Here is a 41658-nt window from a genome sequence, read left to right as displayed (position 1 = left end):
TCGGGCAAGCTCTACCACTTCATTTCGTACGGGCTCGACGATCACGAAGTCGTCGATTACGACCATCTCGAAGCCCTGGCACGCGAACACAAGCCCAAGCTCATCGTGGGCGGGGCTTCGGCGTATGCACTGCGCTTCGATTTCGAGCGCATGGCCCGCATCGCGCACGACAACGGCGCCCTGTTCATGGTTGACATTGCCCACTATGCCGCGTTGGTCGCGGGGGGCGTGTATCCCAATCCTTTCCCACATGCGGATTTCGTCACCACCACCACGCACAAGTCGCTGCGCGGCCCTCGGGGTGGGGTCATCATGATGAAAGAGCAGTACGCCAAGATCATCAACTCGGCCATCTTCCCGGGCCTCCAGGGCGGGCCGCTCATGCACGTCATCGCCGGCAAGGCCGTGTGCTTCAAAGAAGCGCTGAAACCTGAATTCAAGACCTATGCTGCGCAGGTGCTCAAGAACGCCGAAGTCCTGGCCGAAACGCTGGTCAAGCGGGGGCTGCGCATTGTTTCCGGGCACACCGAAAGCCACCTGATGCTGGTTGATCTGCGGGCCAAGGGGCTGACGGGCAAGGCGGCTGAAGCCGCGCTGGGTCAAGCGCACATCACGGTCAACAAGAACGCCATCCCGCACGACCCTGAAAAGCCTTTCGTCACCAGCGGCATCCGCGTGGGGACGCCCGCCATGACCACGCGCGGCTTCAAAGAGGCCGAAGCCGAACTCACCGGCAACCTGATCGCCGATGTGCTCGAGCATGCCAACGACGAAGCAGCTATCGCCCAGGTGCGTGCGCGGGTCGACGAGCTCACCAAGCGCTTCCCGGTCTACGGCTGATCTTTAAAGACGGGCGCCTTGTGCGCCCGACGCGCCATGAAGTGTCCGTTTTGCAGCTGTGCCGACACCCAGGTCATCGATTCCCGGGTCTCAGAAGAAGGCGACACCATCCGGCGTCGCCGTCGCTGCGTGGCTTGCGATCGGCGCTTCACCACCTACGAGCGGGTCGATCTGATGATGCCTGCCGTGGTTAAGCGCAACGGCGCCCGCGCCGATTTTGACCCCAACAAGCTGCGCGCCAGCATGGGGCTTGCCTTGCGCAAGCGCCCGGTGAGCGCGGCCGCCCTGGATTCGGCCGTGGCGCGCATTCAAGAACGCCTGCTCACCAGCGGCAAGCGTGAAGTCCCCTCCGATTACGTGGGCGAGCTCGTCATGGAAGAACTGCGCGGGCTCGACCAGGTGGCGTACGTGCGCTTTGCCTCGGTGTATCGCAGCTTCGAAGACATCCGCGAGTTCGTCCAGGCCATCGAAGAGTTTCGTGTGCATGACGACAACGGCCGCTGATTCGCCTGGGTTTTCACCCGAAGACCACCGCTGGATGCGGCGTGCGCTGGCGGCTGCCGAACAGGCCCTGTTCCTGAGCAATCCCAACCCCCGTGTGGGCTGCGTGCTGGTGCGTGACGGCCATTGGCTGGCCGAAGGCTTTACCCAGCAGGTAGGCGGGCGCCACGCCGAGGCCCAGGCCCTGCACGATGCGGCTCGACAAGGCGTGGATCTGCGGGGTGCCACTGCGTACGTCACGCTCGAACCCTGCAGCCACCAGGGCCGCACGCCGCCGTGCGCCGACGCGCTGATACGTGCCGGTGTGGCGCGCGTGGTAGTGGGCCTGCAAGATCCCAACCCCCAGGTGGCCGGTCGGGGTATTGCGCGTTTGCGCGCGGCCGGCATCCGGGTGGATCAAGGCTTGCTCGCGGCAGAGTCGCTGGCCCTGAACCCGGGGTTTTGCAGCCGCATGACACGCGGCACTCCCTGGGTCCGCATCAAGTCGGCCGCGTCGTTCGACGGCTATACCGCCTTGCCGGATGGCCGCTCGCAATGGATCACGGGCGAGGCGGCGCGCGCGGACGGTCATCGCTGGCGTGCGCGCGCGTGCGTGGTGCTCACCGGGATCGGCACGGTAACGGCTGACGACCCGCAGCTCACCGTGCGGGCGGTCGGTACGCCCCGGCAGCCCATTCGTGCCGTGCTGGATACGCATTTTTGCCTGCGCGAGGATGCCCGCATCGTGGATGGCGGCTCCCTGTGGGTGTTCACGGCGCATGCAGATGTGGCCAAGGCCGCTCGCCTGGCCGCTCGCAACGTGCGGGTCGTCACGCTGCCCGAGGATCAGGGTCGGCTGTCGCTGCCCGCGCTGATGCGCTGGCTGGGTGAACACGAAATCAACGAGGTCCACGTCGAAGCCGGCGCCCACTTGCAGGGTGCGTTGCTGGCGGCCGATCTCGTGGACGAGTGGGTGGGCTACGTGGCCTCGGCGATTCTCGGGGCCGGCCCGGGCCTGGCCGTGCTGCCCGCGCCGGTCCAGGATCTGTCTGCCGCGCCGCGGTACGAGTTCCTGGATGCAGTACAGTGTGGAGCAGATTTCCGCCTGCGCATGCGCCAGCCCGGGCATTGGCAGGCCTTGCTGGCTGCTTGCGGGCTGCCTGCCTAGGCGTACCGTTGGCTGGGCTTGCACGCTGATGTGCAGGTTTGCCAGAAGGGGCGCTCACTTCCTGATGAGGTTCTGATGTTTACTGGGATCGTTGCGGCCGTGGGCCGCATTCTGACTGTCGCCCCCTTGGCCGAGACGACCGATGCTGGCGTGCGTCTGCATATTGCGGCCGGTGGCCTGCCGTTGGCGCAGACACGCCTGGGCGATTCCATCGCCATCCAGGGTGCCTGCATGACCGTGGTCGAGCTGCAGGACGACGCCTTTGACGTGGATGTGTCGCGCGAAAGCCTGGACCGCACTTGCGGCCTGAACCAGCCAGGCGAGGTCAATCTGGAACATGCGCTGCACATGGGCGACAGCCTGGACGGTCATCTGGTGTCGGGCCACGTCGACGGTGTAGGGCAGGTCACCTGCTTCGAGCCCGTGGGTGAATCCACCGAGCTGCGCATCATCGTGCCGGCACATCTGTCCAAATATTTGGCCTACAAAGGCTCGCTCACCGTCAACGGTGTAAGCCTCACCGTGAACCGCGTCGACGATCAGGAAGAGGGCACCGAAGTTTCCATCAACCTGATCCCGCATACCGTGCAGGTCACCACGCTGCGGGGTCTGGAAGTGGGTTCGTCCGTCAACCTTGAAGTCGACATGATTGCTCGGTATGTCGAGCGCATGGTCGGCGGGCTCGCACGACGCTGATCATCTGCTAAAATAGCAGACTTTCGTTTGCGCGCACCCCGCGTAGACGTGCAGGACAGGTGGCCGAGTGGTTGAAGGCGCACGCCTGGAAAGCGTGTATACGTTCATAGCGTATCAGGGGTTCGAATCCCCTCTTGTCCGCCAGGACTCCAAGCCCATCGTGACAGTATCGTCACGGTGGGCTTTCATTTTTTTATGGGCTGAATGCTAAACTTCAAAAGCAGCAAGACGAAAGCTGAACTCGTCTACCGCCACTTGGGCGCGGCTATTGCCAGCACATGAATGGTATTACGAATGAGCTACCCTACCCTGTTCAATGAAAGACGGACCGCGCAGGCTGCGGCTTTTCTCCTGCACCAAGCGGGTGGCAGATTGCCACTTCTCAAGCTCATGAAGCTCATGTATCTGGCCGAGCGTGAGTCTTTGAAACGCTATGGCGAGCCGATTTCAGGCGACAAGCTGGTCTCAATGCCGAAAGGGCCAGTTCTTTCCAACACGCTGAACCTGATGAATGGGGCGGCAGACGAGTCCGTGCGGGGTGGTTGGGCAGACTGGATCGAAGGGCGCGCAGGTTACGACATTGCCTTGCGTGATCCGAGCATGATCCGCACTCCGCAACAAGATCTGCTCGAACTGAGTGCTGGTGATCTGTCCGTGCTGGGCGACACATGGGCCAAATTTGGGCACATGGAAAAGTTCGAGCTCGTGCGCTATACGCACACCCAGGGGTGTCCAGAGTGGGAAGACCCACACGGATCAAGCCGCCCTATCCCGATGGGGCGCCTCTTTCGTGAGCTGGGGTACAGCGATGTCGGGGTGCGTTCTGCAATCACGCACCTCAACGAGCAGGCCATACTGAATTCCACGTTGGGGTAGTCCGTGAGATGGGTGTGTCAGCCTGGTTCGTGCCTATTGATTCCTTCCGGGCCGACGGGCGACCACCTATTCGCTGTGTCCCTAGGCCCTGTGGCCATTGAGGGGTATGGCGCCGCTCCCCAAGTGATCCTGGTGAGCTTTACGTCGATCAAACCAGAATTGCCCTACGACAGTGCCTGTGTCGTTCGCCCGGGCGATCATCCCTTTCTTGTACGCGACAGCTACATCTACTATCGGGTGCCCCGAATCTATCCGGCCGCTGAAGTAGAGCAGCGTGTCAAAGAGGGTGTGTGGATCGCTCACCAAGCCTGCTCTGCGGCATTGCTGCAGAAGATACGCAACGGTTTCCGCCTTTCTGACAGGTTACCCAGGACGTATGACGAGATCCTGAACGTGTTGGGGCTGTAATCCTGTCACCGTTTCTGGTAGGCTATGAACCATGCATTGCATATGCAACGCAAAAACCAGGTGCACCCCATGAAGACGGCGACTTTACCCTCCCTACGCGTGGCGCCAGAATTGCGGCGTGCAGCAGAACGTGTCCTGGCCGAAGGTGAAACCCTTTCGCAGCTTATCGAGCATGCCGTGCGCGAAGAGGTCGGTTGCCGGGAGGCTCAGGCCGAGTTTCTTCAACGGGGGCTTGCGTCGCGGGACGCAGCCCGCGAAACCGGTGTCTATGTGTCAGCAGCCGACGTGCTGAACGATTTGCACACCAAGTTGGAATCAGCACGGCGACGGCACGCCCCATGAGTTTTCGGGTGCGGTTCACACAGGAAGCCAGGGCCGACCTGCTTCGGCTGTATGACTTCCTGCTGGACCAGGACCCGCCGGACGTTGAAACTGCAGAGCGGGCGCTGGAAAGCATTGAACGCGCAATGCAACTGCTTGAGTACTTTCCGTTCAGTTGCCGCAAGGCGATCAGCCACAACCCCTATCTGCGGGAACTGGTCATCCCCTTCGGGTCTTCGGGGTACGTGGCCCTGTTTGAGATCGAGCCACAGGCGTATGTCACCATTCTTGCGGTGCGCCGTCAGCGTGAATCCGACTATCACTAGCGGCACGTCGCCGAATCCTAAAGTTCCTGGAACCCGCTCCGTAAACGAGTCGGAACAGGAAGTCATTTGTCGTCCTGGGCACGCAAGACCATCGCCATAAACACTTAGGAGTCTTTCATGGCTGTCATCAATACCAACTACTTGTCCCTGGTGGCCCAGGGCAACTTGAGCAAGTCCCAGTCGGCTCTGGGCACGGCGATCGAACGCCTGTCCTCCGGCTTGCGCATCAACAGCGCCAAGGACGACGCCGCCGGCCAGGCCATCGCCAACCGCTTCACCGCCAACATCAACGGCCTGACGCAAGCCTCGCGCAACGCCAACGACGGCATCTCCATCGCGCAGACCACTGAAGGTTCGTTGAACGAAATCAACAACAACCTGCAGCGCATCCGCCAACTGTCCGTGCAAGCCACCAACGGCACGAACTCGCAATCTGACCTGGATTCCATCCAGGCTGAAATTCAGCAACGCCTGGGCGAAATCGACCGCGTGTCACAACAGACGCAGTTCAATGGCGTGAACGTCCTGGCCAGCAACAACCAGCTCGCCATCCAAGTGGGTGCCAACGACGGCCAGACCATCAACATCAACCTGCAGCAGATCACCGCCAAGACGCTGGGCCTGCAAGGCTTCAACGTCAACAACGCTGGGTCGGTTGCTAACACGCAGGCGACGGCCACGAACCTCACGGCGGATGGTTTCACTGCCGGTGCGGCTCCCAATTTCGATGGCAGCACCACCTACACCAAGACCACGAACAACACAGCTGCCAAGTCCAGCGACGTGCTGGGTGCGGTAGCGGCTACCGGCGATACGGTCAGCTACACAGGCAACAACACAGGTCTGGGTCAAGCGGCAAGCAGCAACTACACCTATAACGCCACCAGCAAGTCCTACTCCTTTGATGCCACCGGCGTTGCTACATCCTCGCTGCAAAGCTACCTGACTCCGCAAGCGGGCAATACGGTCAGTGGCACGATCACCATTGGCGGAAAGAGCGTTGGTGTCGCGATCGATTCAGCCGGTACGATTACGGCGCAGGATGGCAGTGCGTTGTATTTGGATGGTACTGGGAACCTGACGCAGAATGCCGCAGGGTCGCCGCCAGTAGCAACTTTGGACGGATTGGCTGCGAACGGGAAACAACTCGGAGTTCCTGCAGCTGTTCAGTCGACGCTGACGGTAGGTGGCACTACGGTGACATTCGCCGGAAGTACCACTGCTACGGAAGGGAACATTTCGGTGACGGGCGCCAGCATCTCCGCTGCTAATCTCAATAACGCGATTGGCACGCAGGACTTCAGCGCCACGGCCAATGGCACGCTCTTCCATGTGACGAGTGGTAGCGTTCAGATGGCAGGTAACCGTGCTGCTACGGCCGCAGACGTTATTGGGGCTGTATCAACTGGCGGCAAGGTTGGTTTGACCGGCGGCACTGCTAACATCTTCATTGATAATGCCGGTACCTACGGTGCCACTGCCGCAGCAAGTGGTGATTTGAAGGGGCTGTTGAATGTCCCTGCTGGCCAGCGTGTTCAGGTTACGCTCAATAATGGGACGACTGATACCACGGGGTATGTTGATAGCACTGGAAGTATCTATGACTCGTCAGCGGGTGGCAGCCAACTTACGGCTGACTATGCGAGCTTGTCGGCATTCGCAACGGCCACCGGTTCTCATACCCTGAAATTCAATGGTGTTACCGCGACGCAAACGGGTACTGCGGGTAAGATCGATATCTCGGGCGTTTCCTCGGCGACCATGGCCGCCGCATTGGGTGCTGCAGGGGGTTCAGTTGATTTGAAGGGTGACGCTTCGGCTGTTTACACCGTCGCCGTAGGCGGTGCTGTGAAAACGTCTGGCGGTAGCCCGGTCTACACTGATACCACAGGTGCTTCGCCAGCTCTGGTGACTACAGAGAATGACCAAGCGGCATACGTGGGCGCGGCGGATAGCTTAACGACGGCAGCCAACACTACCACCAAGTACTACGCTCAATCCAACGGCAACGTCACCAATAGCACAGGTAGCCTGGTCTATGCAGATGCCAGCGGTGCGCTGACGTTGAACTCAGCTACTGCCACTCAGAAGACTGTTGATCCGCTGAAGGCGCTGGATTCGGCTTTGGCTCAGGTTGACTCGATGCGCAGTGACCTGGGTGCCGTCCAGAACCGCTTCGAATCCACGATTGCGAACCTGAACAACACCGTCACCAACCTGACGGCTGCTCGTTCCCGCATCGAAGACGCGGACTACGCGACGGAAGTCTCGAACATGACGCGTGCACAGATCCTGCAACAGGCCGGTACTTCCGTCCTGGCCCAGGCTAACCAAGTGCCGCAGACCGTGCTGAGCCTGCTGCGTTAATCCGTAGTATTTCTCGGGTTTTCCGCCAACTGACAGGGAAGCGGAAAACCCCGAGCCTTTGGCGCCTCATCCAGATCGGACGAGGCGTTTTTTTATGGTGCACCCGGCATGGGCCGAATGCGGCCGTGAATCAGTTCGCCATCCTGTTCGGTGAACGGTTCACTGAGGCCAGGGATTGAACGGTGCCAAACCGCCTCGCCCACAAAATTCCCGACACTCTCAACAGCGCCAGTCGGAAGATCTGGTCGACACACAGTATGCCTGACCGTCCCGGCATGACAATCCTGACTATCGACGGATTTGCCAGCTGGAAGCGACCGGCCACCGCTTGGACAATGAGCATTCTTCCGTGTGGATGCCCTTGTCATGCCAGACCCCAAGCACCCGATCGATCGCGTGGCCGCGCAGCCACCCGAGAGCAATGCCGTTCTGCCAGGCGTGGCGCGCCCCGTGGCCGACGACCACGACAGTCCCTGGAAGGAGGCGCTGGAGATCTACTTCGAACCTGCGCTCAGGCTGCTCGCCCCCGACCTGCATGCCGTGATCGACTGGTCGACTTCTGTGGTCTTCCTGGACAAGGAGCTGCAGGCCACCAGCCTGTCGTACCAGGACGGCTTCCTGAATCAGCAGACCCTTTTTACCTTTCCGATTGTAGAATTGGAGGCGTGGCGCGACCGTTGGGATGAACTGGACCGCCTGGCACCGGTCAACCCCTTTGCGGTGATGATCATGGCGCAGTTGCAGGCCTCGGGTCATCCGGACAAGGCCACGCGGCTGGCGCCCTTGATCGGCCTGACCCGGCGGCTGTATGACTACGGTTATTCGCGGGAGCGAATTGGCCAGCTGCTGCGGCTGGTGGAATGGGTCATCGGGCTGGCGTCCGCGCTGGAAATCGAATATCACCTGGCTGCCCGGCAGCTGGAGCAGGAGCACAAGATGAGCTATGTGACGATTGCCGAACGCTACGGGATGGCAAAGGGAGTGCAAGAGGGACAGGCCAATTTGCTGCTGGGTCAGATCCAGCGCCGTTTCGGCCCGTTGTCTGAAAACATCATTCAGCGCATCCACTCGGCGAAGGCCTCGCAACTGGAAACCTGGTCATTGAATTTTGTGGACGCCACTGAACTGGACGACGTGTTTCGCGACTGATCGTGCACTATAACGGATTAACGGCTGCGGCCCTTAGATGCCGCAGAGCTATGCGTGCATCTGATGTACAAGGTGGGTAATGGGGGCAGGACTTGATTAGGTGGCGATGCCTGTCACCCGTGTGCTGGACGAGCGACCAGTTGCACGCCTAGCGCCCCACAGACCCGAGCAATGGTATCGAACCGAGGCTTGGCGCTGGGGCGCAATGCCTTGTACAGGGCTTCACGCGTCAGCCCGCTGGCCCGGGCGACTTCGGTCATACCGCGAGCGCGCGCAATGATGCCTAGAGCATGCGAAAGCTCAGCCGGGTCGTCGTCTTCCAGGACGAGCGTCAGGTAGTTGGCAATATCTTCATCCGTCTTCAGATGCTCGGCCAGGTCGAAGTCGGGCAGTTCGGAAATTTTTGTGGTCTTGGTCATGATATTTAATCCTCAAACCTGGGCCAAAGTGCTCACGCATTTCGCTGACACCTTCACCGACAGGCCCGACATCGCCCAAAATGCCACGCTGCACCTTGTCCAGGCGTTTGCCGAGACGGATGCGGGTCAAGCTGTCTTTCAGGTTGCTTAGCCACGCCTCGAAGGCAGGCGTTTGCTTGACTATGTACATGACTGAAGTGTAATCGACTGTTCACAGCCGATCAAGGTACCTTTACCTGAAGCAAACAGTGGCTTGCCGGCCAGTGGCGGCAAGTTGTCCTTCGAAAATGGGAAACTATAGCGGCACTTCCCGGCATGACGATGCTGTCCATTGGCAGATCTGCCAGCTGGAAGCCGCCAGCCATTGCACGGACAATGAGCATTCTTCTGTGTGGATGCCCTTTTCATGCCAGACCCCCAAGCACCCGATCGATCGCGTTGCCGTGCAGCCTGTATGCGGTGAGCCAGGCAGCGGCGCCCAATGTCGTACGCCGATGGCGGCGTGATTTTGACATGGCTTCGTCGACGGTGCCCCGGTGGGGTGCTTGCGTCCACAATAAAAGTAAATACAATAAACCATGCGGATCACCTTTGATCTTGAGAAGGATGCCAGCAACCAGGCCAAGCATGGTGTATCGCTGGCAGTGGGAGCCAATCTGGAGTGGGAGGGAGCCGTGATCTGGCCCGATCTCAGACGTGATTATGGAGAGCAGCGCATGGCAGCCATTGGCTATATCGGGCAACGGCTGTATTACGCGGTGTTTGTGGATCGCGATGGTGGCAGACGCATGATCAGTTTGCGCAAGGCCAATCATCGGGAGGAAAGACGCTATGCCAAAGCTTAAGGCAGGACACATTTCGCCGACATCCGAGGAAGATGCGGCAATCACCAAGGCTGCGATGTCAGATCCTGATTCGCTCCCCTTTACTGACGACGAATGGGAGGCGGTGAGGTCCACGGTGCGCCGACCGGGTCGTCCGCCTGTCACTGTTCGCCGGCCAGCCATGACTATGCGGGTCGATGCGGATGTGCTCGAACACTTGCGAGCGTCGGGTAAAGGTTGGCAGACCCGCGTCAACGCGCTGTTGCGGAAGGCGGTGAAGTCGGGGCAGCTGTGATCGTGGCCCCAGTGCGGTAGTGATTGAGGGGCCGTTCTGATTCATCGGGCAGTGTTGTCTTCCACGGAGCTTCCTGAAAACGAGGTCAGGCCCTATAACGGGCGTGCGGCGATAGCGGGCGTGGTTCGTTCCGCATGCACTCAAGCTATTCCAGGGTGGGACGATTAGCCTTCCATCCCCGGCACGGTAATCGAGAATCCGCAGTCCACGTGCAGGATCTCGCCGGTGACGCCGGCTGCCAGGTCGGATAGCAGGAACGAAGCCGCATTGCCGACGTCTTCCGTCGTGACGTTGCGGCGCAGAGGCGACTGGGCTTCCACGAATTTCAGCATGTTGGAAAAATCGTGGATGCCGCTGGCAGCCAGCGTCTTGATCGGGCCGGCCGAGATGCCGTTGGCGCGCAGGCCTTTGGGGCCCAGTGAACGGGCCAGATAGCGCACGCTGGCTTCAAGCGATGCTTTGGCCAGGCCCATCATGTTGTAGTTGGGGATGGCTTTCTCGGCGCCCAGGTAGGTCAAGGTCAGCACGGACCCTTTGCGAGCTTCGAGTAGCGGCAGTGCGGCCTTGGTCAGGGCCGGGAAGCTGTAGGCCGAAATGTCGTGGGCGATGCGGTAGTTCTCACGCGTCATGCCGTCCAGGAAATCGCCTTCCAGCGCTTCGCGCGGGGCGAAGCCGATGGAATGCACCAGGCCATCGAGGCCGTCCCAGCGTTCGCGCAGCGCAGAAAAGGCGTTGGCGATCTGCGTGTCGTCGGAGACGTCGCAAGGGATGACGATGTCGCTGTCCAGTTCTTTGGCAAAGCCGCGCACGCGTTCTTCGAAGCGTTCGCCCACGTAGGTGAGGGCCAGTTCGGCGCCTTGCTTGCGGCAGGCATGCGCAATGCCGTAGGCGATGGAGCGGTTCGAAAGTACGCCGGTCACCAGGATGCGTTTGCCGGAGAGAAAGCCCATGATGTGTGAGTCCTGTAAGTAAATTGCCTGTGTTCTGCGGGTCAGCCCTGGACGTCGCTACCAGGAACGCGGATGCGCTGTCCCTTGGAAAGCGACGTGGTCTTCAGGTTGTTGAGCTTGCGCAGCGCCTCGACCGAGGTGTTGTAGCGGCGGGCCAGCGAATAGAGCGTGTCGCCGGCGCGGATCGTGTGCGTGCGCACTACGGCGCGCGGCCGCAGGTCGGGCCGCCGTGTGGTGCGCGACCGGGTAGACCGGGCAGGTGGTTCGGCGCGAGGTTCTGCTGTCGTGGTGTCGAATGAGACCAGCATGACCCCGCCGCGATCAGGCGCCGCCTGGCGGGGTACCAGCAGGGCGGTTTCAGCGCGTTTTTGCCGTGGGCTCAGCGCGTTGGCCGAGCGCAATTGGTCGAGCGTGATGTCATAGCGCTTGGCGATGCTGGCCAAGGACTCGCCGCGTCGCGGCCGAATCATTTGCCAGGACGACAAGCTGCCGCTGTAGCTGGCCAGGTTGTGGTTGAACGTGGCGACCTTGTCCAGCGGCAGGTGCAGTGCCGGATGATGCTTGCCCAGGATGACGGGCCGGTTGAACGAGGGGTTCAGCGCGCGGAATTCATCCAGCGGCATGTCGGCCAGCGCAGCGGCCACCGCGACGTCCATGTCGCGTGATTTGTGTACGGTAATGAAGTAGGGGGTGTTGCTGATCTGTGGCAGGGTGATGCCGTATTTTTGCGGGTTGGCGACGATGTTCTTGATGGCCTGCAGCTTGGGGACGTAATTGCGTGTTTCGTCAGGCAGGTCGATGTTGAGGTACGTGGGGGCGATGCCTTCGGCCACGGCCTTGTCCATGGAGCGCTTGACGGCGCCTTCGCCCCAGTTGTACGAGGCCAGCGCCAGGAACCAGTCGCCTTGCAGGTCGTACAGGTAGCTCAGGTAATCCAGGGCCGCTTGCGTTGAAGCGACCGGATCGCGGCGCTGATCACGCCACCAGTCTTGCTGCAGGTTGTAGTGCAGGCCGGTCGCCGGCACGAATTGCCACAGGCCCGAGGCCTGGGAGCGGGACAATGCGTTGGGGTTGTAGGCGGATTCGACGAACGGCAGCAGGGCCAGTTCGGTGGGCAGGCCGCGACGGTTGAGTTCGTCGACGATGTAGTACAGATATTTGCCCGCGCGCTGTGCCATGAGCAGCACGGATTGCGGGTGGGCTGCGTAGTAATCGGTCCAGTAATCGACGCGGTCGCTATGCAGGTTGGGGATGGCGAAACCTCGTCGGATGCGGTCCCACATGTCTCGGGGGGGATACGTGAGGTCGACCGTGCGTGAGGTGTCGGATGCGACGTAAGCCTGACCTTGCCTGGCGTCTTGTCGGTGAGTAGAGGCGCAGCCTGCGAGCACCACCAGAACCAAGGGAAGAAGGAGTCGCAGGATTTTCATGGATGGATCATTTGAATTCGTTTTTCCAGTGTCGCAGGCATGCAAAGACGGCTTCTGGGCTGCTCAGTGGGTTGGCGGCCTGTCGTTGTGCTGCGGCGCGTACATCAGCGTGCCGGATGCGCAAAAAGGGGTTGGTTTGCAGTTCCAGCCCCAGACGCGAAGGCAGTGTAGGCTTGCCTTGTGCGCGCAATTCGGCGACTTCCCGAGCCCGTGCCTGCAAGGCCACGTTTTCGGGTTCGACCTGCAAGGCCCAGCGGATGTTGGCAGCGGTGTATTCGTGCGCGCAACACACCAGGGTTTTGACAGGCAGGGTTCCGATTTTACCCAAGGATTCGACCATTTGTGCAGGGGTGCCTTCGAAAAGCCGCCCGCACCCCGACGAAAACAGCGTGTCGCCGCAGAAAATAAGGGGTTGATCGGCGCCGATGAGGCCTACATAGGCGATATGGCCCGCTGTGTGACCAGGGATGTCCAGCACCTGGAAGTGCAGGCCCAGGCCGGGCAGATCGACGGAGTCACCTTCGGACAGCGGCACGTCGCGATACGGGAGATTTTCGTGCCGGGGCCCGTAGACGCGGGCGCCGGTTCGCTGGTGTAATGCACGCACTCCGCCCGTGTGGTCGTTGTGGTGGTGGGTGACGAGGATGGCGTCCAGTACCAGGCCCTGATCGATCCATGCCAGCACGGGCGTGGCGTCGCCCGGGTCCACGACCAACGCGTGGCCGTTTTTTTGTACCATCCAGATGTAGTTGTCGGCAAAGGCCGGTATCGGGGTCAGGGTCGCGGGTGCGGCCGTGGTGGGGGCAATCAGTTTCATGGCAAAGGAGCAGGGTTTGGCATCACAGCGTGCAATGCCGATTGAGCTGGCGCAATGGCTGGATACCCCTGTGGGGCAGTACGTGCGGGCCTGGGAACAGCACCAGGTCGATGCCATGGTCGCTAACGCGTTTGGCTATCATGCCATACAAGTAGGTCTGCCGCATTGGGATCTGCTGCAGGCCAATCGTATCCCCTACAAGGCTTGGGCGCACAGCCCCAGCGCACTCTTTGGCACCCGAGCCGGCCGCCTGGTCTGCGAGCCTGAACAGCTGCCGTTCGATTCCCAGAGCATCGATCTGATGGTCATGCCGCACACCCTCGAATGGTGCCGGGATCCTCACCTGGTGCTGCGTGAAGTCGAGCGTGTGCTGATGCCTGAAGGCCGCGTCGTGATCACGGGCTTCAACCCGTATAGTCTGTGGGGCGCTCGAGAATCGTTGCCAGGGCTTGCGCTGCGTCTGCCGGTGCCCGTGCCGTCGCAGGTGTCGCCCTCGCGTCTCAAGGACTGGTTCAAACTCTTGTCGTTCGAACTCGACCGTGGCCGCTTTGGGTGTTACGTGCCTTTGTGCGAGACGCAAGTCTGGCTGCAGCGCTGGCATTTCATGGAACACGCCGGCGACCGCTGGTGGCCTGCGGCGGGCGCCGTCTATGCGATCGCAGTGGTCAAACGGGTGACAGGAATGCGACTGGTCGGGCCCGCCTGGCGTAAGGGCAAGCGCCGTCGTAACCGCCGCGCCGCCGTGGCACCGGTGGCCAATCAAATGAAGGAGCCTCATGGCTGAACCTGTTGTAGATATCTGGACTGATGGCGCCTGCAAGGGCAATCCGGGCCCAGGGGGCTGGGGCGCCCTGCTGCGTCAAGGGGATCGTGAAAAAACCCTGCACGGGGGCGAGCCCTTGACCACCAACAACCGCATGGAGCTGCTCGCGGTCATCCAGGCCTTGAAGGCGCTCAAGCGGCGCTGTGTGGTGACCGTGCATACCGATTCGGTCTACGTCAAGAACGGCATGACGCAGTGGCTGCCCAACTGGAAGCGCCGTGATTGGCGCACGGCTGACAAGAAGCCCGTGAAGAACGCGGATCTCTGGCAGGCGCTCGATACGCTGGCGGCAGGCCATGAACTACACTGGCGCTGGGTCAAAGGGCACGCGGGTGACCCCGGCAACGAGCGTGCCGATGCCCTGGCCAATCAGGGCGTGGCCGAACTCCCCTGAATCTTTTTTTCTATGAAATTCGCGTCGCAGTCGGGCAGTGCCTTTGGCCTGGCTTCGCTGCGAAGCGCGAGGAACCCTCATGCGTCAAGTCATGCTCGATACCGAAACGACCGGCCTGGAGCCCGAACAGGGGCACCGGGTGGTCGAAATCGGCTGCGTCGAAATCCTCAATCGTCGAGTGACCGACCGGCACCTGCATCTGTACCTGAACCCGGACCGCGACAGCGACCCGGATGCCTTGCGCATCCACGGGTTGACCACCGAGTTTCTGTCCGGTCACCCGCGCTTTCCCGAGATTGCTGCTCAGCTGGCCGATTTCGTGAAGGATTCCGAGATCGTCATCCACAACGCGGCCTTCGACGTGAAATTCCTCACGTCCGAACTCAAGCGCGCCGGGTTGCCGGCATTCCCGACCCTGTGTGCCAAGGTGACCGACTCCCTGTCGGTGGCCCGCGAGATGTTTCCGGGCAAGCGCAACAATCTCGATGCCCTGTGCGAGCGCTTCGGCATTTCGCATGCGCACCGGACTTTGCACGGCGCGCTGCTGGATGCCGAGCTGCTGGGCGAAGTATGGCTCGCCATGACCCGCGGGCAGGATTCGCTGCTCGATGATGCGGCCGATGACGCACACGCGATGCAGAGCGCGCGGGCACAGACAGGGTTCGACGCCTCCGGCCTGCCCGTGGTGGCGGCCAGTGCGCAGGACTTGCAAGCCCACGAGGCGTATCTGGATGGCCTGGACGAAGCCGCGGGCGGGCAGAGCTTGTGGCGTAAGTTCAGCGGTGCCGCATCTGGGCTGGAGCCGTAAGGCCCAGGGGGCGTTTCAGGTGCCGCAGATTCACCTGGTGTTGGGCCGAGCCTGCCGAAGGTTGTGCTCTGCGCTTCGTGTATAATCGTCGTCTTTCCAGTTGATTGCCCCGCATTTTCATGCGTTTTGGCGATCCAGCTGGGCGGTTAGCTCAGGGGTAGAGCGCTGCCTTCACACGGCAGAGGTCACTGGTTCGAAACCAGTACCGCCCACCAGAATGTCAGAGCCATATCAAGCATTTAGCTGATATGGCTCTTATTCGTTATGCATGTTGATTTAGAGTAAATCCACCTATTCAGTGTCCCAATGTCCCGTTGACAGTAGCGGGCGGCTCTGCTGGTATGAGCTTGAAGTACTGGTGTGGATTGATTCCCATCGACCAGCGGAGCCGCCGCCACCTCGTAGGCCCGTGTCGGCGCAGTAGATCTACGCACCTCGGAGCCGTGCCAGGGCAGCAAAGGCTGGCCCTGCTTCCATTCCCGCTTGGTAGGTGGCTGCAATGTCCTGCGGCACGTTCTGTGCCGCTGCAAAGCTCGGCCAGGCGCGGATGGATTCGAACACTTCACGGACGATCAGGTCAGCGTGGTCGATACCCAGTTGCTCGCCCAGCTTCATCAGTGCCTTCAGCGAGGGCTTGCCTTCCCCCATCTTGTTCTATCGGCGTGTCGTCTGAAATGGGCGGGCGAAATTCCAGTGCGCCCATGGCCCGGGTGCCCATATATGCCAGACGATCAAGTGGTGTGATGTTTTGCCAGGACCAGCCGTGCTTCGCCAGCATGGCTCGGTCCATCAACAGCAAGCCCCAGCCGTCAGGCAAGGCGTCATTGAAGACGCCGTGCAGTCCTTTGAAGACACGGGCGTCGCTCGCCTTGAAGGCACCCGTGCGCAATGCGAACGGCTCCATCGGACTCAGGGGAAAGCCTGATGCGATCCAGTTCGCGTCGTATTCGAACCAGATCTCTCCGCGAGTCGTGCTTGCAATCGCTCCGACGGGCGAGCCGGCCAGCAGCACGCTGAGTCTTCTGGTGTGATCCATGATTTACCCTCGGCCGCGTTGACGTGCGGGTTTCAGGATTTCGTCCAGACGGACAGGTTCGGTGGGCGGTGGGAAGAGTGCCTTGAATTCGTCCAGGCATCCCAATGCCCGGGCCAGCTTCAGCAGGGATTTCAAGGCGATTGCTCCTGTGGTTTCGAAACGCTTTATCGTACCTTCAGGTACGCCGGACCGTGCGCTCAGGCTTTTGCGGGAAAGGTCTGCAGCCAGCCGCCGTGCACGCGCTGCAGCCGCAATGTTTGGAGCAATATCGTTATGTTTTATAAAAGGTGACATTTAGTCTGTTATATCAAAAAAATACTTATAACAGTTCGTATATTGCCTTTTATGTGGGCTGAGTGCGAGCTGGTCAAGGTGATCTGGCGACACTTGTTCGAGGTGCTCTCCACCCTCAAAGCTTCCTGTCAGCTTCATCGCCTTATCCTGATCCTGAGGCAGTCGCTCGTATAAAAACAGGAGACAACCATGAATGCACCCAGTCTGGTAACGGGGGCCACGAACCCGCCGTTGCGTACGGACACCATCGGCCAGGCGCTGGAATACGCCGCCCGGACCTGGCCCGAACAGGAAGCCCTGGTATCGGCGCACCAGGGGATCCGCCTGACATATGCGCAGCTCAATGAACAAGCGGACCGCATTGGCGCCGGTTTGCTGGCCATGGGGCTCAAGCGTGGGGATAGGGTGGGTATCTGGTCGCCGAACAAGGCCGAATGGGCCTTGATTCAGTTTGCCACCGCCAAGGCGGGCATGATCCTGGTCAACATCAACCCGGCGTACCGAAGCAGCGAGCTCGAGTACACCCTGAACAAGGTTCAGATCAGTGCGTTGGTCGCGGCCGAAAGCTTCAAGACCAGCGATTACGTGCGGATCGTCGAATCTCTGCTGCCTGAAGTCACGCAGCACAGCGGTGAGTTGCATGCGGCCGCTGCGCCGCACTTGCGGCATGTGATCAAGATCGGCGGCAAGGCCCGCGCGGGATGGCGGCGATTCGATGACATCGCCTCACTCGCCACGCCTGACGGCCCGGCAGAGCTGGCACGGATCGGGCGGTCACTGGATTGCCATGACCCGATCAACATCCAGTTCACCAGCGGGACGACGGGCTTGCCCAAAGGAGCGACGCTCTCGCATCACAACATTTTGAATAATGGCTTCTTCGTAGGTGAGTGCATTGGCCTTAAGCAAGCTGACCGCCTGTGCATTCCGGTCCCTCTGTATCACTGCTTCGGCATGGTGATGGGCAATCTGGGATGCCTCACGCACGGGGCGGCCATGGTGTATTCGTCGGATGCGTTCGATCCCCTGGCAGTTTTGCAGTGCATTGCACAAGAGCGTTGTACGGGAGTGTATGGCGTGCCCACCATGTTCATTGCCGAGCTCAGCCACCCGCAATTCGCCAGTTTTGATCTGTCCAGTCTGCGCACCGGCTGCATGGCCGGGTCACCCTGCCCAGTGGATGTCATGCGGCAAGTCATCGATGCGATGCACATGCAGGACGTGACGATTGCCTATGGCATGACGGAAACCAGTCCCGTGAGCTTCCAGTCTGCGGGTGACGATGACCTGGAGAGCCGCGTCACGACCATCGGCCGGGTTCAGCCCCACCTGCAGTGCAAAGTGATCGATGCGCACGGGCAGATCGTGCCGCGCGGCACGCCGGGCGAGCTCTGTACCAAGGGCTATTCGGTCATGCTGGGATACTGGGGTGACGAAGAAAAGACCGCGCAGGCCATTGATGCCGAGGGCTGGATGCACACCGGCGACCTGATCATCATCGACGACCGGGGTTATGGCAACGTGGTCGGGCGTCTGAAGGACATGGTGATCCGGGGTGGCGAGAACGTCTATCCCCGCGAGATCGAGGAATATCTCTACAAGCACCCGGCCGTGCGCGACGTGTCGGTGGTCGGAGTGCCCGACGAAAAATACGGTGAAGAGCTCTGTGCCTGGATCATCCTGAAGGCGGGCGTCGAGGCGGCCGATGTGGCGCCGGAAGACATCATCGCGTTCTGCCAGGGGAAGATCGCGCATTACAAGATCCCGCGCTACGTCCGCTTCGTGGAAGAATTCCCCATGACGGTCACGGGCAAGATCCAGAAGTACGAGATCCGCAAGCGGATGATGCAGCAGTTGGGGGTGGTCGAGCAGAAAACGGCTTGACGGGCTCTGGCCAAAAGGCGAATAAAAAGCCCCGCAAGGAGCGAACCTTGCGGGGCCGTGACTTACCTGTCAGTCAGCGAATCGGAATCGCTCAGACTGCAGGATGAGCCGGGTAGTACGCGTCATGACCGCCGTTCGAAGCAAGGTCGCCATTGGCTTGGGCTTGCTGCAGTTCGGCAACGACCTGTTCACGCGTCTTGTTCTGCGTACTGGCCAGTTGTGGATAGTAGGCGTCATGGCCTGCAGTCACCACGTTGGTGGTTTGGGCTTGCTTGAGCTGTTCCAGCACCTGCGCACGAGACGTGCTGGCGCCTTGTACGATGGCCGGATAGTAGGCGTCATGGCCGCCCATGGCGGGAGCGACTTCGGCAGCTTGTGCCAGGCCCATGCTGGCAATTCCGATGACCAGTGCGGTCAATGTGGTGGTGACTTTCATGATGGTTTCCTTCATTTGAAGTTGATCTTGAAGCAGGGCGCTGCGGGCTTTCCGTTTTGCTTGCCATGCCCTGTTTCGATGTGAACATTGTGCGCGTCTGGTGCAGTGCAATAAATGCCCTTATCGCGAATACACCTTTCCATTTTTACGGGTAATCCCTGCTTGAATGCGCGACAATGGTGAGGTATGCAACTGCCTTCCATGTTTCCATGACACCTTCCCTGAACGATATCGAGCTGTTTGTAGAGCTGGCACGCAGCCAGAATTTCACGCGGGCCGGAGAGGCCCTGGACATGCCGGCCTCCACAGTGTCGCGGCGTTTGTCTCAGCTCGAAAAGTCGATTGGGGTGCGGCTTTTGAATCGCTCTACGCGAAAAGTCGGGCTCACGCGGGCAGGTGCCATCTATCTCGAACGCTGCCAGCCCATCGTCGAGCAGGCGCGGGTGGCGCACGAAATGCTGCTCGAGAACACGCAGCAGCCGCGGGGCCGGCTCAGGGTTTCGCTGCCATCCAGCCTGGCGCTGGCGTTTCTGCAGTCCGCATTGCCCGAGTTCTCTCGTCGTTATCCCGAAATCGAGTGCGAATACGATCTGAGCGTGCGCAAGATCGATCTTCAGGCAGACGGCTTCGACGTGGTGATCCGGGCCGCCCAGCTGGCTGATTCAACGGTGGTGTCCCATCGACTGGGAACTCTGCTGCTGGGGCTCTTTGCGTCGCGTGAATACCTGCTGGAACATGGCACGCCCGCCACGCCCGAAGAGCTGACGGACCACGAGTGCTTGCGCACCAGCACCTCGCGCGGGGACACGAACTGGCATCTGTATTCCTCCGACGGCGAAGAGCGGCACATCCATGTCCGTGGCCGCATGGCGATGAATCACGTGCTGATGCTGCGCCACATGGCTGAAATGGGCATGGGCGTCGTGCCGCTGTCGATCCGCGACAGTCGGGTGGGCGGTCATTTGGTGCGGCTGCTGCCTGACTGGAGCTTTGAGCCGATTCCCCTGGTGGCGCTGTTCCCCTCGAGGCTGATGCCGGCGCGTGCACGGGTGTTCATCGACTTCCTGGCCGAGCAGCTGATGCATGCCGCTTTCCTGTCGGGCACTCCTGAAGGGAGTGGAGAGGCCCCGGGGGCGGCCTCGAAGCGGCAGGTATTGGCCACGCGTGCGGGGTCGCGCGGCTGAGATTGCGCTCAGGTGCCCGAGGTTCTGGCTTGGGCGCGTACGACGACGCGTTCGTGTAGCGCGTGATCTGCGGGCTGCCCCCCTGATTCTTCTTCATCTTCCGAGAATGCCGGCGTTGGAAAGTCCTCGGCATCAAAGGCATGGTCTCCGTCGGCATCCGCCTGCCCCGTGGCTTTCAGGTGTGCAAAATCCATCAGGGCCGGGTCCATGAGGTGCGACGGCACCACGTGTGACAAGGCGCGAAACACGCTCCAGGTACGGTTGGTGAAATACCGGTCCCATTCTTCGAGCATGCGGTTGATTTCCTTGCGCTTGAGGTTCTCTTGCGAGCCGCACAGATTGCAGGGAATGATGGGAAACTCGCGCAGCCTGGCGTAGGCGATTAGGTCTTTCTCGCGCACGTACGCCAGCGGCCGGATGACGATGTGCTCGCCGTTGTCGGATACCAGCTTGGGCGGCATGGCCTTCATGCGCCCGCCGTAGAACAGGTTGAGAAAAAAGGTCGCCAGGATGTCGTTGCGGTGGTGCCCTAGCGCGATCTTGGTGGCGCCCAGTTCGCGCGCCACGCGGTACAGGATCCCGCGACGCAGGCGCGAGCAGAGTGAACAGGTGGTCTTGCCTTCCGGAATCAGACGCTTGACGACCGAGTACGTGTCCTGGTTTTCGATGTGAAACGGGATGCCGCGCGCGCTCAGGTAATCGGGCAGCACGTGCTCCGGGAAGCCGGGCTGCTTCTGATCCAGATTGACGGCGATCACATCAAAGTGGATGGGTGCACGCTCGCGCAACGTGAGCAGCAGGTCGAGCAATCCGTACGAATCCTTGCCTCCCGAGAGGCACACCATGACGCGGTCGCCGTCCTCGATCATCTGATAGTCGCCGATCGCACGTCCGGTTTCGCGCAACAGACGCTTGACGAGCTTGTTCTCGTTGACGCTCAAATGAGCACGTGGGGGATGAATTTCTGAGGGCAGGGGTGAGGTCATGATGAAATTCGGCTGCGGCTTTGTTCGATGCAGACGGCGTCGCAATCTTCGAAGGCCTGAGGCTTGCAGAGCCGCACGGTGGCCTGCTGGATTGCGGGGAAATCTTGCATGACACAGTCCAGCATGCGGCCGACCAGTGTTTCAAGCAGATCGGTATGGCCGGTGGTGGCTTGTGTGACGAGAGTGGCGCGCAGCTGGCGGTAGTCCAGCACGCTGCCGATGTCATGATCGTCCACCGCCCGGGTGATCAGGGTGTCGAACTCGGCATGGATGACGAGCGGCTGGCGCTGCGTGCGTTCGTGATCCAGCATGCCGATCGAGGCCTGAACGTGCAGGCCATCCAGGATGATGCGACGTGTATTCATATCGCCGGCTCGGTGCGTGTGATCGAGTGCTTGAGGGGGCCGGGCCGTCCCAGTCGCACCGTATAGTGCCGCAGTTCGTCGCGCCGGAAAACGTGCAGCTGGGCGCGGTCACCGGGCTGGTGGCCTTCCAGCCAGTGGTCCAGGCTGGCGCTGTCGGTGACGCGCAACTGATCGGCGGCAATCAGCAGGTCGCCCGCAGAAAGGCCCGCGCGGTGTGCTGCACCGTGCTCGTACACGGTGAGCAATCGCAGCCCTCCCGCGTCGGCTTTGGTCCGGATGTCCAGCGTGGGACGCGAGGCTTCGGGTTTGGCTTGCAGGGCCATGCCTGCGCCTGCCAGTGCTGCTTTGAGCGGCACGTCTTCACGGCCGTCGACGTAGCGCCGAATGAAGCCTGCCACGTCTGCCCCGGTGGCCTCGGTGATGAGGGCCGGCATGGCGTCTTCTGCGACGCCCGTGGAGTGATCCTGGTAAAAATCGCGGCCATAGCGTTGCCACAGCAGTCGCATCACGTCGTCCAGGCTGCGTCCATCGTGTGTCTGGCGCCGAATTTCGAGATCCAGCCCCAGCGCGACCAGCGAACCTTTGGTGTAATAACTCACCAGCGCGTTGGGCGAGTTCTCGTCCTGCTTGTAATACCGGGTCCAGGCATCGAACGAGCTGTCGGCGACGGACTGCTTGTGCCGGCCGGGGCTGCGTTGCACTTGATCCAGCGTTTCGGCCACGAGCTTCAGGTAGTCGGGTTCGGTGACAATGCCCGATCGGAGCAGCATCAGGTCGTCGTAGTAGGAAGTGAAGCCTTCGAAGACCCACAGCAGGCGGGTATGGTTGGGCTGTGTCAGATCATAGGGCACGAAGGCCGCCGGTTTGATGCGTTTGACGTTCCACGAGTGAAAGTATTCGTGGCTCACCAGCCCCAGAAAGCGGGTATAGCCTTCAGGCGCGGCACAGCCCAGGCAGGGCAGGGCATCACGGCGGGTGGCGAGCGCTGCACTGGCACGGTGCTCCAGACCGCCATAACCGTCGCCTGTCACGTGGATGAGAAACACGTAGCGTTGTGCGCTGTCCAGGAATGCGGCTCGGCGGGCCTCGGGTTCAAAGAGCGCGATTTGTGCTGCGCAGATCTTTTGCACGTCGTCAGCAATGCGCTGCATGTCCAGGCGCGGGATCACCCCGGTGAAGACCAGGTCGTGGACTGCCCCGTGCGCCTCGAAGCTGACGCATTGTGGCGTGCCCATCTCGACCGGAAAATCGATGAGCGTGTCGTAATCCCCCGCGTAGTAGGTGCCAAAGCCGCGTGGTGGCGCCGCATCGGGTTCATCGATGGCCGCTGCGAGGCTGGTGTAGACCTGCCAGCCGCGTGCGTGGGATGGGGCGCGCAGGTCCAGCAGGCAGGCCTGTGATTCTTGCCCGATGGCGGCCAGAAACAGGCTGGCTCCATTGAAGAAAGCATGGCTCTCGTCGAAGTGCGCGCCCCGCACCGACAGATCCCAGGCATAGACCGTGTATTCCAGCGTGAGCGGCCCGTTGCAGGGCTGGCATTGCCAGGTGTGATCGTCGATTTTGGAGACCGCCACTTCGTCCCCGGCACTGCGTGCCTGCAGAGATTCGATCTGTCGGGCAAAATCACGGATGAGGTAGCTGCCTGGAATCCAGGCGGGCAGGCGCACCGCCTGGCCTCGTGGATCGGGTTGAGGCACCGTGAGCGTGACGGCGTAACGGTGGCCGGCGGGGTCGGCAAGCCGCACCTGGTAGCGGATCAGTTCTTTTTTCATCATCGCGTTAGTTTAACTTTGGAGACATCATGAGCGAATCATTGGTCAAAGTTGAAGTCAGGGGTCGCGTGGGGGTGCTTACGCTCAATCGACCCAAAGTCCTGAATGCCCTGAGCAATGACGTCATCACTGAGCTTGCGGCAGCAGTGCGGGTTTTCGAAGCCGATGAAAATATCGGTGCCATGGTCCTGACGGGCAACGAAAAGGCCTTTGCGGCGGGGGCCGACATCAGCGCGATGGCTGGATGGTCTTACATGGATGTCTACAAGGCAGATTACCTGGGCGGCGACTGGGAGGCCTTGCGCCACATGCGCAAGCCCATCATTGCAGCGGTGGCGGGTTACGCACTGGGGGGCGGCTGCGAACTCGCCATGCTGTGCGACTTCATCATCGCGGCCGACAACGCCAAGTTCGGCCAGCCCGAGATCAAGCTGGGGGTGATCCCCGGCTATGGCGGTACGCAGCGTCTGCCGCGTGCCGTGGGCAAGGCCAAGGCCATGGATCTGGTGCTGACGGGCCGCATGATGGACGTGCACGAGGCAGAGCGCGCAGGCCTGGTGGCGCGCATCGTGACACCCGAACGCCTGCTGGACGAAGCCGTCGAGGCAGCGACCGTCATTGCGTCCATGTCACTGCCTTCGGTGATGATGGCCAAAGAAAGCGTCAACCGGGCGTTTGAGTCGTCGCTCTCCGAATCTTTGTTGTTCGAGCGCCGCAATTTTCATGCGCTCTTTGCCACCGATGACCAGAAGGAAGGCATGCGGGCGTTCGTTGAAAAGCGCAAGCCCGATTTCAAGCATCGTTAGGATGGTAGGCTACGCAGCCGGTACGAGCTGGATGACAGGCGGCAGCCCCTGCCATCCGAGCGTGGCTCCTTTTGAGATGGCCGCGTAGACGGCCGAATTGCTGTTGTTGACGGATAAGCGTTGGTACAGCGCTTCGGTGTGTGTTTTGGCGGTGGCGACCGAGATATTCAGTTCGCGGCTGATTCTCTTCATGGGGTAGCCCTTTGCCAGCAGGACCAGCACCTCGTATTGGCGGGGGGTCAAACGCAGCAGGTCCGCTTCTCGGCTGATGATCTCGGGGGTCAGAGCCTGTCCATCCGTGGGGAGCGGATGGTTGGCAGGGCTCTGACTTGGCGGCTGCGGGTCGTGTGGGGCCGCTGCGACCCGTTGCGGCGCATCCGGGGCGCCTTCGAGATTGAGGGCTTCCGTCCGGGGAGGGGGAGACGAGTCGTGCCGGTCGTACCAGCGGCGCCTGGGAGGCGCTACGCCGCTATGGGGTGCTGTGTCATCCTGGGTACCTGCCTGGTGGAGACTGTCGGGGCGTGGAAAGCATTTCCCGCCAGCGAGGACCAATCTGACAGAAGTTTTCAGGACGTCCTGCGAAGCGTGTTTTGGAATATATCCTGCCAGTGCAGGTGGCAGGTTGATCAGGCCATAAGGCAATGTCTCGGTATCGGACAGCAATAGGATATGGCGAGGTGTATAGCTTTGCTGAGCAGCTGCAACCAGTTCGACCGTGCGCTGGTACGACTCTGGCACGGACAACAGCATCAGGTCGATGTTTGTGGGCTTTCCGGGTGGAGGGTTGAATAGCTGTGCGTAATCGATGCCCGTGCTCTTGAGTGCGCAGCCAAGCGTCTCCAACAGCTTCAGCATGCCCAGACGTACTAGCGTGTTGGGCTCCACGACGATGACGGTTGGCATCTTGATACCCTTACGATAAACATGGATATATGTGGATATTGTTTATTAACGTGTGACGTTTTGCAATGCTGGTTTAATCAAAAGTTAAGGTAATTGTCAGGCCTGAAGCACCCCGCCACCCCGGCGGCTCATCGCAATTGCCGCACGACGTCGCGGGTGGGTGTTCGGGGTGAATCGATAAAGCGAAGCAGGCTGATCTGGCCCTCGGGCGTGTGATGTATCCAGATCGACTGGTTCGCGTGCAGTGTGCTGACTTGTGTCGGACTGATATCGAAGCTCGCAGCCAGAGACTCGGGTGCCAGAGTCCGGGGGTGTCTGCGCCGGTCCAGACCGCCATACCTTTTCGCGTTGTAGCTGGCCCAGGCGAGCAGCAGCAGGCCAATGCCGATGGACACCGTGGCGTATGCCAGCAAGACGTGCATGTGGGGCAGGAAGCGCAGGGCTACAGGGTTTGCCATCTCTGACGCGCCGTCGTGGACGATTGACCAGATGCCGGACCCGAACAGGTACAGAAACGCGAGCCAGGCGCAGGCCGTCAACAAAAAATCGGCGGCAGCAAGCGGGGTAGACCGAGGGGTTTTGATGATCATCATGATGTAGGCGCCTTGATGCCGCGATCGGGGCTTTCCCAGCGTGCCCGGCTGCGGCGGTGTTTGAGCATGACCTTCGGGAAGCTCCAGGATGTCGTCAACAGGTTGATCATCCAGTAGGCCAGTGGATACCAGATCACCCAATACAAGGAACGGCTCAGCTTGGGTTCGTACCGGTGGTCGATGAAGATGCTCAGGCAGAATTGCAGCAGGCACGTCATGGCCAGGACCATCCCGGTAAATGCCGGTGGAATCAGGGTTTCGATATGCATGTGGTTGGGCAGTGCCACGAAGGCACCCAAGGCCCATAGGCCGATGGACAGCATCAGGGCAAAGGCCCAGATTGACGAGATGCAATATTCCAGGACCATGAACCACAAGCGGCGGTGGCGCCACGACCAGATGTTTGAAATGTTTTTCAGGAAGACTTCGGCCCCGCCTTGGGCCCAGCGCAAGCGCTGTTTCCAAAGGCCCCGCAGCGTCTCTGGCATCAGTATCCAGCATAGGGCTCGTGGCTCAAAGAAGATCGACCAGTGGTCTCGTTGCAGCTTCCAGCTGATGTCGATGTCTTCGGTCACCATGTCCAGGCTCCAGTAACCTACTCGATCCAGTGCGCGGCGCCGAAACGCCGCCACGACGCCAGAGACGGTGAATACCTGGCCGTAGACGCGTTGCGTGCGCTTGATCAGCCCCACGATGGACGAGAATTCGCCAACCTGGATACGCCCTATCAGGGTCGATCGGGTGCGAATGCGAGGGTTGCCCGTGACGGCTCCGACGCGGGGGTGGTTGAGCAGCGGCCCCACAAGGTACGGGACTGCGTTCTGGTCCAGGATGGCATCGCCGTCGATGCACACCAGATATTCGCTTCGTGCGGCCAGCGCACCCATCCGCAGCGCCATGGCCTTGCCCTGGTTCTGCGCGAGGTGGATGACGCGCAGCTTGTCATGGTCCAGCGCAAGCTGGTCCAGCATGGCACCCGTCCCGTCAGACGACCCGTCGTCGATCGCAATGACCTCGATCTTTGTGTAGCGCTGATTCAGGGCGGCCAGGATCGTGTCCGCACCATGGTCGAACTCGTTGTGGCAGGGGATGAGAATCGAGACGAGCGGGTCGCCTCGAAGTGGGGGCGGTATGACGTCGGCTCCCCATTCCCAGTGGCGTTCCCAATGCAGCCAGTAGTACCAGCCGCCGCACATCCACAGGCTCGACATGAACAAGGGGTAAAAGAATACGAAATCCAGGATCAGGTCGGTCGTCCACAGGAGGGCTGCCCCGAAGGGTACGCTCAGGACCAGACACAGGATCACGAGAGCAAGTAAGCGGTCGGTCATCACAAGGCCTCCTCATGGGTAGGGATACCAGGCCTTCGAAAGGACAGGTCTGACGGTTTGCAGCGCAGGCTGGTTTTGCACGAAATCGTCGGGGTAGTAACCGAAGTTCTCGATACCCTGCTGTTGCAGCTGCCGCATCCAATGGGACAGGGTTTCGCCGTCCACCGGGGGCTGGCCCGGCAGGTTCCAGTCACGGGCTTGCAGTTCGAACAGAGTGCGCGAGAGCGCGCCCGGGCGCGCTCCGACCGCGGCAACCAGCTGGCTGAGCCAGGCGTCGGTCTGTGAAACCGGCACTTTTTCCATCCGTGGCATGGCCATGGGGACAGTCCAGTCGTAAGCCTTCAGGAAGTCGTCCAGGTTTTGCGCAAACCAGGTCTCGCTGGACGGATTCAGGATCGGGCTCGCATAGAGATTTCGAGCCGTCTTGACCTGAGGGCCACGCGTCGATCGGACTCGCTGGGCCAGCAGGTGGGTGAAGTCGATCAAGGCCTGGCTTTTGTAGCGGGTCCAACGCTGCAGGGTGGCTTGATCGGCCCGCAGCGCCGGGAGCGAGCCCGGGAGTCCGGCTCGCTGGTAAGCCGCCAGGGCGGGCGGGCTGGCGTCTTCGAAGTCGCTCAGCACGGCATCATCGTGAAACAGGATGCCGTCTATGGGCGCGCTGGCCGCCAGGTCTTCGTAGAGATCGGCAATCATTGCGCGCGCCTGGGGGTCAAAGGGCGATAGCCTCTGATAGTGTCCCTCCACCGAGCTTGACGTCACGCTTCCGTCGTGTGGGTCCCAGCGGCCGACCCGGGTGAGGGTCGAGGGCAGATCGAAGCTGAGGACCGGCATCCATGCGTACACCTTGACGTGAGCGCGAGTCTGCAGTTGCCAGACGGCTCTGTTCAACAAGTCTGCGCGCATCGGAAGCCATCGGTTCGGATAGTAGACAGACCGTGCCAGGCCATCGCCCCGAGGGTCGGCAAACGCCTGAAGAAAGACCGTATTGATCTGCAGGTCCGCAATCCGCTGCACCAGGGCACCCAGGTTCCGATCCATCTGCGCGGGGTCCGGGTCATAGACGTAATCCAGATCCACATGGACGAATCTGACGGTGGCGCGCGGTTCCACGCCCAGCACGGACCGTGCGAAGTCCGCCCGGTTCGGAGAACCCGTGACCAGCATTCGCGGCAAGGACATCAAGTGATCCGCGGTCCCCATGCCGTCGCTGAGCGTCAGGGCCATCTGGTAGCCATGCGCCCTGATGATGTCCAGTGCCACCCCGTTGGCGGCGCCGTACGGCCAGACCCAGACCCGGGGGGACTTGCCCGTGACGGCCTGCAAGGTCTGCGTGATTGATTCGACGTCGGCGCGAATGCGCCGGCGGAAGGCTGCGTCCGACTCGTAGGTGTGTGTCTGCGGGTCGTATTGGCGGGTGGAGGCCGCCGGCTGCTGACTGCCTTGGGGGTTGGCGAGGACTCCTTGATGCAGGTTGTCGGTATGAGAGGCGATTTCGACCAGCCCGGATCGGGCTACCTGTTGCACTTCGCTCCACGTGGCAAATTGCTCGCGAGGAACCGCCCGCGTGCCGAACATCACGGGCTGGTCCTTCGGAGCGCCCACCCATTTTCCAACCGGCGCCCAGACTGCGGGCCATTGCATGGATTTCAGGATGGGGAAGACGCGTGTGTAGAAGCTGCGAAAGCCGTCATCGAAGCTGAGCAGCACAGCCTTCGGGGGCAGTGCCTTTCCCCCGTGATGGGCTTCCAGAATCTGGTCGACCGAAACGGGCTGGTAGCCGTTGTCGTGCAGCCACTGCATCTGGGCGATGAACAGGTCGGTACGCACCGCCACGAATTCCTGGTCGGGGTCGTCGTCTTCGATGTCATGGTAGGCCAGCGTGATCAGGCCATTGCGAGGCCAAGGAAGGTCCGTCGCAGAAACGGGTCTCTGAAGCGGCGGCACGAAGGCCGGCATGTTGCCCGCGCAGCCCGTCAGGAACGCGAGGCAACACCACCACAGGAGTAAATGCGCGCGGAGAGGGGCGATGGACATGACTGGGTCCTTCTTCAGAATCGGTACGTCATGTTGATGAGGAACTGATAGTCGCGCTCTCGTTGGCCGTCATAAGGCCGCGAGGTGCCTGTGACCATGAAGCCGAACTCCAGCGTGTCGCTGTAGTGATAGCGCTGTCCGTAGCCCACGGTGACCACACCACCGGTGCCGAAGTGCTGTTGCGTGTAGCTGCCTGCACCGATCAGGAATTGTTGTTCCCACCGCCGCTCGTAGCGTTCATGTAGCGTGTGAGTGAGCTGCAGTGCAGGCAGGACCGTCAGATCGGATTTCGGGTTGAAGTACTGGGCCGTGCCTTCGGCCGCCGTGTTGCGCGAGGCGGACAGGTTGAGCAGAGCATCGACTTTGAGCCTGGAAGCCGTGTAGAGGCGTTGACGGCCGTTCAGCGCGGCTTCCAGGCGGTTGTTGCCATCCGAGAAGAACGACGACCTCACCGACAGCGTCAATTCGCGGCGCTCGTCACCGCGCCATCGCAGGGAAGCTTCCAGGCTGTTGGCGGTGATGTCGTGCTGGAGGGCACGCAGCGGTGTGTCGCGCGACAGAAATGCCGCGCCCGCGCCAATTTGCCAATGGTCGGTTGGCGTCACAAAAATGGACGCCGCAGCTCCTGTCTTCGCACCATGTCCGTAGCGGTTGTCGGACGCTTCCGCCTGCGCGGTGATGTCGCGGCCACGCCATTGGACCCCTGCCTTCGTCCATTGGTAGTGGCCCGTTCCTTCGGCGAACTTGGCCTCTGAATGGCCTGTGCCGGTGAAGATGCGCCAGTTTTCGGCAAGGGGCGGCGAGTACAGTGTGGTGTCCACGCTCCAGTCCTGGCTACCCAGGACGGGGCTGTTGGTGGTCACGCCGCGACCTGCCGTCACCTGCCATTCGGCCATGTTGTGCACGGCCCATTCTCGTGCCAATCGTTGCACCGCCGCATCCTCGGGGGCGCGAGACATCAAGTCGTCTCGCAGCAAGCGCGCCTGGTGCCATTCTTGCAGCGCGAGCGCGGTTTCAGCCTGGTTCACTTCGACGTCGATCGAGCGGGGCGATTGGCTTTCTGCGATTTTCAGGTCGCGCTCGGCCTCGCGTGGAAGATCTCGTGCTCGATAGACGACGGATCTGGCTGTGCGGATGCTGGGGTTGTCGGGCGCGGCGTCGACCATCTCGTCCAGCAGGGTTTGGCTCTTCAGGGTGTCTCCTTCGTCGAGGGCACTGAGGGCCTGCGTTTGCGCAGCGTCCAGCTTCAGGGGGTTGGGTTGACGCTGCGGGTCACCTTTGTCGTAAAGCCATGTCGGCAAGGTGTCTGCCGCTGCGTCGAGTTCCTGGCGAGCGACTTGGCCCTGGCCGGATTCGGTCAAGGCGTAGAACAGGGTTGTGGTGTCGGACAGCCGGCTGGCGTCATCGTGCCCGTTTGCGGTTGCCAGGGCGCGGCGCAGCAAGGGCTCGGCTTGTTCCGGTTGTCGCATCGACAGGTAGGCGGCGCCTACGTCGCCCAGCACATAATCGGGGACGGCGACCCCGTGCGCGCGCATGTTTTCGTAATCGGCGATGACGTCTTGCATGCGATGCCGGGCATGCAGCGCTTGCAATCTGTCTGCCCGGATGCGATCGACGTCGGCCTGTGCCGAGGGCCCCAAGGGTTGCCACTGAGAGAGAAGCTGGTCGTACATCGCGAGTGCCTGGTCGGCCAGCGTGAAGCGGTTGGCCTCGCCGCGGGACTCTGTGGCGGCGGCTCGGGTCAGCTGGGCAGCGATGTCGGCTTGCAGCGCGCGAATCTGGGGAGCCTCCAGGGTGCCAGGGTGAATTTGTGCGGTACGAAGCGCCGCTTGAGGCAAGCCGGCGCGCTGTTGTGCAAGGATATAGGCGCGTGCCACGTACGCTCGTTCGGGAGCAAGATCGTAAGCTTGTGATGCCTGCTCAAGCGCGGCATAGGGCTGGCGGTTTCGTTCGTATGCGTATTCCAGCACCAGATGGCGGTCGGCATCGCCTGCCTTGTCGGCTACCAGGCCACGGGCAAGCCGAATGGAGTCATCCGGTTTGCCGGCATCGGCCAGGGTCATGACGTAGCCGTAAGTGAACGCAGCCTGCCGCGGAAATCGTTCTTCGCCTTCGCGAAAGCGTGCAAGTGCAAGATCCCATTCGCGGGCATCTCGGTGGGCGCGTGCCTCTTGTAACAACAAGTCATGGTTTTGTGTCTCAGCACACAAATATGTGCCTGGCAGTGCCATCACGACACAAAATGTAACTGCTGCAGGGAATGGGCGGGTAAGCAAGGCTGGCCTCGCGATCTGCAGTGGTTATTGGAGGCGCGGGCACGCGAACTGATAGGTGCCCAGCGTGTTGCCATGAGAAAACAGGACGAGTTCGATCTTGCAGTCGTCCTGACTGCCGACAGAAAGTGAGAAGCGCGTCAGCTGGGCGGGTGTGCTGGCTTTGAGCTGCAGGTTACCGCTCTGCTTGATGGTTGCGAGGCCGGTCACGCCGCGCCGGGTGGCTGTCAGCTGATATTGAATCGTAGCATTCAGGCGGCTTTTCACGTACGGGACCATCACGACGGGCCGCGTGTCGGGGACGGTCTCCAGCCATGCCATCAGGTCTGTGTCTGCAACGATCATGATCGTCTCGTGCCATGGTGAGTGGGTGGGGGGAGGTAGCCCTGCGAGCCGTTTGGGGGCGACTCGCAGGGGAGGCGTGGCCCTCGCGGGCCCACCGCTTACCAGCCGGTTTGAGTGATGGTGCTGACGTTCCGGTAGCCAACCTGAACGGTTGTGGCGCTCAGGTTTGAGCCCGTCTGGGTGACGTTGGCGGTGTTGTTGTAGCCGCGCTGGTAGACGTCGGAGTTCTGGTTGGATCCCCACGTCTGCGTCGTGTTGGCCACGTTCAGGTCTCCCAGCTGCACGATCTTCGAATCGGAATTCATCGTGTGGGATTGCTTGGCGTCTGCGAAATTCCGATAGCCATCCTGATAGATGTCGATCTTCGCGTTGCCAAACCAGTTCTGGTCCTGTGTCGCCTTTGCGACGTTCTTCACGTCTTGCTGGACGATCTTGGCCGTTGCATTGCCGTTGTACGCCTGAGTGATGGCGGCATCGTTGTTGTAGCCGTTCTGGTAGGTATCCCCCGAGCTGCCTGCGAACGCGGCGGTACCCGCGACTGCCAGGGCAAGACCGGATGCCAATGCGCAAAGTTGAGTCTTCATGGTGATGCTCCTTTAGTATCGACAAGACCTGTGTGAGAAACACGCCACCCGGCGGTCTTGGTACCGGGTTTTGTAGGAAGGTGAATCGCCTCGCGTTAGCGGTAGACGCTCAGTTTCAGACCCGTCCCTATCTGGATGATGGGAGGGAGCGCGCCCGAGCTGGCCTGTGTGACCGCGAGCTGGTTGAAGTTCCCGAATTGGTTCAGGTTTGCGGAGGTGTTGCTGGCGAATTGATCCAACGACGCATGATTCCCTACGCCGCGCTGATTGATCTCGCCCGTGCTGTTGCCGCCGCTTTGCGTGATCTGCGCGTCGTTCCCACTTCCGTACTGGGCCAGGACGGCAAGGTTGGTGGTTCCGGTTTGCGAAATCGAGGTGTTGTTGCGATTGCCTTCTTGCAATACGGATACCGTCGAGTTGGCGCCTCTTTGAGTCACGCGGCTGGTGTTGAGACTCCCTTTCTGGAAGACGTCCGTCTGCAGAGAAGGTGCGCTCAACTCCGTCGGAGGCAGCTCTGATAACGTGGAGAGGTCTCGATTGCCGCAATGACCCGTCAGCGGAGCGACTGCAAGCATCAGCAGCAGGGACAGGGCCGGTGTGGTGTGGGGATGGCGAACTGAGAAGTCGCGGGGGTTGAATAGGTTCATGGTGAACTCCAAGTCGGCTGGGTGGCGCTGGCTACGGGGACGCTTTGTTGCTGGGCGTTGTGGCATCTGTTTCAGGCGCATCGGATGGGCGCGGGGTCACGGTCACGGTGTATTCCTTTTCGGTATTCAGGTAGCGCTGGAGCAGCGGATCGTTCCAGTCGGATGTGTGCTTCAGTCGCCACAGGTTGTCGCGGATTCCTCCCACTGTCAGGTGCATGACTGCCGCGTCGATGGCCTCCTTGACGGCAAGCTGCGTGGGTTCGTTGTGTGTGTAGCCGCCCTCGATTTCCAGCAGGTCGTAGTAGTTGACGAAGCGGAAGTAGCTTGGATGGACTTCGTATGACCAGATGGTCTTGGTAGTGGAGACGCTGTTCAATACTTCTCCGGTCATCACGTCGACCGCTCGCAGGTTGATCGTCACCTGGTCCACGCTGTACTGGGTCGTCATGCCGATTCCCAGGAACTTGGCTCCCAGCCCGCCCGTGCGCGTGCTGGAGTCGTACGCGACGATGCCCCCTTCCAGGATGATTGACGCAGGCAGCAGGTTGGGGACGGGGACGGCCTGGCTGCCGCCCTGAGGATGGTCGTCCACTGCACGCAGGACACGGCGTTCTGTCAGCAGGGATTGCAGGCCTTCCCGTTCAACGGGAATGAACCACCCGGACTCCTTCAGTGCCTGCATCAGCATCGAGGCGGCTCCTTGCGTGACCGCTGTGGAAAAGGCGCTGCTCGGGCTGGGCCTATATTGGCCGGTCTCGTCCCGGAATCCATAGACGGCCGCCACGATCTTGCGTTGCGGCGGCGGCAACTGCCTCAAATTGGCGGTCGACGGGGTCACAGGCGTCAGTTGCGCTTCGTTCGAGACGTTCATGGGCTTCTGGAGCGCACAGGCCGACAAGGCGAGTACCACAAGAGAGCCCGTGCACAGGCGTTGCATTCGGCCGAACCGAGAGAGGGCTGGCAGTCTGAGAGTGTCCATGGCGTATTCCCCCGCTCTAGTGGGTTGGTGTGCTGGAGGAAGTGCTCGATCCGTCCAGGTTGACGGGGTGAGCGTTGCCGCTGAGATCCACCCAATACAATTGGTTACCCCGCTGGATCAGAAAGCCGTTGTTGGTTTGCAGAATCTGGCCGATGTCGTCGATTCCCAGGTCGTCCATGGGGTAGGGGAAACGCTTCTGCGCCTGTGCGCTTTGCAGCAGGTTCGGTCCGTTGAGTGGATTGCCGCCAAACGATGGGTTGACCGGGGTGTAGAACAATTGACCTGCCATTGCGCCGACCGGAAGGAGCGACGTGGCCAGCGCCAGCCCCAAGACCTTGAGAGGCAGCCTGTGCAGAGGGTTGTTGAGGGTGTGTGAAGTCATTTACATCTCCTCGGGCCCCAGATCCACATCCAGGGCGAGCTTGCGCTGTGCGTTGATGATGTCGATGTTGTTGTGCACCACTTCTGCGGCATTTCGGCTCTCTTCACGCTCTCGTGCACGCGTGGGGGAGATGAAAGTGTGGTACACTGTTTGGTTCATGGTGTTGATCCAGATTTCGCTACCGTATTGGGCGGTGGGCCGCTCGACCACTGACAGGTTGTCCTGTGAGTCGGGGTACAGTGCTTGCCATACTTCGGCAAAGCTCTTGTAGAAATTCCAGCCCATGACCGTCATGGTTCGGTTGATCATCAGCCCCCGCAATGGCTCGTTGTTGATCTGGCCACGGTCCAGCCCGTCAGGACTCGTCGGCTGCTGCCCGAAGGACGGCGTGCCGCTTGAAACCATCACGCAGCAGACGCTGACCTTGAACAACCGGAGACCGATGGATCTCATGACAACTCCTCCAACCAGGCATTGATTTGTTGCTTATTGCGACAATGCGTCATGGAAAGCATGGTACGGGGCCGTACGGTTGATACCCATAGGGCAGACAAATTAGGATGTTCATCCGATTGGCCGGTGCATCGGCCAAAGGATGTAGGTATTTTGGTTGTCCTGTTTGGCTCAGGACATCGTGAGCAAATCTAGGTTAAAATGGTGCGCTTTTGATCTGCAGGCCCTTGGTGGGCACGTCAAGAGCCGATATAATCAAACGGTTTGGCTGCCGATAGCTGATGTTGGCGTAGGCGGGCGGTCTGTGTGGCAGCGTGCGGCTTTACGGGTAATTTTCATGGGCGCTTCTGACAACCCGGCAGTGGGGAGTAGGGCTACCCACGGATCTGGTGCTGAAGTCTCGGCAAACGCCGAAGCCTTGGTGCCTGATGCTCAGGCGTCAAACCCAGAATTTGCAACGCTTGTGTTGTCGGACGCAGACCGGACGCGTATTGCCAAGCGGTCGCGGCGGGGGCTTTTTCAGGCCCTTGCAGCACAAGCCGTGGTTGGGCTGCTGGTGGTGCTGGCAGCTTGGGGGTTTGCAGGATTTGATGCAGGGGCATCCGCCTTGATTGGGGCGGCTGCTTATTTTGTGCCTAACGCGCTCTTTGCGCTTCGGCTGTTGCTGGGTTTTTGGGGGCCGAAGCGCCCGGGGTCGCTGGCATTTTTCTGGGGCGAGGCCCTGAAGCTGCTGGCCACTGCGCTCATTGTGGTGGCGGTGGCATGGCACTGGGGGGCCTGGCTGGTGTGGCCGGCTTTCCTGCTGGGCTTGCTGGGTGTCATGAAAGGGTACGTGGTGTTGCTCGTGTTGCGCCGCTTGCCGTGATTTGATTACGTTTGAAGGGTTTTTCGATGGCCGACGCAGTTTCGACGCCGCAGTCCGAATACATTCAGCACCACCTGGTGCAGCTGAACAGCCTCGGGCATCCGCAGCACCATATCGTCAACTTCAACGTCGTCAACTATGACTCCCTGTTCTGGTCCATCCTGACGGGCGTCATCGTCCTGTATTTTCTGTGGCGCGCATCTCGTCGTGCCACCACCGACGTCCCCGGCCGCTTCCAGATGGCCGTCGAGATGCTGGCCGGCATGGTTGCCGAAGAAGCCAAGAGCATCATCCCCAACGAAACCACACGCAAGTTCGCAGCGCCGCTGGCCCTGACGATCTTCATCTGGATCTCTCTCATGAACGCGCTGGACCTCGTCCCCGTGGATCTCATGGGTGCGATCTTCCGTGTCACCGGGCTGGGCGCCACGCACGGCGACCCACTGTATTATCACCGCATTCTGCCGACCGCCGACCTGAACGTGCCCATGGGCATGTCCCTGGGCGTGCTGGTACTCATGCTGTACTACGGTGTGAAGATCAAGCATTTCAGCGGTTGGGCCAAAGAACTCTTCACGGCGCCGTTCCATGCGCATGGAGTGGGGGCCATCGTGCTGGCACCCTTCAATTTCTTGCTGAACATCATCGAATACGTAGCCAAGTGCGTGTCGCTGGGCATGCGGTTGTTCGGCAACATGTACGCCGGTGAACTGCTGTTCCTCCTGATTGCACTGCTGGGCGGTGCCTGGACCGGGTTCAACGGCACCAGCATGGGCCTGGCAGTCGGGCACATTCTGGCAGGCTCTGCGTGGGCGATCTTCCACATCCTGATCGTGCTGCTGCAGGCTTATATCTTCATGATGCTGACGCTGGTGTATATCGGCCTGGCTCACGAAGGACACTAGAAACTCTGCCGGGGGCTTTGCCCCGGGCGGGCTCGCGGGGGTTGCCCCGAATTCCGTTTTTCGATTTTTCGACTAAACAACGTTTACTTACCAAGGAGTTGTTATGACCAACGTTGCATTCGTTGCTCTGGCTTGCGGTCTGATTATTGGTCTGGGTGCCATTGGCGCCTGCCTGGGCATCGGTCTGATGGGTGGCAAATACCTCGAAGCTTCGGCTCGTCAACCCGAACTGATGAACACCTTGCAAACCAAGATGTTCCTGCTGGTGGGCCTGATCGACGCCGCCTTCCTGATCGGCGTGGGCCTGGCCATGCTGTTCGCGTTCGCCAACCCGTTCGTCGGTTGATGTTGCGTAGGCCTGTGCAGGCAACTGCGGCAGGTCAGGGGCCTTCCGTCCCTGAGGCGGACAGGTCAGGTTTGGTGCCTTGCAGGCTTGCTGCAGGGCACAAGTGGGTAACTTAGGAAACGACCGTGAATTTAAACGCGACTCTCTTTTTCCAGATGATCGTGTTTTTCGTTCTGGGTTGGTTCACGATGAAATTCATCTGGCCACCCATGACGAAGGCCATCGATGATCGGCGGCAAAAAATCGCCGACGGTCTGGCCGCTGCCGAAAAGGGCAAGGCCGATCTGGCGCAGGCGCAACAGCGCGTGGGCCTCATGGAGGCTGCCTCCAAGACCGATAACCATGCGCGTCTGGCCGAGGCCGAAAAGCAGGCCGCCATGCTCATCGATGAAGCACGCCGCGAAGCCGAAGCCGAAAAGGCCCGCATCGTGGCTCAGGCCCGTCAAGATGCTGCACAAGAAGTCCAACGTGCGCGCGAAACCTTGCGTGCCGAAGTGGCCGTGCTGGCTGTGAAGGGTGCCGAGCAGATCCTGCGTCGCGAAGTCGATGCACGGACCCATGCCGAGCTGCTCGACCAGCTCAAGGCGCAACTCTGAACCCGGGTGAGTCATGGCTGAATTGTCTACTATCGCGCGACCTTATGCCGAGGCCCTGTTCGAATCCGTGCTCAACGATGCGCGCGGGCTCGAATACTGGTCCGAGCTGATGTCGCTGCTCGCTCAGGTGTCGAGCCAGGACGACGTCCTGGAGGCCATGGGCGACCCGCGTTTGTCCGAGACGCAACGCATTCAGCTTCTGACGGGGCTGATCCCTCAAGAGCTCCCCGGGCCAGTGACCAACTTGATCGCGCTGGTGGTCGAGAACGATCGGGTTCATGCGCTGCCGCAGATCGCCGAACAGTTCGAGCTTCTGCGCAACCGGCACGAAGGCACGGCGCTGGCGCGTATTACCAGCGCCTTCCCGATGGATGACGCTCAAGTGGCCGATTTGCTCAAGGGGCTGGAACACAAGTTTGGTCTCACGCTCAAGTCTCAAGTGACGGTCGATCCCGAGCTCATTGGCGGGGTTCGTGTCACCGTGGGTGACTATGTGCTCGACACTTCCGTGCAGGCCCGTCTGGCCCACCTGCGCGACACGCTGGCCGCATGAGCCAGTCAACAGGATTCCAGGAGTCTTACCATGCAACTTAACCCGTCCGAGATCAGCGAACTGCTGAAGACCCGCATCGAAGGCCTGGGCGCGTCGACTGACGTCCGCACTCAGGGCACGGTCGTGTCCGTGACCGACGGCATCACCCGCATCCATGGCTTGTCCGACGTGATGCAGGGCGAAATGCTCGAATTCCCCAACAACAAATTCGGCCTGGCGCTGAACCTCGAGCGCGACTCGGTGGGCGCCGTGATTCTGGGCGACTACGTGGGCGTGTCTGAAGGCGATGCCGTCAAGACCACCGGCCGCATTCTGGCCGTCCCCGTGGGCCCCGAACTCAAAGGCCGCGTGGTCGATTCGCTGGGCAATCCCATCGATGGCAAGGGCGCCATCAACGCCAAGGAAACCGACGTTATCGAAAAGGTTGCGCCGGGCGTGATTGCTCGTCAATCCGTGACGCAGCCGCTGCAGACGGGTCAGAAGGCCATTGATTCCATGGTGCCTATCGGCCGTGGCCAGCGCGAGCTGATCATCGGCGACCGCCAGACCGGCAAGACGGCCGTTGCGGTGGACACCATCATCAACCAGAAGGGCAAGGGCGTCACCTGCGTGTACGTCGCCATTGGCCAAAAGGCCTCCACGATCAACAACGTGGTGCGCAAGCTCGAAGAGCACGGCGCCATGGAATACACCATTGTTGTGGCCGCTCCCGCATCCGAATCTGCCGCCATGCAGTATCTGGCCGCGTATTCAGGCTGCACCATGGGCGAATACTTCCGCGATCGCGGCGAAGACGCCCTCATCATTTATGATGACCTGACCAAGCAGGCCTGGGCCTACCGGCAAGTTTCCCTGCTGCTGCGCCGTCCACCAGGGCGCGAAGCCTATCCGGGCGACGTGTTCTACCTGCACTCCCGCCTGCTCGAACGCGCCGCGCGCGTGAACGCCCACTATGTGGAAGAGTTCACCAAGGGTGCCGTGAAGGGCAAGACGGGTTCGCTGACGGCATTGCCCATCATCGAAACGCAGGCCGGCGACGTGTCTGCCTTCGTGCCGACCAACGTCATTTCCATCACCGACGGCCAGATCTTCCTGGAAACCGACCTGTTCAATGCCGGTATTCGCCCCGCCATCAACGCCGGTATCTCGGTGTCTCGCGTGGGCGGGTCGGCACAGACCAAGGTCGTGAAGAAGCTCTCGGGCGGTATTCGTACCGACCTGGCCCAGTATCGTGAGCTGGCCGCTTTCGCGCAGTTTGCGTCCGACCTCGACGATGCCACGCGTCGTCAGCTCGAACGCGGCAAGCGCGTGGTCGAACTGCTCAAGCAGCCCCAGTATCAGCCGCAACAGGTCTGGGAACTCGCAGTGGCGCTGTACGCAGCCAACCACGGCTATCTGGATGACCTCGAGGTTCGCCAGGTGCTGCCGTTCGAAAAGGCCCTGAAGGACTACCTGAAGACCAAGCACGAAGCCCTGATCCAGCGCATCGAAGACGTCAAGGAACTCTCCAAGGACGACGACGCTGCCTTGGCTGCCGCCATTGCCGAATTCAAGAAGCACGGCACGTACTGAGTCGCCATCGGGGTGCGGCATGCACCCCGGTCAGCTCTAAGGGAATAGTGGAATGGCCGGAATCAAGGAAATTCGAACCAAGATCAAAAGCGTGCAGAACACGCGCAAGATCACCAAGGCGATGGAAATGGTCGCCGCATCGAAAATGCGCAAGGCGCAGGATCGCATGCGGGCGGGCCGTCCGTATGCCACTCGGGTACGCGCCATTGCCTCGCACCTGATGCAAGCGAACCCGGATTACACTCACCCGTACATGGTGGAACGCGGCAAACTGTCGGCTGTAGGCATCATTCTGGTCACGACCGATAAAGGCTTGTGCGGTGGTTTGAACACCAATATCTCGCGGCTGGTGCTGGCGAAGATCAAAGAGTTCGAGCACGAAGGCATCAAGGTGCAGGCCACGGCATTGGGTACCAAGGGCTTGGGCTTGCTCACGCGCCTGGGTGCCAAGGTCGTGTCGTCCGAAGTGCAACTGGGCGACGCGCCGAATCTCGAGCGCCTCATCGGCGCGATCAAGGCCCAGATCGACGACTACCTCAATGGCAAGGTGGATGCGGTGTATCTGGCTTCCAGCCGGTTCGTCAACACCATGCACCAGGACCCGACTTTCGTGCGACTGTTGCCGTTGCCCTCCGATCTGGAAGATCCGTTCCAGACGGATGCGCAACCGGCTGAAGAGTTGGAAACCACCTACGGCTGGGATTACCTGTACGAGCCTGACGCCAAGACCGTCATCGACGATCTGCTGATGCGCTATGTCGAGGGCCTGATTTATCAGGCGGTGGCAGAAAACATGGCGAGCGAACAGTCGGCGCGGATGGTTGCCATGAAGTCGGCGTCGGACAACGCCAAGAAGGTCATCGGTGACTTGCAGCTCGTCTACAACAAGACGCGGCAGGCGGCCATCACCAAAGAAATTTCGGAAATCGTGGGCGGAGCTGCCGCGGTCTGATCGACGCAAGCACCGGCAAACCCAGTATTTATAGGACTAAACATGAGCAACGGAACCATCGTTCAGTGCATCGGCGCCGTGGTGGATATTCAGTTTCCCCGCGACAGCATCCCCAACATCTACGACGCGCTCCATCTGGCGGACGACACCTCTGCCTACGCAGAAAAGGGTCTGACCTTCGAAGTGCAACAGCAGCTGGGCGACGGCGTGGTGCGGACCATTGCCATGGGCTCGTCCGACGGCTTGCGTCGCGGCATGGCCGTGAACAATTCCGGCGCGCCGATCTCGGTGCCCGTCGGTCCCGGCACATTGGGCCGCATCATGGACGTGCTCGGTCGCCCGGTCGACGAGCGCGGCCCCATCGAATCGAAAGAAACGCGTTCGATTCACCAGCACGCGCCCAAGTTCGACGAGCTTTCGCCTTCGGTCGAGCTGCTCGAAACCGGCATCAAGGTGATCGACCTGGTCTGCCCGTTCGCCAAGGGCGGCAAGGTGGGTCTGTTCGGTGGTGCCGGTGTGGGCAAGACCGTGAACATGCTGGAGCTCATCAACAACATCGCCAAGGCGCACAGCGGCTTGTCAGTGTTTGCCGGTGTGGGTGAGCGTACCCGTGAAGGCAATGACTTCTACCATGAAATGTCCGATGCGGGTGTCATCAAGCTGGACAATCTGGCCGAGTCCAAGGTGGCCATGGTGTTCGGTCAGATGAACGAGCCCCCCGGGAACCGTCTGCGCGTGGCCCTGTCGGGCCTGACGATGGCCGAGAGCTTCCGTGACGAAGGCCGCGACGTGCTGTTCTTCGTGGACAACATCTACCGCTATACCCTGGCCGGTACCGAAGTGTCCGCACTGCTGGGCCGCATGCCTTCGGCCGTGGGCTATCAGCCGACGCTCGCCGAAGAAATGGGCAAGCTGCAAGAGCGGATCACGTCCACCAAGACGGGTTCCATCACGTCCATTCAAGCCGTGTATGTGCCTGCTGACGACTTGACCGACCCGTCGCCCGCCACGACCTTCCTGCACCTGGATTCCACCGTGGTGTTGTCGCGTGACATCGCCGCCCTGGGGATCTACCCGGCCGTGGACCCGCTGGATTCGACCAGCCGTCAGCTCGACCCGCAGATCGTGGGTGAAGAGCACTACAACATTGCCCGCGCGGTACAGCAAACGCTGCAACGCTACAAAGAACTG

The 41658-nt window shown here is 60.9% G+C and carries 49 protein-coding genes and 2 tRNA genes (1 of these 51 cut by a window edge); 28 read left to right on the top strand and 23 right to left on the bottom strand.

The genetic code is table 11. The features are described from left to right. The 11 genes from glyA to VF285_RS02505 form a co-directional block, all read left to right on the top strand. Positions 1-840, top strand: an 840-nt coding sequence (gene glyA / locus VF285_RS02555; protein WP_346951045.1) for a serine hydroxymethyltransferase, incomplete at its 5' end; no start/stop codon positions are given. A gap of 36 nt (positions 841-876) precedes the next feature. After that, positions 877-1344 carry a transcriptional regulator NrdR gene (gene nrdR / locus VF285_RS02550; protein WP_346951044.1) on the top strand — a complete coding sequence of 156 codons (468 nt, stop codon included), beginning with the start codon at positions 877-879 and terminating at the stop codon, positions 1342-1344. Continuing rightward, a complete protein-coding gene (ribD, locus tag VF285_RS02545) occupies positions 1325-2488 on the top strand; it encodes a bifunctional diaminohydroxyphosphoribosylaminopyrimidine deaminase/5-amino-6-(5-phosphoribosylamino)uracil reductase RibD (RefSeq protein ID WP_346951043.1) in 1164 nt (387 codons plus the stop codon). Before nrdR ends, ribD begins: the two co-directional genes overlap by 20 nt. Before the next feature lie 75 nt (positions 2489-2563). Then, complete coding sequence (locus VF285_RS02540) at positions 2564-3184, top strand: riboflavin synthase (RefSeq protein WP_346951042.1); 621 nt, start codon at positions 2564-2566, stop codon at positions 3182-3184. 53 nt (positions 3185-3237) lie between these two features. Then, positions 3238-3328, top strand: a tRNA-Ser gene (locus tag VF285_RS02535). Positions 3329-3478: 150 nt separating this feature from the next. Beyond that, complete coding sequence (locus tag VF285_RS02530; protein WP_346951041.1) at positions 3479-4060, top strand: Panacea domain-containing protein; 582 nt, start codon at positions 3479-3481, stop codon at positions 4058-4060. A gap of 75 nt (positions 4061-4135) precedes the next feature. Beyond that, positions 4136-4468, top strand: a complete 333-nt coding sequence (locus tag VF285_RS02525; protein ID WP_346951040.1) for a hypothetical protein — start codon at positions 4136-4138, stop codon at positions 4466-4468. 42 nt (positions 4469-4510) lie between these two features. Beyond that, positions 4511-4810 carry a YlcI/YnfO family protein gene (locus VF285_RS02520; protein WP_346951039.1) on the top strand — a complete coding sequence of 100 codons (300 nt, stop codon included), beginning with the start codon at positions 4511-4513 and terminating at the stop codon, positions 4808-4810. Beyond that, positions 4807-5115 carry a type II toxin-antitoxin system RelE/ParE family toxin gene (locus tag VF285_RS02515; protein ID WP_346951038.1) on the top strand — a complete coding sequence of 103 codons (309 nt, stop codon included), beginning with the start codon at positions 4807-4809 and terminating at the stop codon, positions 5113-5115. Before VF285_RS02520 ends, VF285_RS02515 begins: the two co-directional genes overlap by 4 nt. 117 nt (positions 5116-5232) lie before the next feature. Further along, complete coding sequence (locus VF285_RS02510) at positions 5233-7482, top strand: flagellin (protein WP_346951037.1); 2250 nt, start codon at positions 5233-5235, stop codon at positions 7480-7482. A 366-nt stretch (positions 7483-7848) separates the two neighbouring features. After that, complete coding sequence (locus VF285_RS02505; RefSeq protein ID WP_346951036.1) at positions 7849-8631, top strand: DUF4351 domain-containing protein; 783 nt, start codon at positions 7849-7851, stop codon at positions 8629-8631. Positions 8632-8744: 113 nt separating this feature from the next. Here VF285_RS02505 and VF285_RS02500 read toward each other — a convergent pair whose 3' ends face one another. Both VF285_RS02500 and VF285_RS02495 read right to left on the bottom strand, forming a co-directional pair. Further along, entirely contained in the window at positions 8745-9050 is a 306-nt protein-coding gene (locus VF285_RS02500) for an addiction module antidote protein (RefSeq protein WP_346951035.1), read from the bottom strand. Next, positions 8983-9240, bottom strand: coding sequence for a type II toxin-antitoxin system RelE/ParE family toxin (locus VF285_RS02495; RefSeq protein ID WP_346951034.1), 258 nt, complete (start codon positions 9238-9240; stop codon positions 8983-8985). Before VF285_RS02495 ends, VF285_RS02500 begins: the two co-directional genes overlap by 68 nt. A 388-nt stretch (positions 9241-9628) precedes the next feature. Here VF285_RS02495 and VF285_RS02490 point away from each other — a divergent pair, with 388 nt between their 5' ends. Then, complete coding sequence (locus VF285_RS02490) at positions 9629-9895, top strand: BrnT family toxin (protein WP_346951033.1); 267 nt, start codon at positions 9629-9631, stop codon at positions 9893-9895. Continuing rightward, positions 9882-10169 carry a BrnA antitoxin family protein gene (locus VF285_RS02485; RefSeq protein WP_346951032.1) on the top strand — a complete coding sequence of 96 codons (288 nt, stop codon included), beginning with the start codon at positions 9882-9884 and terminating at the stop codon, positions 10167-10169. The genes VF285_RS02490 and VF285_RS02485 overlap by 14 nt, the downstream gene beginning before the upstream one ends. A gap of 164 nt (positions 10170-10333) precedes the next feature. On the opposite strand, the gene fabI is transcribed toward VF285_RS02485, so the two are convergent. The 3 genes from fabI to gloB are packed head-to-tail and all read right to left on the bottom strand — an operon-like array spanning position 10334 to position 13366. Then, positions 10334-11119, bottom strand: a complete 786-nt coding sequence (fabI, locus tag VF285_RS02480) for an enoyl-ACP reductase FabI (protein ID WP_346951031.1) — start codon at positions 11117-11119, stop codon at positions 10334-10336. A gap of 41 nt (positions 11120-11160) precedes the next feature. After that, positions 11161-12549, bottom strand: a complete 1389-nt coding sequence (locus VF285_RS02475; protein ID WP_346951030.1) for a transglycosylase SLT domain-containing protein — start codon at positions 12547-12549, stop codon at positions 11161-11163. A gap of 7 nt (positions 12550-12556) precedes the next feature. Then, positions 12557-13366 (bottom strand): hydroxyacylglutathione hydrolase, encoded by an 810-nt coding sequence (gloB, locus tag VF285_RS02470; protein ID WP_346951029.1) that lies wholly within the window; start codon positions 13364-13366, stop codon positions 12557-12559. Between the two features lie 16 nt (positions 13367-13382). Between gloB and VF285_RS02465 the strand changes: the two genes are divergently transcribed. The 4 genes from VF285_RS02465 (at position 13383) to VF285_RS02450 (ending at position 15606) form a co-directional block, all read left to right on the top strand. Further along, entirely contained in the window at positions 13383-14150 is a 768-nt protein-coding gene (locus tag VF285_RS02465; RefSeq protein ID WP_414648047.1) for a class I SAM-dependent methyltransferase, read from the top strand. Further along, the gene (gene rnhA, locus VF285_RS02460; RefSeq protein WP_346951028.1) at positions 14143-14583 is read left to right on the top strand and encodes a ribonuclease HI; all 441 of its coding nucleotides are present in this window, start codon (positions 14143-14145) and stop codon (positions 14581-14583) included. The genes VF285_RS02465 and rnhA overlap by 8 nt, the downstream gene beginning before the upstream one ends. Positions 14584-14662: 79 nt before the next feature. Continuing rightward, positions 14663-15391, top strand: a complete 729-nt coding sequence (gene dnaQ / locus VF285_RS02455; RefSeq protein ID WP_346951027.1) for a DNA polymerase III subunit epsilon — start codon at positions 14663-14665, stop codon at positions 15389-15391. A 140-nt stretch (positions 15392-15531) separates the two neighbouring features. Then, a tRNA-Val gene (locus VF285_RS02450) sits at positions 15532-15606 on the top strand. Between the two features lie 211 nt (positions 15607-15817). Here the strand turns inward: VF285_RS02450 and VF285_RS02445 are convergent. Genes VF285_RS02445 through VF285_RS02435 form a run of 3 tightly spaced genes read right to left on the bottom strand, consistent with a single transcriptional unit; the run spans position 15818 to position 16721 of the window. Then, positions 15818-16006 carry a hypothetical protein gene (locus VF285_RS02445; protein WP_346951026.1) on the bottom strand — a complete coding sequence of 63 codons (189 nt, stop codon included), beginning with the start codon at positions 16004-16006 and terminating at the stop codon, positions 15818-15820. Then, a complete protein-coding gene (locus tag VF285_RS02440; RefSeq protein WP_346951025.1) occupies positions 15969-16427 on the bottom strand; it encodes a HipA N-terminal domain-containing protein in 459 nt (152 codons plus the stop codon). Before VF285_RS02440 ends, VF285_RS02445 begins: the two co-directional genes overlap by 38 nt. A 3-nt stretch (positions 16428-16430) precedes the next feature. Continuing rightward, a complete protein-coding gene (locus VF285_RS02435; protein ID WP_346951024.1) occupies positions 16431-16721 on the bottom strand; it encodes a helix-turn-helix transcriptional regulator in 291 nt (96 codons plus the stop codon). Positions 16722-16910: 189 nt separating this feature from the next. Between VF285_RS02435 and VF285_RS02430 the strand changes: the two genes are divergently transcribed. Beyond that, entirely contained in the window at positions 16911-18605 is a 1695-nt protein-coding gene (locus tag VF285_RS02430) for an AMP-binding protein (RefSeq protein ID WP_346951023.1), read from the top strand. Positions 18606-18696: 91 nt separating this feature from the next. On the opposite strand, the gene VF285_RS02425 is transcribed toward VF285_RS02430, so the two are convergent. Further along, on the bottom strand, positions 18697-19041 hold the full coding sequence (locus tag VF285_RS02425; RefSeq protein WP_346951022.1) for a DUF4148 domain-containing protein: 345 nt from the start codon (positions 19039-19041) through the stop codon (positions 18697-18699). A gap of 209 nt (positions 19042-19250) precedes the next feature. Here VF285_RS02425 and VF285_RS02420 point away from each other — a divergent pair, with 209 nt between their 5' ends. Beyond that, positions 19251-20225 carry a LysR family transcriptional regulator gene (locus VF285_RS02420; protein ID WP_346951021.1) on the top strand — a complete coding sequence of 325 codons (975 nt, stop codon included), beginning with the start codon at positions 19251-19253 and terminating at the stop codon, positions 20223-20225. An 8-nt stretch (positions 20226-20233) separates the two neighbouring features. Here the strand turns inward: VF285_RS02420 and ttcA are convergent, their stop codons facing one another. Genes ttcA through VF285_RS02405 form a run of 3 tightly spaced genes read right to left on the bottom strand, consistent with a single transcriptional unit; the run spans position 20234 to position 23348 of the window. Further along, the gene (gene ttcA, locus VF285_RS02415) at positions 20234-21211 is read right to left on the bottom strand and encodes a tRNA 2-thiocytidine(32) synthetase TtcA (protein WP_346951020.1); all 978 of its coding nucleotides are present in this window, start codon (positions 21209-21211) and stop codon (positions 20234-20236) included. Then, positions 21208-21576 carry a dihydroneopterin aldolase gene (locus tag VF285_RS02410; protein ID WP_346951019.1) on the bottom strand — a complete coding sequence of 123 codons (369 nt, stop codon included), beginning with the start codon at positions 21574-21576 and terminating at the stop codon, positions 21208-21210. The genes ttcA and VF285_RS02410 overlap by 4 nt, the downstream gene beginning before the upstream one ends. Then, the gene (locus VF285_RS02405) at positions 21573-23348 is read right to left on the bottom strand and encodes a M61 family metallopeptidase (protein WP_346951048.1); all 1776 of its coding nucleotides are present in this window, start codon (positions 23346-23348) and stop codon (positions 21573-21575) included. Before VF285_RS02405 ends, VF285_RS02410 begins: the two co-directional genes overlap by 4 nt. A 29-nt stretch (positions 23349-23377) precedes the next feature. Between VF285_RS02405 and VF285_RS02400 the strand changes: the two genes are divergently transcribed. Next, on the top strand, positions 23378-24154 hold the full coding sequence (locus tag VF285_RS02400) for an enoyl-CoA hydratase (protein WP_346951018.1): 777 nt from the start codon (positions 23378-23380) through the stop codon (positions 24152-24154). Positions 24155-24163: 9 nt separating this feature from the next. Here the strand turns inward: VF285_RS02400 and VF285_RS02395 are convergent, their stop codons facing one another. The 11 genes from VF285_RS02395 to VF285_RS02345 all read right to left on the bottom strand — a co-directional run bounded on the left by VF285_RS02395 (position 24164) and on the right by VF285_RS02345 (position 34678). Beyond that, positions 24164-25057, bottom strand: a complete 894-nt coding sequence (locus VF285_RS02395) for a helix-turn-helix transcriptional regulator (RefSeq protein ID WP_346951017.1) — start codon at positions 25055-25057, stop codon at positions 24164-24166. 128 nt (positions 25058-25185) lie between these two features. After that, the gene (gene pgaD / locus VF285_RS02390) at positions 25186-25650 is read right to left on the bottom strand and encodes a poly-beta-1,6-N-acetyl-D-glucosamine biosynthesis protein PgaD (protein WP_346951016.1); all 465 of its coding nucleotides are present in this window, start codon (positions 25648-25650) and stop codon (positions 25186-25188) included. After that, positions 25647-26981, bottom strand: coding sequence for a poly-beta-1,6-N-acetyl-D-glucosamine synthase (gene pgaC / locus VF285_RS02385; RefSeq protein ID WP_346951015.1), 1335 nt, complete (start codon positions 26979-26981; stop codon positions 25647-25649). Before pgaC ends, pgaD begins: the two co-directional genes overlap by 4 nt. Positions 26982-26993: 12 nt before the next feature. Continuing rightward, a complete protein-coding gene (pgaB, locus tag VF285_RS02380; RefSeq protein WP_346951014.1) occupies positions 26994-29015 on the bottom strand; it encodes a poly-beta-1,6-N-acetyl-D-glucosamine N-deacetylase PgaB in 2022 nt (673 codons plus the stop codon). 14 nt (positions 29016-29029) lie between these two features. Then, a complete protein-coding gene (pgaA, locus tag VF285_RS02375; RefSeq protein ID WP_346951013.1) occupies positions 29030-31198 on the bottom strand; it encodes a poly-beta-1,6 N-acetyl-D-glucosamine export porin PgaA in 2169 nt (722 codons plus the stop codon). Between the two features lie 117 nt (positions 31199-31315). Further along, entirely contained in the window at positions 31316-31633 is a 318-nt protein-coding gene (csgH, locus tag VF285_RS02370) for a curli-like amyloid fiber formation chaperone CsgH (protein WP_346951012.1), read from the bottom strand. Between the two features lie 98 nt (positions 31634-31731). Further along, positions 31732-32217 carry a hypothetical protein gene (locus VF285_RS02365; protein ID WP_346951011.1) on the bottom strand — a complete coding sequence of 162 codons (486 nt, stop codon included), beginning with the start codon at positions 32215-32217 and terminating at the stop codon, positions 31732-31734. A gap of 95 nt (positions 32218-32312) precedes the next feature. Beyond that, positions 32313-32864 (bottom strand): hypothetical protein, encoded by a 552-nt coding sequence (locus VF285_RS02360; protein WP_346951010.1) that lies wholly within the window; start codon positions 32862-32864, stop codon positions 32313-32315. Positions 32865-32895: 31 nt separating this feature from the next. After that, positions 32896-33843 carry a CsgG/HfaB family protein gene (locus VF285_RS02355; protein WP_346951009.1) on the bottom strand — a complete coding sequence of 316 codons (948 nt, stop codon included), beginning with the start codon at positions 33841-33843 and terminating at the stop codon, positions 32896-32898. A 16-nt stretch (positions 33844-33859) separates the two neighbouring features. Beyond that, a complete protein-coding gene (locus VF285_RS02350; RefSeq protein WP_346951008.1) occupies positions 33860-34225 on the bottom strand; it encodes a curli assembly protein CsgF in 366 nt (121 codons plus the stop codon). Then, complete coding sequence (locus VF285_RS02345; RefSeq protein ID WP_346951007.1) at positions 34226-34678, bottom strand: CsgE family curli-type amyloid fiber assembly protein; 453 nt, start codon at positions 34676-34678, stop codon at positions 34226-34228. 337 nt (positions 34679-35015) lie between these two features. Between VF285_RS02345 and VF285_RS02340 the strand changes: the two genes are divergently transcribed. The 8 genes from VF285_RS02340 to atpD form a co-directional block, all read left to right on the top strand. Next, complete coding sequence (locus VF285_RS02340) at positions 35016-35543, top strand: ATP synthase subunit I (protein WP_346951006.1); 528 nt, start codon at positions 35016-35018, stop codon at positions 35541-35543. A 26-nt stretch (positions 35544-35569) separates the two neighbouring features. Beyond that, a complete protein-coding gene (atpB, locus tag VF285_RS02335) occupies positions 35570-36448 on the top strand; it encodes a F0F1 ATP synthase subunit A (protein WP_346951005.1) in 879 nt (292 codons plus the stop codon). A 103-nt stretch (positions 36449-36551) separates the two neighbouring features. After that, a complete protein-coding gene (gene atpE, locus VF285_RS02330; RefSeq protein ID WP_291773635.1) occupies positions 36552-36794 on the top strand; it encodes a F0F1 ATP synthase subunit C in 243 nt (80 codons plus the stop codon). 125 nt (positions 36795-36919) lie between these two features. Then, a complete protein-coding gene (locus tag VF285_RS02325) occupies positions 36920-37390 on the top strand; it encodes a F0F1 ATP synthase subunit B (protein ID WP_346951004.1) in 471 nt (156 codons plus the stop codon). 13 nt (positions 37391-37403) lie between these two features. Beyond that, entirely contained in the window at positions 37404-37943 is a 540-nt protein-coding gene (locus tag VF285_RS02320) for a F0F1 ATP synthase subunit delta (protein ID WP_346951003.1), read from the top strand. A 30-nt stretch (positions 37944-37973) separates the two neighbouring features. Then, positions 37974-39515, top strand: coding sequence for a F0F1 ATP synthase subunit alpha (gene atpA / locus VF285_RS02315; protein ID WP_346951002.1), 1542 nt, complete (start codon positions 37974-37976; stop codon positions 39513-39515). Positions 39516-39567: 52 nt separating this feature from the next. After that, a complete protein-coding gene (gene atpG, locus VF285_RS02310) occupies positions 39568-40467 on the top strand; it encodes a F0F1 ATP synthase subunit gamma (RefSeq protein ID WP_346951001.1) in 900 nt (299 codons plus the stop codon). Between the two features lie 42 nt (positions 40468-40509). Beyond that, positions 40510-41658, top strand: partial view of a F0F1 ATP synthase subunit beta gene (gene atpD, locus VF285_RS02305; protein WP_346951000.1) — the 5' portion only. Its footprint extends 273 nt past the window's final position; 1149 of the gene's 1422 nt are visible here — the first part of the coding sequence; its start codon is at positions 40510-40512; its stop codon lies beyond the right edge, outside the window.

The sequence above is a fragment of the Castellaniella sp. genome (assembly GCF_036379515.1).
In the GTDB taxonomy this organism is placed as follows: Bacteria; Pseudomonadota; Gammaproteobacteria; order Burkholderiales; family Burkholderiaceae_B; genus Castellaniella.
This window is presented reverse-complemented; position numbering and strand designations above follow the sequence as displayed.

What these genes read in the sequence shown, in the direction of transcription:
- gloB (WP_346951029.1), bottom strand. Translation starts at nt 13,366, where the DNA reads ATGAAACTGATTGCCCCCACCACGGCCGCACCCGCGACCCTGACCCCG.
- VF285_RS02440 (WP_346951025.1), bottom strand. Translation starts at nt 16,427, where the DNA reads ATGGATCACACCAGAAGACTCAGCGTGCTGCTGGCCGGCTCGCCCGTC.
- VF285_RS02490 (WP_346951033.1), top strand. Translation starts at nt 9,629, where the DNA reads ATGCGGATCACCTTTGATCTTGAGAAGGATGCCAGCAACCAGGCCAAG.
- VF285_RS02510 (WP_346951037.1), top strand. Translation starts at nt 5,233, where the DNA reads ATGGCTGTCATCAATACCAACTACTTGTCCCTGGTGGCCCAGGGCAAC.
- VF285_RS02520 (WP_346951039.1), top strand. Translation starts at nt 4,511, where the DNA reads ATGCAACGCAAAAACCAGGTGCACCCCATGAAGACGGCGACTTTACCC.
- VF285_RS02365 (WP_346951011.1), bottom strand. Translation starts at nt 32,217, where the DNA reads ATGAAGACTCAACTTTGCGCATTGGCATCCGGTCTTGCCCTGGCAGTC.
- ttcA (WP_346951020.1), bottom strand. Translation starts at nt 21,211, where the DNA reads ATGACCTCACCCCTGCCCTCAGAAATTCATCCCCCACGTGCTCATTTG.
- VF285_RS02360 (WP_346951010.1), bottom strand. Translation starts at nt 32,864, where the DNA reads ATGAACCTATTCAACCCCCGCGACTTCTCAGTTCGCCATCCCCACACC.
- nrdR (WP_346951044.1), top strand. Translation starts at nt 877, where the DNA reads ATGAAGTGTCCGTTTTGCAGCTGTGCCGACACCCAGGTCATCGATTCC.
- VF285_RS02500 (WP_346951035.1), bottom strand. Translation starts at nt 9,050, where the DNA reads ATGACCAAGACCACAAAAATTTCCGAACTGCCCGACTTCGACCTGGCC.
- VF285_RS02515 (WP_346951038.1), top strand. Translation starts at nt 4,807, where the DNA reads ATGAGTTTTCGGGTGCGGTTCACACAGGAAGCCAGGGCCGACCTGCTT.
- VF285_RS02395 (WP_346951017.1), bottom strand. Translation starts at nt 25,057, where the DNA reads ATGCCAACCGTCATCGTCGTGGAGCCCAACACGCTAGTACGTCTGGGC.
- VF285_RS02505 (WP_346951036.1), top strand. Translation starts at nt 7,849, where the DNA reads ATGCCAGACCCCAAGCACCCGATCGATCGCGTGGCCGCGCAGCCACCC.
- csgH (WP_346951012.1), bottom strand. Translation starts at nt 31,633, where the DNA reads ATGATCGTTGCAGACACAGACCTGATGGCATGGCTGGAGACCGTCCCC.
- VF285_RS02540 (WP_346951042.1), top strand. Translation starts at nt 2,564, where the DNA reads ATGTTTACTGGGATCGTTGCGGCCGTGGGCCGCATTCTGACTGTCGCC.
- VF285_RS02420 (WP_346951021.1), top strand. Translation starts at nt 19,251, where the DNA reads ATGACACCTTCCCTGAACGATATCGAGCTGTTTGTAGAGCTGGCACGC.
- pgaD (WP_346951016.1), bottom strand. Translation starts at nt 25,650, where the DNA reads ATGATGATCATCAAAACCCCTCGGTCTACCCCGCTTGCTGCCGCCGAT.
- atpB (WP_346951005.1), top strand. Translation starts at nt 35,570, where the DNA reads ATGGCCGACGCAGTTTCGACGCCGCAGTCCGAATACATTCAGCACCAC.
- pgaC (WP_346951015.1), bottom strand. Translation starts at nt 26,981, where the DNA reads ATGACCGACCGCTTACTTGCTCTCGTGATCCTGTGTCTGGTCCTGAGC.
- fabI (WP_346951031.1), bottom strand. Translation starts at nt 11,119, where the DNA reads ATGGGCTTTCTCTCCGGCAAACGCATCCTGGTGACCGGCGTACTTTCG.
- VF285_RS02340 (WP_346951006.1), top strand. Translation starts at nt 35,016, where the DNA reads ATGGGCGCTTCTGACAACCCGGCAGTGGGGAGTAGGGCTACCCACGGA.
- VF285_RS02475 (WP_346951030.1), bottom strand. Translation starts at nt 12,549, where the DNA reads ATGAAAATCCTGCGACTCCTTCTTCCCTTGGTTCTGGTGGTGCTCGCA.
- atpA (WP_346951002.1), top strand. Translation starts at nt 37,974, where the DNA reads ATGCAACTTAACCCGTCCGAGATCAGCGAACTGCTGAAGACCCGCATC.
- ribD (WP_346951043.1), top strand. Translation starts at nt 1,325, where the DNA reads ATGACGACAACGGCCGCTGATTCGCCTGGGTTTTCACCCGAAGACCAC.
- VF285_RS02400 (WP_346951018.1), top strand. Translation starts at nt 23,378, where the DNA reads ATGAGCGAATCATTGGTCAAAGTTGAAGTCAGGGGTCGCGTGGGGGTG.
- VF285_RS02410 (WP_346951019.1), bottom strand. Translation starts at nt 21,576, where the DNA reads ATGAATACACGTCGCATCATCCTGGATGGCCTGCACGTTCAGGCCTCG.
- atpG (WP_346951001.1), top strand. Translation starts at nt 39,568, where the DNA reads ATGGCCGGAATCAAGGAAATTCGAACCAAGATCAAAAGCGTGCAGAAC.
- VF285_RS02345 (WP_346951007.1), bottom strand. Translation starts at nt 34,678, where the DNA reads ATGAGATCCATCGGTCTCCGGTTGTTCAAGGTCAGCGTCTGCTGCGTG.
- dnaQ (WP_346951027.1), top strand. Translation starts at nt 14,663, where the DNA reads ATGCGTCAAGTCATGCTCGATACCGAAACGACCGGCCTGGAGCCCGAA.
- VF285_RS02435 (WP_346951024.1), bottom strand. Translation starts at nt 16,721, where the DNA reads ATGTCACCTTTTATAAAACATAACGATATTGCTCCAAACATTGCGGCT.
- VF285_RS02320 (WP_346951003.1), top strand. Translation starts at nt 37,404, where the DNA reads ATGGCTGAATTGTCTACTATCGCGCGACCTTATGCCGAGGCCCTGTTC.
- VF285_RS02430 (WP_346951023.1), top strand. Translation starts at nt 16,911, where the DNA reads ATGAATGCACCCAGTCTGGTAACGGGGGCCACGAACCCGCCGTTGCGT.
- VF285_RS02405 (WP_346951048.1), bottom strand. Translation starts at nt 23,348, where the DNA reads ATGAAAAAAGAACTGATCCGCTACCAGGTGCGGCTTGCCGACCCCGCC.
- VF285_RS02530 (WP_346951041.1), top strand. Translation starts at nt 3,479, where the DNA reads ATGAGCTACCCTACCCTGTTCAATGAAAGACGGACCGCGCAGGCTGCG.
- atpE (WP_291773635.1), top strand. Translation starts at nt 36,552, where the DNA reads ATGACCAACGTTGCATTCGTTGCTCTGGCTTGCGGTCTGATTATTGGT.
- VF285_RS02485 (WP_346951032.1), top strand. Translation starts at nt 9,882, where the DNA reads ATGCCAAAGCTTAAGGCAGGACACATTTCGCCGACATCCGAGGAAGAT.
- rnhA (WP_346951028.1), top strand. Translation starts at nt 14,143, where the DNA reads ATGGCTGAACCTGTTGTAGATATCTGGACTGATGGCGCCTGCAAGGGC.
- pgaB (WP_346951014.1), bottom strand. Translation starts at nt 29,015, where the DNA reads ATGTCCATCGCCCCTCTCCGCGCGCATTTACTCCTGTGGTGGTGTTGC.
- VF285_RS02425 (WP_346951022.1), bottom strand. Translation starts at nt 19,041, where the DNA reads ATGAAAGTCACCACCACATTGACCGCACTGGTCATCGGAATTGCCAGC.
- VF285_RS02495 (WP_346951034.1), bottom strand. Translation starts at nt 9,240, where the DNA reads ATGTACATAGTCAAGCAAACGCCTGCCTTCGAGGCGTGGCTAAGCAAC.
- VF285_RS02445 (WP_346951026.1), bottom strand. Translation starts at nt 16,006, where the DNA reads ATGAAGCTGGGCGAGCAACTGGGTATCGACCACGCTGACCTGATCGTC.
- VF285_RS02350 (WP_346951008.1), bottom strand. Translation starts at nt 34,225, where the DNA reads ATGACTTCACACACCCTCAACAACCCTCTGCACAGGCTGCCTCTCAAG.
- VF285_RS02355 (WP_346951009.1), bottom strand. Translation starts at nt 33,843, where the DNA reads ATGGACACTCTCAGACTGCCAGCCCTCTCTCGGTTCGGCCGAATGCAA.